This window comes from Coriobacteriia bacterium, from assembly GCA_016649875.1.
Classification (GTDB): Bacteria; Actinomycetota; Coriobacteriia; order WRKU01; family JAENWW01; genus JAENWW01.
This window is the reverse complement of record JAENWW010000010.1, coordinates 1-57,603: the sequence shown is the minus strand read 5'-3', so window position 1 is coordinate 57,603 and position 57,603 is coordinate 1. Positions and strand designations below refer to the sequence as shown.

Here is a 57,603-nt window from a genome sequence, read left to right as displayed (position 1 = left end):
TGAGCGTTCCGCCGGTGACGGATATGTTCTTTGCATAGCAGTCTGTTGATAAGGGTGTCGAACTCGTGACGGTGAATTGAGCCGAGCTGAAACCGAGCTTGATCCGGACGTTGTCCGCGCAGGTGGCAACGGTCGTCTTTTGCCCCGTCGACCAGGTGACGACGACTTTTTTGACCCATCCGTTCGTACCGTACGTAGGAGTGAACTTCGTCACATACACGGTCGTACCAGCGCCGCTCGGACAGCTTATGCCCTTCGCTTTCAACCGATTGGCGAGTGTATATCCCGTGTACGATTTCGTCCAATTATGATGCCCGCTGTTGGTGCCGGGATGCATATTTTCACAATAGTAGTCTCTTACGCTCGTTTTTGCCGTCGACCAATACGTAAGGGAATTGCTCCCCCACACATCGGTGATGTTAGCCGTGTAGTCCCCGTTACATGCGGCGAAATACGCACGGACCACACTGCCGTTGTACATCACGTATTTATCTTTGGTGGCATCGACAGCGGCGTTTGACCGCGAATCTTCGTAGTGGTAGTCATCCCCGTTTTGCCTTTGTGTCTCTCTTCTATCGTCTGTCGCTCCGTCATAGCGCGAATGACCGGCGTACATCTGACTGTACGTATTGCAATAGAGCGTCGTTCCGTTGGCCACACTTTGATAAGCATAGCTGCGTGCCGCTATGGCTTGAGCCTGGGACGATGCGGGATACCTACTATAGGGCATCTCGCGGGGAACCACTCCGTACAGATAGTCTTGCATATTGAGACTGTTGATCAGAAGTAATTTTGTTCCTGAAATTGTAAGAATGAGGTTTCCCCGATATCGCATATCAGGATGGTTGAATGGCCCCGACGCATCCGAAACCTGGTCGAGGTCGTCACCTGAAACCAGCGCCGGCACGATGGTGATCGATGAACCGCTGAACGTCGTTTTCGCGGTTTTGCCACTGGCGGATGTCATGATTATCTTTCCGCTTGAAACGCTGAATTTGTATTTGTCATCGGGAAATGCCGTCGGGAATCCACTGATGGTGAAATATGACCTATCATAACCGGGACGAATCGTCCAAGAACTGTGGGCGTTTTTGCTCGGATCTAGATTGACAAGCACGCTATTTGATGATAATGGCTTGGGCGTCGTCAAAGTCGTGCCGGCATAGTAGGTCGACATGATCGTCTCTACGCTTTTTCCCGCCTTCGCCATGCCCATCGCGCCTTCTTGTGACATACCGACTCCGTGGCCGAGACCGCTTCCGGAAAAGCTGAATGTCGGAACCGCAGCAGCGAAAGACGCACTTGAAAAAACAAGTGAGCCCACAAAAACTGCAACGCTGAGAAAAATCAGTCTTTTATGTACAAATAGCTCAAACACACTTTGCTCCCAATCATTTACCGAGCTCGATTAATCCGTGCCGAGACCCGCCCCTTCTCATTTGGGCTATCTTCTCACACTTTTCGGCTAATTGTTGTTAACGTTAGTCACCGGTAACTTATTGATATCCCAATCTTTTCCGATGATGACCATCGTCTCCGTTTTGAAGGTGTACATACCACGGCTCTGCACGATCTGCACGTCGGGCTGCAAATATTTCGCGACTAATTGAGCGGAAGCCTTCGAAGTCTTGTAGATGACCATCGTTTTGTTGTAGACATTTTGCTGATCGGTATTGCCGACCTCGCCCACACCGAATCCGCGAGTCTCAAGAACGGAGGCCGCCTGCTTGGCGGCTCCGACTTTCGTGGTTCCGTTACGAACCGTCACTTTCACTTCGGCGGGTTTAAGCGAAGCGACTTTCTTCGCCTCCGCTTCAGCGGCAGTTTCATCAAAAGGCACTCCCTCTTCGAACTTCTTGAGGATAGCGGCTTTTTCCGTTTCATCGGGGACGAGGAACGGAGATATCCATGTGCCGGGTAGCGAGGTCGTATACATGTTGCCGCTTCCCGCGCTTCTAAGATCGCGCGCCGTGCGAATCAAATCCATCAAGGACATGTCGGTCGACATGTAAGGAACCGCAGCGGTCACAAGTCCAGGTATTTGTGCAACGTTAAGTTTATGCGCCGCCGTATCCGCAACTGCCTTGAAAAAGATTTGCTGATTTTTCATACGCGTTATATCCGCATCGGGAAATGCACGCGTACGCACGAACGTCAGTGCATGCGAACCATCGAGAATCTGTACACCTTTGTCGATAACCGATGCCGTGTGACCGGCGGTGTAGTCGGCCTTCGGATCATCAATCTTGTAAGGAACGTTTACTTCAATGCCGCCCATCGCATCCACGATTTTCTTGAAGCCGGTGAAGTCGACTCCCATGTAATGGTTGATTTTTTGCCCGGTCAGCGCTTCGACCGTACTGATTACAAGTTTTTCTTGTCCGAATACATAAGCGGCGTTGAGCTTCCTCGTGCCGTAGCCGGGTATTTGGACTCGATAATCTCGAGGAAGCGAAATCATCCATATTTTCTTTTTCTTAGGGTCGATACGTGCAAGCAACATCGTATCTGAACGATATTGCTTATCCGCTTTTCGCTTGTCGTAACCCATGATGAGCAAATTGTAAGGCGCTTGCGAACCGGTTTTCGTCAAGTTAAGATTGCCGAGCTTTTTCGTACCGGTGATATTTGTATTCAGTTTGCCTTCGATGTACTTCCAGTAAGCGAATCCACCGGCAGCCGCAAGCGCCACGAACACAAGTAGACCGATGCCGACTCCCGCCATGATTTTTTTAGTGCGATGGCGGCGTCGTTGGAGTTCGTTTCGGAGTCGTTTCGGCGCACGTTCGAGCGTACCGGATTTCCTGCTGGCAGCGGAGTCGAAGTTCAAGTCGGCGATTGGTCCCTCCGCGAAACGCGAGGGATTGTTCGTTCTTCCCGTGTTCCCGCGACCGACGATTCCGTGGCGCTCTTTTCGTCTCGTCGGTGTATTGATGCCGCGACGTGCGTCGCGGTCACTCTTATTGTTCGAACGAGCAGAATGACGACCCATAATTCTCCTAAATCATTTTCTTATATATTTTAGCGACGCTTGTCGACACGCACAGAGCATGTGCAGATATTTTAAAAGTCATGTCCCATGTTGCAGACATACTACAGTATTGCAAAAATTCTGAAAACGAAACCGATATGTCGGCAAGTCGTCAAAAACCCACAATACAGAGCACAAACCGCACAGCTTCGATGAGAATACCTATTCCTTGCTTCGAACAACTCGCGCGCCGAGAATCTGTAACTTACCGCAAAAGTCTTCATAGCCTCGATCGATGTGATAGATATTCGAAACGACCGTCTCACCGTCGGCGACGAGACCCGCGAGTACAAGCGCAGCTCCTCCACGAAGATCGGTCGACTTCACCGGTGCACCGGACAAATGAGCGGAACCTTTGACGAAAGCGTGGTGTCCCTCGATACGGATGTCGGCACCCATTCGTCCGATTTCATCGGCGAACATGAAGCGATTCTCGAACACGTTCTCGCTTATCATCGACGCACCCGTGGCGACCGACATCAACGCCATGAACTGCGCCTGCATATCGGTTGGAAAACCGGGATAGGGCAGCGTCTGAATATCAACCGGTTTGATTTCACCGAGGCGATCGATGACGACGCCGTCTTCAAGACGTTCGACGGATGCACCGGCGCTAACCAGTTTTTGCAAAACGATGTCGAGATGCTCCGGCTTAAAGCCACGGACCGTGACCGGCCCGCCGGCGATAAACGCCGCAGCGATAAACGTACCCGCCTCGATTCGATCTCCGACGACGGAGTGTATGACGGGGTGCAACTTATCGCAACCGATGATTTCAAGATGAGAGTGCCCTCTCCCTTTGATATCTGCACCGCACTCGCATAAGAAATCTATGAGGTCTGAAATTTCAGGCTCGCGGGCAGCGTTGTCGATAACGGTCACGCCCTGTGCGAGAACGGCGGCCATGATGAGGTTCTCCGTGGCACCGACACTGGGTATGTCGAGAGTCACCTCCGTACCGCTCAAGGGGCCGTGCGGAGTCGTGACTTCGATATAGCCGTGCTCGGTTTCGACGTCTGCGCCAAGAGCTCGCAGTCCGTCTATATGCATATCTATTTTTCGCGATCCGATGTTGCATCCTCCGGGAAGCGCCACACTCGCCTTCCCGAGGCGTGCGGTAAGCGGTCCGAGCACCGCAGTGGAGGCGCGCATTTTCGCAACGACCTCATACGGCGCTCGATGAGAAGTGAGATTGGTCGCATCAAGCGTCATCTCATGGGGTCCGAGATGAGTCACGACGACTCCCAAACCGCAGAGGAGCTCTTCCATTGTTGCGACATCGGCGATTCGAGGGACGTTTTTGAGATGCGTCACCCCCTCTATCATCAGAGATGCCGCCATGAGTTTTAAAGCCGAATTCTTTGCGCCCTCGACGATTACCTCGCCATGTAGGCGTCCGTTTCCTTGTACTTTTATTGTTTCCATACAGACAAGAATACCTTACACACCGACAAATAAAAAGTCGGGCCTCCTTCGATACGGAGACCCGACTTCATTCCACCTTCACACGAACTATTTCTTATGACGTTTTGCAATCATGCACATGTTCGTGGTCCATTCGAATTCACGAGTGAGTCCACCGCGCTCATCGACCGCACTTTCGGGTAACGACTTGATGCGATCCTCGAGTGACTTGAGCAATCCCTCAAGCTCATTGATATCGACATCTTTGACATTTACCGCATTGTCCGTGAGGACAATCATTCGGTCGTCGGCACACTGGATATATCCGCCGTAAGTCGCGAAAACTTCCGTTTCCTCGGCGGTACCTTTTTTGAGTCGAAGTTCGCCGGTCGCAAGTTCGGCGACGATGGGCGCGTGAAGCGGCAAAATGCCCACTTCGCCACCGGTCGTCGTAGCTACGACCATTTCGACTTCACCCTTATAGACGGTAGCCGATGGAGTAACGACTTCAACAGTCAGGGAACGTGCCATGCTCGGTTACCCCCTTATTCGCTTTCCTTCATCTTCGCGGCATGTTCGAGAGCTTCCTCGATGGTGCCGACATAGCGGAATGCCTGCTCGGGGATATCGTCGTGCTTACCTTGACAAATCTCATCAAAACCACGGATGGTATCTTCAAGCTTCACATAACGACCGGCCATACCGGTGAACTGCTCTGCAACGTGGAACGGCTGAGAGAGGAACTGCTCGATCTTACGAGCGCGAGAAACGGTGAGTTTATCTTCCTCTGAAAGCTCATCCATACCAAGAATCGCGATGATATCTTGGAGGTCTTTATACTGTTGCAAGATCTCTTGCACCTGGCGGGCGACTGCATAGTGCTTATCTCCTACGACCGACGGATCAAGTGCGCGCGACGAAGAGTCGAGCGGATCGACTGCCGGATAAATACCCTTTTCAGAAATGGCACGAGACAACGTGGTCGTCGCATCAAGGTGGGTAAACGCCGTTGCGGGAGCCGGGTCGGTCAAGTCGTCGGCAGGGACGTAAATCGCCTGAATCGAAGTGACTGAGCCCGTCTTAGTCGAGGTGATACGCTCTTGGAGGTCTCCCATCTCGGTTGCCAAAGTCGGCTGATAACCGACGGCCGAAGGCATACGTCCGAGAAGTGCCGAAACCTCAGAACCGGCCTGGGTGAAGCGGAAAATATTATCCACAAAGAAGAGAACGTCTTGTCCCTGATCGCGGAAATACTCAGCCTCGGTCAATCCGGCGAGACCGACACGAAGACGCGCTCCGGGAGGCTCGTTCATCTGTCCGTACACGAGACACGTCTTATTGATGACACCCGTTTCACTCATTTCGAGGAAGAGGTCTGTTCCCTCACGGGTACGCTCACCTACACCGGTGAATACCGAAGTACCACCATGCTCTTGAGCGAGGTTATTGATGAGCTCCATGATGATAACCGTCTTGCCGACACCTGCACCGCCGAAAAGACCGGTCTTTCCACCCTTGATATAAGGCTCGAGAAGGTCGATGACTTTGATGCCCGTCTCGAAGATCTCGGTCTCAGACTCGAGGTCCTCGAACTTCGGTGCGGCACGGTGAATCGAACACCAATCCACGATTCCTTCGGTCGGCATAGGTTTCCCGTCAACGGGTTCTCCCATGACATTCCAAATACGACCGAGAGTTCCCGGCCCTACCGGCATCTTCATGGGTGCGCCCGTATCGATAACCTCTGTGCCACGCTGGAGGCCGTCAGTCGAGGACATCGCGACCGCACGCACAACATTTCCAGGTAGGTGCTGCTGCACCTCTGCAATTGTGCTGATGCGTCCGACAGGAGTCTCGACATCGACCTTGAGCGCATTATAAATCGCCGGCATAGCTTCTGCGGTAAACTCAACGTCTACGACAGGGCCAACACAACGAACGATACGTCCTACGTTCATAGGTGTGTCCTTTTCCAATCTGTCCATCTACCCTTCCAGCGCGGCCGCGCCGCCGATGATTTCAGAAATCTCGGTGGTGATAACCGCCTGACGTGCCCGGTTATATGACCGAGACAGGGTTTCAATCATTTCCGTAGCATTATCGGTTGCGGCTTTCATCGCTGTGCGACGAGCACCGTGCTCGGATGCTGCGGACTCCATAAGAGACCTGAAAATCAAAGCCTCCACATATGCCGGAAGAAGTGTTTGGAGCACACTTTCCGCCGATGGTTCGAAGATGTAGTCGGCACTGCGCTTTGAAGCCTCTTCCTCGGCTCCGCTGATTTCCTCATGGGAAATAGGGAGCAAGGTTGAAATTTCAGGATGCTGCACCGCTACATTGACAAACCGGTTATAGATGATCACGACCTCGTCGATTTCCTCATTCGCATACTCGCGGATGACGCGACCGGCGATTACTTTTGCATCGGCCAAAGTCGGCGCACCGCTGGTTCCCGTCACAGTCAGCGTGGGAACGATGTCACGATACGAAAGGTATCCGACGAGCTTTTTACCTACGGCAATCAGCTCGACTTCGATACCCGCCGCTTCTTGCGCATGCATATATTTCTCAGCCAAGTGAATGACGTTCGAGTTGAATCCGCCGGCTTGCCCACGATCGGAAGTGATTACCACGAGGGCAACTCGCTTCTTCTCTTTACGAACTGCAAGCAACGGATGCGGAATCGACTCGGTCGTTTTCGTCACATTACCCAAAATATTTGCAATAGCTAATGCATAAGGACGTGCATGCTCAATGTTCTCTTGAGCTTTGCGAATCTTAGCCGTCGAGACCATCTCCATGGTGCGCGTAACTTGACGTGTCGAATGGACACTGGTGATACGCTTTTTGATGTCTCTCAGGTTCGCCATCAGCTACCCCTACTCTGGTACTACAAAGGAAGCCCGAAAGGCCTCGATTGCCGCTGAGAGTTTACCCGATGTTTCATCCGAAAGTTTCTTTTCGGCACGAATCGCCTCGAGAATCTCGGGATGAGATGTCTTCACAAACTCAATGAGTCCATTTCTGAACGCTTGAATTTGCTCAGGCGCGACGCTGTCCGCAAAGCCTTTCGACACGGAAAATATCGCTACGACTTGGTCCTCGAAAGGCAGTGGCTCATAGCGGGGTTGCTTGAGGAGTTCGACTACTCGAACACCGCGAGCCAAGGTGTGCTGTGTCGCCTTGTCGAGATCGGAGCCGAACTGCGCGAAGGCAGCCATTTCACGATACTGTGCCAGGTCGAGACGAAGCGAACCCGCGACTTGCTTCATGGCTTTGGTTTGTGCCGAACCACCGACACGAGATACCGAGATACCCGGGTTGATAGCAGGACGCACGCCCTGGAAGAAGAGCTCCGTCTGCAGGAATATCTGACCGTCGGTGATGGAAATCACGTTGGTCGGAATGTAGGCGGAAACGTCGCCGGCTTGCGTCTCGATGATGGGGAGCGCGGTCAATGAACCGGCACCGTTTTCATCGTTGAGCTTGACGGCGCGCTCGAGAAGGCGTGAGTGCAAATAGAATACGTCACCGGGATATGCTTCGCGTCCGGGAGGACGACGAAGTGTCAACGACATCTGCCTGTAGGCGACTGCCTGCTTCGAGAGGTCGTCATAGACACAGAGGACATGTCCACCGGGATTGCTTGCGGAGGCAGGCTTCCCATCTGCACCGTTATACATGAAATACTCGCCCATTGCACAACCGGCCATAGGCGCGATGTACTGGAGCGGAGCCGACTCGGAAGCTGCAGCCGCCACGATGATGGTGTACTCGAGTGCTCCGTGCGCTTCGAGTGTTTCGGCAAGCGCGACGACCGTCGTGGCCTTTTGGCCGATGGCGACATACACGCATACTACGCCGTTACCCTTTTGATTGATGATGGTATCGACTGCAATTGCGGTTTTACCGATTTGACGGTCTCCGATGATAAGCTCTCGTTGACCGCGACCGACAGGAATCATCGAGTCGATAGCCATGATACCGGTCTGCATGGGTTCATGAACCGGCTGACGGGAAATGACGCCCGGCGCCTTGAACTCGACAGGACGATAACCCTCGGCTTTAATCGGTCCTTTGCCGTCGAGAGGCTCACCGAGCGGGTTGACGATACGGCCGAGAAGGCCTCTTCCGCAAGGAACCTCGACGATACGACCCGTGGTGCGTACGACATCGTTTTCACCGACGGCGTCGACGTCGCCCATCAAAACCGCACCGATTTCGCTCTCTTCGAGGTTGAGCGCCAAACCTGAAACGATACGACCGTCCTCGCATTCGAACTCGAGAAGCTCACCTTGCATCGCCTCGTTGAGACCCGACACATGTGCGATTCCATCGCCCACTTGAATTACTTTGCCGACTTCACGGATATCGAGGTCTGGCTTAAAGTCGTCAAGTTGCTTATGCAATACTTCGCTAATTTTTGCTGCATCAATCTGAACCATTTACGCCTCACCTCCTACTGATGAATTCGTAAGAACCGAACGAATGGAGGTCAACTGTTTCGAAATCGAACCATCCAAAACGCGTCCGGCAATGTTGATACGGACCCCGCCGATCAATTTGTCGTCGGTGCGCTCACGAAGCGACACCGGCTTACCGATGTTGGCGGAGAGTTTCTCTTGGAGTGATGCACGCAACGCATCCGTCAACGGATGCGCAGTCGTGACCTCAGCAACAACAATGTTTCGCTCGGTTGCAGCAATCTTATCGAATGCCACAACGAGTAAACCGAGACTTTGTGCACCAATGCGCTCTATGGAAATGAGCGCGATGCCCAATGCTTCGGGCGCGACACCGACAAAAAGCTCTTGCAGTATCGCTGCCTTTTTCGCTGCCGGCAGCGAAACATCTGCGAGGGCGTCAGAGAGCGTCGGATTAGCAGCAACCGCATCTTGCATACTCGCAAGACCGGTGCCCGTCGCATCTACTGAATCGCTCGCAAGAGCGAGGTCGAAGAGGGCGCGTGCATATACCCTTATTGACTCGCTCTTAGTTGTCATTGAAGCTACCCATCTCTGAGAGATATCGGTCGATGAGCTTGGCATCTTGATGTGCCGAAAGCTTCTCACCAATAAGTTTCCCTGCAATCGCTACCGAGAATTCCGCTATCTGCGCCTCGAGCTCTGCACCTGCAGAACGCCTCTCAGCCTCAATGGCGGCCTGGGCACGCGCGGTGATGGCCGCCGCATCCTCGTTGGCTTTTGCGATGACTCCCTCACGAGCAGCCTCGCCGGCTTTGCGACCGGCTTCGACGATTGAAGCAGCCTCTTTGTGAGCATCGGTGAGTTTCGCCTTATACTCGACCAAGATATTCTCAGCTTCAAACTTTACCTCTTCGGCCTTTCTGAGTGAACCTTCGATGTTCTCGGCACGATCATCGAGCGCCTTGAGAATCATCGGCCATGCAAACTTGTTGAGAACAAACATCAAAACCAGGAACGCGACGAGCATGACGATGAACTCACCCAAGTTAGGAATAATCGGGCTATCCATAATGCCACCGCTCGCTTTTCCGCTACCGCTTTCAGCGGCCATGGCAACAGCCGGCGTCGCAAATGCAACGAGTGTTGCTAGTGCGAATCGAGTCTTCATTGATACCATACCTCCTAGGGTTGGTCGAATTACCGTAACCCTACTTGATGAGGGAGAGAACGAAGCCGAGAAGTGCGAGCGCCTCGATGAATGCAGCGGACAAAATGAAGATCGTCTGTAGGGTGCTTGAAATTTCCGGCTGGCGGGCCATTGCGCCGGTAGTCATACCGCCGGCAATACCAATACCGATACCTGCGCCGAGAACGGCGAGGCCGTAACCGATAATGCTAACTGAACCTGTCATTGTATAGATCCTCCTTGAAATCACTCACTGGTTAACTAAACGGACACGAAGACATTCGCCTCGTGCATAGAGCAAACATCTCTAGTGCTCGCCGATCGCGCCATCGATATAGACGGCGGTGAGAAGCGTAAAGACGTACGCCTGGATACCTGCGATGGCAACCTCGAGCGTGTACATTAAGACGAGAAGCAAGAACCACACCGGCGAAACCAACGCGTTTAAAACGCCCTGATGTTGAAATGGGGCCAAGATAAACAATTTCGTCAGAATAGCAAAGATTCCCAAAATAATGTGTCCCGCGTACATGTTGGCAAACAAACGCAAGCCCAACGTAATCGGTCGCAACAACATCGAGGCCAACTCGATTACGAAGATGAGCGGTACAATTGCTTTCGGAAGACCATGGGGAACAATAGCTTTTATGTATCCGAAACCGCCTTTTTTGACAACACCGGTAACGGTAAAGTACGCGAACACGATTATTGCCAATGAGAAAGTTGCTCCTACAGTACCCGTACTCGGCTTGCAACCGGGGATAAGACCGATCAAGTTGCTGACGAGAATAAAAAAGAACACCGTCAAAATAAATGGGGTGTACTTTTCTCCGTCGTGCTTGATGCATCCGCCGACGATATTGTTACGCACGAAATCGACGACCGCCTCGAAAGCGTTAATCGCGCGACCTTTCGGAACGGGCGCCATACGTTTTTTCGCCCAAAACACTACGGCTACAACCAAAATGAGCGCAATGATAAAGAAAATCATATACGTACTCAGTGCAAACTCATTCCAACCGAGCTTGACCGGATTTGCTCTACTACCGGAAACTGATAGTGGATCAAGCATTTTAATATAATGACTGACTTCCGGTACCAGTTTTTCCATAGGAGACAAACCTGCTGCTTCTGCTGACATTCAACCCTCCTTTTATTGATTCGAATCCGACATCTTGCGAATATTCTGAACGGTATAAACACCGAGACCGACAAAGTAACCGACTATGGTGGCTATACCAAACCAGACAAATCCTTGACTAGCGAGCCATTTATAGACGAACAATATTCCGATGCCGAATGCGGTGCTCAGAATAACGCCCATCATACTTAAGGCCATGCTAGCGGTAGGGTTCTTTTCAGAAGCGATGTTTGCAAAAACGGCGAGAATGAGAATCATAAGCGCGCCCGTAAAAAGCCCAAAAAAACAGGCTATAGCCGGCTGTTCGAGAATGATGTTCGCCCTTTCCAAAATCGCTGCTAAACGCTCCCTCATAAAAAATGCGTAAAAGTAACAAGACTATTACACAACATTTAAATAGTACCGTTGACAGCTTCTTATCGCAAGCCTAAACGTCAATTAATATTCAGAAGGAAAATCATCGATTTCGGGGCTCTTTCGTCTGCTTTTCCCCGTCGGGATACACCGATTCGAACAGACCGAGCCAGTAAGTCAGAACGCCTGTGACCACGAAGAGCACGACTAAGGTTACGGTGCGAACCCAAAACGGCGCATATCGAATGGCATAGCCCCCGACGGCAAGCGCGAAAGACCACGTATAAAGAATCAAAACCGTCTGCCGCTGATTGAAACCGCGGCCGAGAAGCCGATGATGGATATGGCCTTTGTCGGCCACTTTGAACGATGTGTGATGACGCATTCGGCGAACGATTGCAGAAAAGGTATCGAAGATTGGGATCGCGACGATGAGCAGAGGAACGGCCAAGGCAATAGCCGCGGTTGTCTTCATCACGCCCATCATCGAAATAATGCCCAAAAGAAAGCCCAGCGTGAGTGCGCCTTCATCCCCCATGAAGATGGAGGCCGGATTGAAATTGAAGAACAAAAACCCGATGCAACTGCCGATGAGCGCGGCGGCGATTATGGCGGCGGTCAATTGATTGGCGCCTGCGGCCAGCACGAGCAAACTGCTCGCGGCGATTGCGGAAAGGCCTGCGGCAAGACCGTCGAGGCCGTCGATGAGATTGATGATGTTTGCAAAAGCTACGAGGTACACCACCGTCACCGGTACGGAAAGGAGGCCGAGATTGACTATCGAATCTTGGAACGGATTGGATATGAAATTGATGCGCAAGCCACACAACGAAACGATGAGCGCGGCAAGGATTTGACCTGTTAATTTCAGACCCGGAGATATGTCTTTGAGATCATCTATGAGACCGACGGCATATATCACCAAAACGCCGGCACCGATGCCGATGAGCACGAGCGTATCGCTCGTCAAGTCCGAGGAAAAGCCCTTCCACGAAAAAAAACTCTCACCGATTATCTGAAGCACAATCACCGCAATCATCCCGATGATGATGGCGGTTCCGCCCATTTCGGGAACCGGGCGCTTATGAATCTTTCTACCGCCGGGCATCGACAGGATGTGTCTCTTTATCGCGTGGTCTCGGACCAACGGTGTGACGAGCGCGGTAACGAGCACACCGCACACGAGAAGAGCTATGTAATGAAGATAACTCACGAAAAATACGACCTACTTTTCTTCTGAGAAGACTCTGACGCGCATGCCCGCTTCAGCGAGAAGCTCGCGAGCGAGTGCATCGGGATATTCCCCTTCGAAGACGATTTCGCAGATGCCGGCATTTATGAGCATCTTGGCGCACTGTATGCAGGGCTGGGTGGTGCAATACACCATCGCCCCATCGATGGGAATGCCGTATCGTGCAGCCTGCATGAGTGCATTTTGTTCGGCGTGCGTTCCGCGGCAGAGCTCGTGGCGCTCACCGCTCGGAATTCCCAATTGATCGCGCAAACAGCCACGTGTGGTGCAATGCTCGACACCGACCGGGGCACCGTTGTACCCCGTCGCCAATATTCGTTTGTCTTTTACAACGACGGCTCCCACATGACGACGAATGCAGGTCGACCGCTCCGACACTTTGTCGGCGATCGACATGAAATACTCATCCCAGGAGGGGCGGTCTTCGTCAGTTTGCGTGCCGATTTGCTCAGACATCACGTCTCCTCGATACTTCTGATGATACTTTCGGGTCTAGAGACCGGGATAGAGAGGATAGCGACCCAGCAACTCTGCGACTTGCGCACGCACTTCGCCGAGCGCCATCGGGTTTCCGCGCTCGAACAAGGCGCGAGCGATTAAAGCGCCGACGAGGCGGGCATCATCGGTCATGAACCCTCTCGTCGTCATCGCGGGAGATCCGACGCGTATGCCCGATGTGACGAAAGGACTTTCGGGGTCGTTTGGAATAGCATTCTTGTTGCACGTGATACCGATTGACTCGAGGAGTTTTTCAGCATCCTTGCCGGTGATGCCGGCCGGACGAAGATCGACAAGTAGAAGATGGTTATCGGTGCCCCCGCTGATGAGCCGAAGACCGGCCTCGGCCATAGCCTCACCCATTACGCGGGCATTGATCACCACTTGATTTATATAGGTTTTGAATTCAGGCTGCATGGCTTCTTTGAAAGCGACCGCTTTGGCGGCGATGACATGCTCGAGCGGTCCGCCCTGAAGACCGGGAAACACCGCACTGTCGATTTTCTTCGCATACTCTTCCTTACAAAGGATGAAGCCCGAACGAGGGCCGCGCAACGTTTTATGCGAGGTCGAAGTCACAAAATCGGCATACGGGATGGGAGACTGATGTGCTCCCGTGGCGACCAGGCCTGCGATGTGCGCCATATCGACCATTAAAACCGCACTCACTTTTTTCGCGATGTCTGCAAAGCGCTCGAAGTCGATGGCCCGCGGATATGCGCTGGCGCCGGCAATGATCATTTTCGGCTTTTCTGCGAGCGCGATTCGTTCGACCTCGTCGTAGTCGATGGTTTCCGACTCGGGATCGAGCCCATAAGAAGCTATGTCGAACCACTTTCCCGAAAAGTTGACCGGCGAGCCGTGCGTGAGGTGGCCTCCGTGTGCGAGACTCATACCGAGCACTTTGTCGCCGGGGTTGAGGTTGGCGAAGTAAACGGCCATGTTCGCTTGGGAACCGGAATGCGGTTGCACATTGGCATGATCAGCACCGAAAAGTTCGCACGCGCGGTCGCGAGCGAGATTCTCGACGACGTCGACGCATCCGCAGCCGCCATAGTAACGTTTACCGGGAAGACCTTCGGCATACTTATTGGTGAGAACGGTGCCTTGTGCCTCCATGACCGCGCGCGAAGTGAAGTTTTCAGAAGCAATCAATTCGATGGTGTCGCGTTCGCGAACAAGTTCACAATCGATTGCATCTGCCAACTGGGCATCTTGGGCGCGGAGATTCTCAAGTGACATGGTGGTTCTTCCTCTCAGTCGTTTTCGATTTCGGTAACTTTATCAAGACGGTTTTGATGACGTCCTTTTTCATAATCCGTTGTGAGAAAAACGTCGACGATGCGCTTGTTCATGTCGATATCGACGAAGCGCCCGGAAAGCGCGAGGATATTCGCGTCGTTGTGCCGTCGTGCAAGCTGAGCGAACTCGGGAGATACGATGTTTGCCGCCCTGATACCCTTGGTCTTATTGGCGGCGATTGCCATTCCGATACCGGTACCGCACACAAGAATCCCTCTGTCGGCGTCGCCTTTCGCAACCGCATCCGTCACCTTGCGGGCATAGTCGGGGTAGTCGACCGATTCAGTCGCGCTCCGTGTCCCGAAGTCGATGACCTCATGACCCTCATCTTTCAAATACTGTACGAGAATGTCTTTATGGACGAAACCGCCGTGATCGGACGCGAGTGCAATGCGCACGTGTGAATCACTCCTTGTGAAAAGTCGAATACGAGAAGTCCGCAAACGCGAGGACTTTTCCAGTATAAATCAATAGTCGACGAACTGCGAAAACTATCCCCCATAAACACATGAGGGATGCTCCGATTGGCCTCGAATGGCTCTACGCAAGTGCCTCCGCGATTTCAAATGCGGAGATTGCGCCTTCCCGAGCGATTCGATAGTCCTTTCCCGTACATACCACGACCGTCGAGGCGACACCGCGGTCGGTCGATCCGCCGTCTATGACCATGTCGGCCGCTTCGATGATACGCGGTTCAATCTGCTCGAATGAGGTCGGTGAAGGAAGTCCGTGTGTGTTTGCGCTCGTCGCGAAAAGGGGACCTCCCGCCGTATCGAGAAGCTCGCGCACGAGTTCGCTGTCGGGACAGCGAAGGCCGATTGAGCCGTCAGCGGCTCTGAACTCTTTCCTGATGCGATCGGAAGACTTCACCACGAGCGTGAGAGCACCCGGCCAAAACGTGCGTGCGAGCACGCGGGCATATTCGGGAATATCGACACCGTATACATCGATGTCTGCCGGGCTCCCGACCAAAAGTGGAATGGGGAGGTCAAGCGGGCGCTCCTTGATGTCGAACAACTCTTCTGCTCCGTAGCACACTCCCGCTTCGGCGAGAGCGCCGAGCCCATAGACCGTTTCAGTCGGAAATACTACAACGCCGCCATCGCGTAAACGCGTGGCGGCGAGATTCACGACCTCTGCAGATGGATGGTTTTGATCGACATGAAAGCTCTTATTCATTAGAACCGCCTCCGAAAATCGAACTATCCTCTAAGGAACACAAACCAAGAAACGATCACGCTTCGTGAGATCGGGGCGCACCGTAACCCGACTATATGCGCTTGACTTTAACGCAACATCACGTGCTTGTGCGACATTTCTCTCATCGAGCTCGAAAACGGCAGAAAACGGCACATGATTCCTCGAAAAATCTACAATCTGTTCCAAAAGTTCACGATATACATCGAGACCGTCTTCTCCGCCGTCGAGAGCGAGAACGGGCTCATGCGACACGACTTCCTTCTCGAGATCGGCTAGCGTGGCCGAAGGAATATAGGGCGGATTCGATACGAGAAGGTTAAACGATTCACCTTGGTCGAAGGCACTACTAGCGAGATTTCCCTCCAAAAAGGTAACTCGGTCCGACAGCCCGAGTGCGTCGGCATTCTTGCGGGCGACTTCGAGCGCTTCGGGAGAAATGTCGGTCGCCACGACAGTCGCCCGTGGATTCTCATGCGCGATGGAAAGCGCAATGCAGCCGCTCCCGGTTCCCACATCAAGCACTTTGGGCTCGGTGATGTCTTTTATCAAGTCGAGTGCAATGTCGACGAGCACCTCGGTTTCGGGACGGGGAATGAGCACGCCCGGTCCGACGCTGAGTATGATGTGGCGGAATGCGACCTCACCCGTCACATACTGCAACGGCGCGCCGAGCGCTCGTTTCGCGACCGCCTCGTGCAAAATATCTCTCTCGTCTTGTGTAAGCGGTCGATCGAAAAATGCATACACCCGTATCCGTGAAAGCCCGGTCGCATACGAAAGAAGATATTCCGAGCTCCTGCGGGGATGCTCGTCGCCTTTTTGCGCGAGAAACTCGGTGGTCCAATCAAGCGCATCTTTGATGGTCCAAACGCGGTCAGTCATAACATCATCCATCCGTATCGGCGCGAAAGTACGGTTATTCCGCAGCCGCAGAGAGACGCTCGGAACGATCGGCAGTATTGAGCGCCCGGGTCAGGTCGGTCAGGTCACCGTTGACGAGAATCGAGTTGTAAGAGCCGTTGAATCCGATGCGATGATCGGTCACGCGGTCTTGGGGACCATTATACGTACGGATTTTTTCAGAACGGTCACCCGAACCGATTTGACTGCGTCGCTGCGCCCCGAGCTCGCTTTGCTGCTTTTCTAGTTCGAAATCATAGAGGCGAGCACGCAAAACCTGCATCGCCGCTTCGCGGTTTTGGATTTGCGATTTTTGGTTCTGAGACTGTACGACGAGTCCGGAAGGCAGGTGTGTGATCCGTACCGCCGAGTCGGTCGTGTTGACGCACTGTCCACCGGGACCGCTTGAACGATACACGTCGATACGCAGGTCGTTTTGGCTGATCTCAATCTCGATGTCATCGACCTCGGGAAGTACGGCAACGGTAGCCGTAGAAGTGTGAATTCTTCCCTGAGATTCGGTTTTGGGAACACGCTGAACGCGATGGACTCCCGATTCGAACTTCATTACCGAATACACCCTTTTACCTTTGACGCGAAAAGAGATTTCCTTATAGCCGCCGGCCTCGGATCCGGAGGCGTCGATTTCCTCCACCTTCCAGCGATTGGTCTCGGCGAAGCGCAAATACATCCGATAGAGCTCGCCGGCAAACATAGCGGCTTCATCTCCGCCGGCACCTGCGCGGATCTCGACGATGATGTTCTTTTCATCGAGCGGATCGGTGGGAATGAGCAGCTCTTTGATTTCTTCTTCGAGCCGAGGAATGATAACTTGCTGCGCGCGCATATCTTCAAGCGCGAGTTCTTTCATATCCGAATCGCTCTCATTGTCGAGGAGTTCTTTTGCTTCATCGCGCGCGTCGAGCGCGACGATATACTCTTTTGCTTTCTCAACGACGGGAGTCTGATTCGAGTGCTCTCTCATCAAACGAATGTATTCTTTTTGATCCTTTATGATATCGGGATCTCCGATTTTTTCCGTCAGCACTTCAAACGATTTGATGAGTTTCTCTAATTTTTCACGCATTTCGATTCCTTTATTCATAAAAACCGCAATCGTGCGGTTTGCCATCGGTTGTCTTTTTATATCAATTATACGCTCGGTTCGGAAGCGCGCTTCACCGAACGCTACAGAAACTCTTCAGGATGCTCGGTACGCATCTGCGTCTCGAGCACCATCTTCGTCGAAGTGATGGCACATTCAAGCATGTCGTCGGTCGGAGGAGCGGTGGTGAACCGCTGCATCTGCAAACCGGGCCACAGCAAGAAGCGAACATAGGGCTTCTCCGCGCGCGGACCGGCCCATTTGACGGTTATCTCATAAGAGAGCCCCGCCACGAGCGGCATCAGTATGATTCTCGAAAGAATGACGATGCCCAAAACGGCATATTTGTCGGTCAAACCCATACCGGTGATTATCGCCTTGATGGGAATGAGCGAGAACACGAGGATGGAAACAACCATCACCATAAGCAAAAACGCCGTTCCGCATCGGACGTGGAGCGTCGGATACTTACGCGCGTTTTCCACGGTGAGTTCTTCACCGTGTTCGAGCATGTGAATCGTCTTATGCTCGGCACCGTGATACATGTACACCCGTTTGAGCTCGGGGAAAAATCCTATCAACCCTATGTACAGGAAGAATGCGGTAACGCGAAAAACTCCGTCGATGATGTTCCACCGCATTGGGTTCACCGTCGCAGAGCCCACGATGAGGTTGGTTAAAACTGCGGGCAAAACGATGAAAATACCCACCGCGAGCAGTGCACCGACACCGATGGCACCAGCCATCGCTCCCGCCGGTATCTCCTCACCGGACTCTTCGTCGACTCCGGCCAACTCTGCGGAAACCATCAAAGCCTTCGTGCCGAGCACGAGACTTTCGATGAGTGCGACCACCCCGCGAACAATCGGCCAACGCATCCACGCGTTCTTCGTCGTCGCGGAAGAAAGCTCGTGTTCTTCGGAATGAATCTTACCGGCGGCATCGCGTGCGGACACGGCCCAACTGTATTTTCCGCGCATCATGACGCCTTCGATGACAGCCTGTCCTCCGATGTTTGTCGGAGTCACCGCCGCATCATCGGATACACATCCGCCGTATGGTGAATTCTTCGTTTCCATGATTTCCTTAATCGCGCACGACGCGCGTATGCGGTTTTCCGCAGGTCATTTTGCCCTCGTTGCATTCACCGCGGCGACAAGACGGCCCGGCATCCATGAAAATATAGGGCGCGGTGGGCGCGGCGAGCTCGAGCATTTTTTCGGCGACCCCTCGAATCTCCCATTGTGCCCGATTGCAGCACCGCAACTCGAAAAAATGGAGAAGTTCGCGAATGTTCATCGTCACGACGATTTTGGTCTCCATGGCGTTGGGCAACAAGTAGCGCGCATCCTCGGGAGGGATTCCCGCATCGATCATCGCACGGTAGCTCAAAAATGATTCGGCGCATGCGGCCAAAAAACGCTCGCGCACCTCGGGGTTTTTGTCGACCTCGGGAGGAACGATGAACGTCGGGTCGCTGTCATAGCTGACGTAACGCTGCGATTGTTGATTGTAGCTGGCGAGGCGATGACGGACGAGTTGATGCGTCATCGCGCGGGACACTCCGTCGATGGCGAAGGTATAACTCGCATGCTCGAGTGTCGAGAGATGGCCACTGCTTATGATGGTGCGCAGCACGCTTCTTATCGATTTATCGCTCATGGTCTCCAAGAGTTCCGCAGCCCCTACCGGCGCATAACAGAGACGTGCGGCGGCGGCGACGGAACGTTGCGGGTCGGGCGTATGGTATAACAGGCGTACATCCATAAAGGGATTCTCCTTAAAGATAAGGCGTCGTAATCTTTACAATTCTATCACGCGTCTTTATATGAGTTCGTTGCTGAGAATTATCGCTTCGGCGACGGCTGCCAACGTGAGGCGCTTATCCATGGCAGTTCTTCTGATGCGCTCATAGGCTTGCGCTTCATCGTCTCCGTTTTTCATGAGGATACCCTTGGCGCGGTCGATTAATTTCCGAGCCGCAAGCTGTTCGGCGAGAGTATGGGTCTCACGTCTGAGCTCTTGCTCCGCATTGAATCGCTTGACGGCGATCTCGATGGCGGGAATTATATCGGTGTCGTTGAACGGCTTGACCACATAGCCGTACACTCCCGCCTCTGTGGCACGCGCGATGAAATCGGCGTCGGAAAACGCGGTGAGCATGATGAGGGGACAAATCGCATTTTCTTTCGCAAGTCTTTCGGCGACTTGCAGGCCATCGAGCCCCGGCATGGAAATGTCGAGAAAAGCCGCATCCGGCTTCAGCTCCACGATGAGTTCGAGTGCCTCTGTGCCCGTATGCGCTTCGCCGACCACTTCATATCCGCAATCAACAAGGATTTCGCGCAAATCCATCCGAATGGGACCTTCGTCCTCCGCAATTACAATGCGCATGCTAATCCTCCTTGTAAGGTATCTCCACTGAAAAATGAGCACCGTGATCCGAATACGCTTTAACCGTACCACCCAAATCTTGCGTTATCAAAGTCTCGACTATCGAAAGACCCAGGTTTACCGTTGTAGGGATGTCAAATCCATCCGGAAGTCCCGGACCGGAGTCGCTCACGGTGAAATGGACACCTTCGGAATCCCTTCCGAGCTCGACTCGGATTGTTCCCGTCGCCGTCGGATCTATCCCGACGCCGTGCTCGAATGCGTTGTGGATGAGCTCGGTAAGCACCATTGCAAGCGATGTCGTGACGGGTGCTGGCAATATGATGCCTTCATCGCCCACGACGGTGATTTTCACATCGCTTGCCGGTTCCATGATTCCCTTCGCGATGGAATCAATCACGGCCCGAGCGACTTTCGCAAAATCGAGCGACTCAAAATCACTTTGGCTGAGCAGGGCATGGACGACCGCCATGGAGTTGATGCGATCGGTCGCCTCGGTCAGGGCGTGTATCGTTTCTTGGCTGGTCGCCCTTCGGGCTTGCATGCGCAAGAGCGCCGCAACCGTCTGGAGATTGTTCTTCACCCGATGGTGCACTTCACGTATCGTCGCATCTTTGACTTTGACGGTCTGCTGTTCGCTCCGCAAATCAGTCACATCTTCGACGAAGACGATCGCACCGGTGTCGATGCCGATGGTGCGGTAGAGCAAGGTGCGCCCGGCGACGGTGACTTCCTTTTGGCTGGCCACGTGCCTGCCAACGACACCCATGATGGCGAATCCGCCGCCCGGAAGTTCAGAAGCATGACTGGTACGGACACGATTCTCAAAACCGGCCGCGCGCATGATGGCGACGGCGTTCGGACTCGGATATTCGATGATACCGTGCGCGTTCACCCGCATGACACCGTCGCCCGGACGACGCGCGGTCACGAACGGTCGCTGATCGGCATCGAGCAGGCTCGTCGTGCGCAAGCGTGCGACGAGTTCTGCGGCCATCTGCACGAACTCGGCTTCCATACGACCGGGTGCTTCGGCTTGCGCTTGCGCGATATCGCGAATAATGATACCGACCACCGACTGGCTCGCGTCGAAAACAGGCGAGGCGAGCGTCGTATAGATGATGGGGGCCTGGTCTTTCACACCGGTTTGCACGCGTTGACGCGATCCAACGATGCGCTTTTCCGAAACGAGCGCTTCATACGCCTCGACCTCGACCGAGTCGTCGTGCGTGCTTATTTCGCCTGCAACGACAGCGGGGCGCGGTAGAAGCTTTCCGATGCGCGCTTTCACCTCGGGGCCGACCGCCGTGGTCGTACGTCGTGCCGCAACGATACGCAGGCCCTCGTCTTCGAGGAGTGCAAGCGAGGTGGAACCGTAACCGAGATCGGCTATCAGCGCGAGATTGTCGATGACATTGCGCAGATGAACACCGACCGAAGGCAACTCACGCCATATGCCGACATCCAAAACATCGTGTATTCTTTCGGAATCATTCATAATGTACTCAGTATAACGCCTAAAGCTCTAGCAAGAACGACCACTAATGCGTTATACTTCTACAAGTGTTTTTAGCCGGAGTGGCGGAATGGCAGACGCGACGGATTCAAAATCCGTTGTCTTCACGGGCATGAGGGTTCAAATCCCTCCTCCGGCACCACATCTTTTACGCGGGCGCCACCACGCGTGCAATCATCTGACCCGCCAATACACCCAGCACACAGGCCACAACGCTTACAAGCGCATACGCCATCCCCATACCGTAATCGCCTTTTTCGAAGAGACCAAGCGTCTCGAGAGAAAACGTCGAAAATGTCGTGAATCCCCCGCAGAGACCGACTTTCAAAAAGAGCGTCACGCGTGGATTTTCGATGACATGCATCCCGGCGAATTCGGATACCAGCCCTATCACAAACGAACCGATGAAGTTGATCAGAAGCGTGACGAAGGGAAAACCCATGTCGGCCGTGTTGACGAGTTGCCCGGCGCCGTAACGTGCCATCGAGCCCAAACATCCACCGAGACCGACGACCAAGTATTCCATTCCCGCTCCTTTGACACATCGCAGACTTTCCATTATTCAGAAGTATGTAGAACAGCAGCAGACATCAGACTAAGACCTTTGCTCTACATCCCCGCCCTGAACGCCGGGGTTTTCCGCAAATTTACTGATAAAATTATTTTAAACTAAAAATATAGGAGGCACCATGGATTTGGAACAACGAGAGGAAATAAACACGTTCTTCGTGCAAACGTTCAACTACATCCTCTTATGTGAAGAGCGCGCCATCACCAACCGCGGTCTGTCCGACCTGTCGACGAAAGAGGCTCATGTGATTGCAGCTGCAATCAGTCTAGCCGAAGAAGACAGAAACATCATGTCCTTAATCGCCGACGAACTCAATATCTCTGCCGGAGCCCTTTCGACCGCCGTCAACACTTTGACACGAAAAGGCTATCTCGAACGTGTTCCGAGTGAGAAAGACCGTCGCATAATCTTTGTTCGCGCAACGGAAAAAGGACTGGATGCCAACCGAATCCATACCGAGTTTCATGAAGATATGCTCGAGCACATCGCAAAAGAGCTCGATACGGAAGATATCGATGTTCTCACTCGCTCACTCGAACGACTCTCTTCGCTTTTCGACACCCTCGCCCACCAAAAAAGGAGAACTGAATGACAGTCATTATGACGGACAGCACAAGTGACTTCACCCTCGATGAGGCAAAGGAACTCAATGTCGAGATGATTTCACTGAAAGTCAATTTTGGCAGTGAATACTTCGCCGATAAGACCGAGATCAGCGCCGAGGATTTTTACGAGAAGATGAAAAACACCGAACAGCTTCCCACAACCTGTTTGGTCAGCGTGGGAGAGTTCATCGATGTCTTCAACGCCCATCCGAACGAGGAGATCGTACTCATAACTCTTTCATCGGAACTCAGCGGCACGAATAACTCGGCGCATATGGCGAAAGACCAACTGAAGCGTGACGATATCCTTATCGTCGATTCCCGTACTGCGGCAATCGGACTCAATTTGCTCGTGCGCCTTGCGGTCGACATGCGAACGCAGGGAGTTCTTGCGCGAGATATCGCTTATCACATCGAACAGATCTGTCCGCGCGTAAGAGTTATCGTAGTCCTCGAGACGCTTGAAAACCTCATAAAAGGGGGCCGTCTTTCAAGCACCAAAGGGAGAGTCGCAACCATGCTCTCTCTCAAACTGATTATCGAAGTAGATAACGGAATCGTTCATGACATCGGAAAAGCCCGCGGATTTAAAACCGCGATGAGGAAGGCGGCTGATATCGTACATGCCGATGAGATGGACAAGTACTATCCCATCGCTTACGCCAGCGCCCTCAACGAGGAGGGACTTGCAGCATTCGTCGCCCTGATAGGCCGAGACGGTGTGCATATGTCGCTCGGTAGCGTGGTCGGCGTTCACACCGGCAGCGGTGCCGTAGCCGTCGCTTACTTCAGAAAATAACGCGCCTCTGCACACAAGAGCGCCTCCGCATAAAATACAGGCATCGAGATCACTCGGCGCCTGTATTTTTGTTTGTCATTTATAGGCAATTATCTATCCACATCGTTATGCATCATGTCATAACCGAGAAAGGATAATCGCCTAAAACAAACAATCCGAAACGGTGCGGGTACTGCAATGAAAAAATCTTTGATGCAAAATCAGCTTATCGACTGGAACATTTTCGGCAGACAAATCAAGAAAGCCCGCAAATCGGCGGGCTTTTCGAATGTGGCTTATTTCGCCGAGTACCTCAAAGATGAAACCGGTGTGGAGCTCTCCTCTCGCACTCTGTATAAAATCGAGTGCGGCAAAACCTGCCCGACATCCGAGGCGCTCATCGCACTTCTCATCGCACTGCCGCGCGAACGTCACGGGGACATCTTGGCGAATTCCTTCATCGGCGCGGCGAAAGATCAGGAGTTCGCAATCGTCTCCCTGCGTCCGAGAAATCAAGAATCCAAATAGTCTTTCAATCGACGGGGAGATTTATCCGCCATATCGAGCAATTGGCAGGAACCCTCCAAAACCGAAATCCACCGATACGCATCATCCAAGGATTGAGCGCACGCGAAAGGTCCGTGCCCGCGCAACACCGCAATCGAATTGGTGACGAGCGCTTTCGATATGAGACCGGCGGCTGTCTCCGAGCCGATGGTGGTCTTTGAGGTGAGAACGGGAACCTCGGGGATGAAAAGACGCGCCTCGGAGTCGAGGGGTCTGATGACATCGTCGATCATCGAACGAAATACCGTATGAAGAGAGTGGGCGTGCACGACGGCGCGCGCGTCGGTCGCATGATATATGGCGCGATGTACTACGAGCTCGCTCGATGCCCGGGTGTCGAGCGCCGAAGTTTTTGCATAAGACACCCGCACTATGTCGGTTTCCTTCAGACGGCCAAGCTGAGAGCCGGTGCGGGTAATGTAGATATCATCGCCTTCACGCACACTCATATTTCCGCCATGGCTCGAAATCATATGTGCGAGAAATATGTCCCGTCCGATAGCACGAAACATTTCATAGCGCACCGCATCCGTCTCATTCATTGACGATTCCTCTCAGACATTCACGACAGCGAGCCGCCGGAAATTCTTCCGACGGCTCTCCTGCTTGGTCCGATATGACATTAAAGAGTGAAGTCGGCCTCACCGTTAAAGACCGCAATGCCCTCTTCGGCACTGTGGTCGCCGAGGGTGATGGCGCTGATTGCCTTGGTCAGGCGAACGGCCTCCTCAAGAGAACGCTGGTGGATGTTGCGACCCGTCGCATTTCCACACGCACCGCCGATATGGATTTGTTCCCACAACTGGCGGAGGAACACGTCTGCTTCGACCGACGAGCCACCTGCACATACGAGGCCGCAGCGACCGGAAGCATTCGAAGCCTCGACGAGCTTTTCGGCAGATGACGCCTCGTCATCGCCTTTGGGAGGATTGACCTTGACGAAATCGGCGCCCAAGCAAAGCGCAGCACCACAGGCGCCGGCAATCAAGTGCGCATCTTTCTCGTTTTCCACGGCCTTACCGCGCGGGTAAATCCACAACACGACGATGAGACCGGCCGCGTGCGCTTGAGCGATGAGTTCGCCGGCTTCGGCGAGCATGGTCGACTCGAACTCCGAGCCCAGATAGAGGGTGTAACCGACGCCGACGACATTCACGCCGTTATTGACGAGCTCGAGCACTGCCTCGAAAGAAGTGAGCTGCGGAGAATAGGGGTCCTCTTGGCTCGTGGGAACGAGATTGGTCTTCGAGTTCATTTTCACCAAATAGTTGATGTCGGGATAGTCGGCGGCATACTGCGCAATCAAACCGCGCTGCCCGGCCAAAATGCCGATGGCGCCCTTCGAACCGATTTCAAAGAGATGGTCGGGCTTGCCGTCCGCCTCATCGATGCCTTTTCCGTAGAAGTCACCGTTGAGATGCTCGATTTTTTGGTCGCACGCAAAAAGCATCAGACGACCGGTGCCACGGGTTGCTTTCAGGTAGTTGGAAACGTATGCGGAACGAGCTTCCGCGGAAACATCTGCAGGAACACGAACCTGCGCTTCAGTAATCTTAGGCATATGCCCTCCTCGATTCATCGACGGGCCGCAAAACGGCCTTCTACTAAAAGTGATGCATGTGATTGCACCACCGTTACTGACGATATCAGATTACGCTATGGGCCTTGTTTTTTCCAGTCTCATCGGCAAAGAAGCATCACACGCCGTGCATATGGGGATGCATGTGCTGTTCGCCTAAGTGTCTGTGCGCATGTTCATGAATGAGATTGACCTCCAAAAGAAGGTCGCGCAAAGCAAATACTTCCTCGGGTGTGCCGTCGGCGCATACCCGGTGCTCCTCGGAGAGCACTATCATGCGATCGGCGACTTCTGCGGCAATCGAGAGATCATGTGTCGCGATGACGACGGTATCGCCGGCGGCTTTCATATCGGCGAGCACGTCGAGGAGCCACACTTGGCTTCGCGGATCGAGCGCGCCGGTCGGCTCGTCCAAAAGCAAGACATGGGGCCGCATGGTGAGAACCGCTCCGATCGAGACACGCTTTTTCTCCCCACCCGAAAGCGTATAAGGCGCGCGATCGAGGAGCTTTTCGATACGCAGTGCCGCGGCGACTTGCGAGACGCGCTCCCGCACTTCGTCTTCCGAAAGACCGAGTTGAAGCGGGCCGAACGCCAGCTCATCAAATGCATTACTGCAAAAAAGTTGGACGTCGGCATCTTGGAACACGAAGCCCACGCGGCTGCGGAACGCACGGCGAAAATCGGGGTCCTCCAACGCGTCCTCGGTCAGCTGCGCGCCGAAAGCGATTATTTCTCCCGCCGAAGGAAACACGAGACCGTCGAGAAGTTTGAGAAACGTCGATTTTCCACTTCCGTTGGCTCCCACGATGACGACTTGCTCCCCGCAACCGATGGACACATCGATATCCGTCAAGCTTTCGACACCTTTTCGATATTCTTGGTGTATCCCCTTCAACACGAAGTCTGTCATCTCATTACCATCCGATCGATTCCGATGAAAAGGACTGCGATTCCCGCCGAGAGCGCCACGTAAGACCGGTCGCGCACCGTCGCTGATGTTCGGTGCAGGACACGCATCGACCCCGAATAACCGCGGGCAAGCATCGCATCGTAGACATCGTCTGCCGTCTTAACCGACTTTTGCAAAACGAATGCGATACGCTCTGTGACCCATCGTCTGTTTTCCGCCGTTGTGCCCTTTCCGAGCGTTCGACTTTCACGGGCCAAGTGAATCTGTTCCACGGTGCGCATCAAAGACACGATTTGCTTTTGGGCCATGGCCAATGTGGCGACGATGATATCGGGCACTTTCATTTGGCTGAGTGCACTCAAAAGATCGGTCCAGCGCATCGTCCACACGATAAGAAGTGCGAATCCCGCACTGGCCACGACGCGCAATATGAGCGTGACGGCGCCGAGCGCACCGGGTTGGGTTATCGCAACCGGTCCGAGTTGAAACAAAACCGGTCCGGGCGTGATGAACTGCGTGGCGGCAGGCAAGGCCAGCAGTGTCGCGAAGAGACCGGCGGAACCCCAGAGTTTACGCGCGAACGACGCCGGATCGACGGCTGAAAACGATGCCAGCACGAGCGCGAGAATCGACATCGCCGCAAGGAGCCACGGGGAGCGCACGACACTTGCGGTGACTGAAAAGATGAGAATCGCGCCGAGCTTGGAACGAGGGTCGATTCCTTGTAGGAAACCCTTTTCAGCAGCTATTTCCTCGTTTTCCAAAACCTCTACGATATGGTGCCCTATCGAATCGGCAGTACGACGCGCAAGTGACTTGCGCGGTTTGCCTCGATTATTGTTCATCATCATCTATTTTTCTCGAAGAGATGAGCTTTCCCATTCCCCAAACAACGACGATGCACAATGAGGCGCCCACGATGGCTGAAAACAGATAGCCGACAAACGGATTCCTGATGAAAGCCGGAGCATAAGCGGGAATCGCCGCGGTCCAAAAAGCGCTGAGCTTCTCAAGACCGACAGGTACCGACAACTTCAATTGCGAAGCGAACTGATTGACGCCCCACTCCCCCCATGCGGTGCCCTGCGCAAGCACGCCGATCGGAGTCAGCAACACGAGTGCGGCAAATCCCGCCCACACCCAACGAAGCGATTTCGACGCCGGTTTCATAGCGAGCAACGCGGATTCTTGTTTGGCGAGCGCCGCCACCACTCCCATCGTCACAATCGCCTCGACCGGGCCGAAAAACAAGAGGTGTTCGGTAAACATCGCCGTAACGGCTACTTTGAGCGGATACGGAGCATACAGCGGAGCGCCCGATGCCGTGTGGGCGATCAGCGGCTGGATTCCGAATTCGACACCGGCGACGATAGCGGCGACCACTATCGCCACATACGACGCCACGCCCGAAGCTGCAATTTTCCTGTTGATTTTTCCGCTCTTTCCGACGACGAGACGATAGAGGTAATATCCGACGAACGGCATCACCACAGCCATGTTGAAACAGTTCGCCCCGAGCGCGGTTATACCGCCGTCGCCGAATAATAGCGCCTGGATCGTCAAAGCAATCGAGACCGATATCGTGGCGGCCCATGGGCCCAAAAGTATCGCGATGAGCGTCGCGCCCACGGCATGTCCCGTCGAACCTCCGATGACTGGAACGTTGAACATCATGATGATGAAGGCAAACCCGGCGGCAAGCGCCATTAAAGGAATTTGTCGCGCTTTCAATGATTTCTTGACTTTGGATGCCGCTACGGCCCAAATCGGAATCATCACCACGTCGAGAACCATATATGTCTGCGGTCCCAGATACCCATCGGGAATGTGCACGGCTTTTCCTCCCCTTTTTTCTAAACTTGAGTACCGGTCGTCGTGGTCACCAATTTTCCGTGTTTTACCCCTTTGGTACCGAGCAACTCATCGGCAATCAGCCGTACTTCCTTGTTCGAACCTCGAATGATGAGAACTTCAAGACAGTTGTGAGCATCGAGATGGACATGGGTCGCCACGATGATGTTTCGAAAATGGGCATGCTGCAAGTCATCGAGTTTATCGGAAAGGTTATAGGCATGGTGGTCGAAAACCATCGTCACTGTTCCCACGATCTCCTCATCCGATTCTTCCCACCGGGACTCTATGAGTGCGTCCCGCACCAAGTCGCGCACGGCCTCGGAGCGATTGGTCACTTGCCCGCGTCGTGCGACGAGTCCGTCGAACTTCAGAAGAAGATCTTCATCCATTGCCACGCCGAACCTCACCAATTTCCCCATGTGATTCTCCCCAACCGTTTCTGTAGTAACACGTTTGCAGAAATTATAGCACTAGAAAATTGCACGGAGGGATTCAACCTTTGCAAACGGCAAAGAATGCAACGCTATGCAGACAGTAGGTTTTTATGCATATGTCGATGAGGAATATGGGTGAGTTCGGACATGAACTCTTCACCGTCATCTTCATAGCCGAGAGACCCATAAAACCCGTAAGCCACCGAACGGGATTCGAGCCAGAGACGTGAAGCGCCCTGGTCCAAAGCGAGCTCCTCGACAATCGTCATGAGCTCACGGCCGACTCCTCGCCCCTGCGCATTCTTCGCAACGGCGACTTGCCGAACTTGCCGGCTCGACGGATCGTTGTCCGTCACAGGCATCAAGCGGGCGATGCCCATGATTTCATAGGCGGAATCGATTTTCAGCAAAAACTCTCCACCGCGTTCTTGGTGAAACCAGTTATCGGCCGCCTTATCGACTCCGAAATCCTTATACAGGACATCGTAAAGCAATTCTCGCACAGAGCTCGGAGCACCAACGACTTCAATGATTTCTACGCTCAACTCGACTCCTTAGCACCGGAAAAAATTCCAGATATGAAGTGTAACCCAAAAATCAACTTTGATAAATATGTAATTTCGGGATAGGCGCGGCGTACTGCCGCTTAAAGACGGAAGCGTCCATGCGACGGATTGCATTCTCGACCTCTTCTTCGCTGAATCCTCCGTCGACAAGGTCGGCTCGGCTGACGCCTTTGTCCACATACAGATAATATATGGCGTCGAGCACTTCATAGGGAGGAAGCGCATGGCGATCGAGTTGTCCCGGAGAGAGTTCGGCGCTCGGCTCTTTTTCAAGAATCTCGGTCGGAATGAGCATATGCGACGAAGTCGAATTCCTCCACCTGCACAGCTCGTAAAGATGTGTTTTATAAAGCGCACCGACCGGATCATAGCTTCCGACCATGTCGCCGTAGAGAGTCGCATACCCTGCGAGAGCTTCGCTTTTATTCCCCGTCGCCAGCACGAAATAGCCGAACTTGTTCGAAAGCGCCATAAGCAACGTGCCACGAATACGCGCCTGAAGATTTTCTTCGGTGATATCGGTTTCACAGTCTTGAAAAACCGGGGCGAGCGCTGCTTTGAACGCATCGAAAACAGGGGTGATCGGAATGAGATCGGTTTGGATACCGAGTTGCGAAGCCAACGTGAGCGTATCGGTGATGCTACCTTGCGAAGAGTACGGCGAAGGCATCAGCACACCGTGTACATGCTCGGCGCCGAATGCATCGACGGCGATGACGGCGGTGGCGGAGGAGTCCAGCCCACCCGAAAGCCCGATGACGACATCGGTGAATCCGGCTTTTGAAACAGCCTTTGCGGTTTGATCGACTAAAGACTCCCAAACGGAGGGACATTCCAAGGTCAGTGCGGGAAGTTGAAATGGTTGAGTCATGAGAGGCAGGTCTCCTTAAGCGTTGTTTTCCTGTCTCTCATGATACTCAATAATTGTTACGACTCTTTTTCGAACTTTAATTGCAAGAACAACTTTTGTTTTTCCCGCAATACTGCTCGCACAAGCCGATTCAAGACTACCGAACGGTTCGCAACTACTTGGCGGTATAGACCGAGTCGTTGTATTGAATCGCGCTCTTGAGATAGCCTTTGCCGACCATCCACTTTACGACGTCTTCGAATTGTTTCTGATCGGGCAACGCGGTCTTTGGATACGTGCTTACTTTATAGGTGGTCTTCAAAGGATCGGGGAGTTTGGCGTTTGTCGCCAGAAGTGAACGATAGGAATCCGGATTGGCATTGATTTTATCGACGCCTTGATTCCAGCAAGACAGCAATGTCTTCATATCTTTCGAAGCCCCGCTCGACTGCAAATACGTATCGCTGAACTCGAGAACGGTTGAAGTGTAGGCCGATGACTGTTGTCTAGAAAGCAAGGGAGTGGCTCCGCTTGCCTGTGCAAGGGTGAAGAACGTCCACGGAAGAACGGCGGCGTCGATCTTATTCGAAGTCAGCATCTGGAAACGAACGGGGAGTTTCTTGATTTCCTCGGTCTTGATTTTGTTTGCGGGCACACCGGCATCGGTGAGCGCTTTGTCATAGACGTACTCGACAACCGTGTTTGACGAGCAGCCGGTCTTTACACCTGCGAGCTGTTCGATGCCGGTGATCCGGCTCCCCTTGCTAGCTATGATTCCAACAGGAGCTCCCTGCAACATGACGGTGACGGCGCGCATTTTCGTACCCGCTGCGGAAAGTTGCAGCGCAACAACCATGTCGGACATCATGCCGTCGATGTCACCGGCGGTCATGGCGGCGACTTGTTCTTGCGACGATTGGAAGGTGATTATCTGGACATTCAGACCGGCTTTCTTGAGAATCCCCTCTTTTTGCGCAACCCACAGAGGCAAAATGTCGTCTGTTTGAAGGGTTCCTATTTTAATGGTCTTATTCACTGCCGTCGTGGTTTTCGCCGCACCGTTGTTTGCGGTAGACGAACTGCCGCACGCGGTGAGCAGACCGGTGAGCATGACGAGCGAAAGAACGAGTACGAGAATCGAGAAACTACGTTTCATTACTACTCCTTAAAATAAATGACCGGACAGTCAGAAAGTATAGTAGAATCTGACTAGTCGGTCAACAATTATATGCTTATACTTGTATCCGTCCGTTCAACACGAAGAGAACCCCGTTCAAGGCGAGGCTCCACACCTCATCGGCGTGGACCCCTCTTCCCCTCGTTCACTAAGGAAAAAACTTACGATGAGTTCTCCAAACAGCAAAAGGCACTTCTCAAAACTCACGCTTGCCGACGCGTTCACGCTTGCCGAGCCCCCATCATGGGTGGCGTCGATTTTGCCCGTATTATTGGGCGGAGCACTGAGCCTTTCTCTGGGACACTCACAGCTCAGCGGTGCACCGCTGAGTCGCTCACTCCTTATCTTCTTTTTGATGCTCGTGACTTCAATACTCGCCCAATCATCGGTAAACGTTCTCAACGACTATGCGGATTTCGTCAAAGGCACAGACTCGGCAGAAAACTCCATCAACTTGACGGATGTTCCGATAATTCACAGAAACCTCAATCCGAAAAGCGCACGAAACGTTGCACTCGTCTATCTGGCGTGTGCGTTGATTGCCGGCCTTAGCGTAGTCGCGCTCACGGGGTGGATACTTCTCATCATCGGACTTGTGGGAGCGGCCACCGGGGTCGGCTATTCATTCGGACCGAAGCCGATTTCCTATTTGCCGCTCGGTGAATTCATCTCCGGCTTCGTCATGGGCGAGCTCATCACATTCGCGACATATTACGCACTCACTTCCAACTTGAATTGGAATGTATTGTTCTGGACACTTCCGGTATTTTTCGGTATCGCCAACATCATGCAGACAAACAACACCTGCGATATCGACCGAGACACCGAGGCCGGCAGAAAAACTCTTCCCATACTTTTGGGGAAAAAGAACAGTGCACACATGATGGCCATTACGAACATGGCCGCGCTTGCCATCGCGCTCGTGTTCACGTTGAATCATGCATTTCCTTGGGGTCTTATCCTTATGTTAATAGTCACTGTGATTCAATCGCGTGCTATCGCAAAAATCTATAATTTCGACTACAATTACAAAACACGACCCCAAGCGATGAAACTTGCCATGATGCAAGTCGTATTCATCAATGCCTTTTATATTTTCGCCCTTTTGATTGGAGTACTCAGTTAATGATTTTGCCGGACGCATTCACCATAACTCCCAAAGAAAAAGAAGCATTCGTCTACGATTGCTTTCAAAACATCAGCGAAACCTACGATAAAACAAACGACGTCATCAGCTTCGGTATCCACCGCTTTTGGAAAGACGCGATGATAAAACGCATCGTCGCCTTCGCGCCCAAAGACATTCTCGATGTGGCAAGCGGCACCGGGGATGTCGCTCTTTGGATTGCGGAAAAGAACCCCCAGGCTCACGTCGTCGGAAGCGATTTCAGCGAAAACATGCTCGTCGTCGCCGAAAAACGACGCGCCGAGCAGAAGTTGGATAACGTCTCGTTCCAATGCGAAAATGCCATGGAAATGAGTTTTGAAGATAACTCGTTCGATGTGGTCGTCGTCTCACTCGCTCTGCGCAACATGCCCGATTATCGTCAAGTGGTCTCTGAAATGACGCGCGTCTTGCGCCCCGGAGGTCAGTTCTTCTGCATCGACACGTCATGGCCCACAAACCCAATCGTCAAGCCGTTCTTCGGGCTATATTTCAGCCACATCATGCCTTTGCTGGGAAATGCCGTCGCCCACGCGCCTGTAGAATACCAGTGGCTCAATGCCTCGACGAAAGCGTTCTTGTCAAAAGATGCGCTTGCGGATTTGATGCGTTCGTGCGGACTGGTGAACGTGAATTATAAGAGCCATATGCTCGGTGGAGCGGCCACGCATAACGGAACGAAACCGATTTAACACAAATCGGCTATCCCTCGGGAATGCATGAAAATCGCTCGCTGCGAACTTCCGCCTATTTGAACCTCGCCTTAAGCTCCCCGGCCAAGTCTTGCGGCGTGATATCATGGCGGGCACAGTTGACGAGCACATGGTACAACAGATCTCCGACTTCATACTGCAGGTGATCTTTTTCACCGTCTTTGGAGGCCATGATGACCTCGGCTGACTCCTCACCGATTTTTTTGAGCACTTTGTCCTCGTGCGCAGTGAGCAGGTAGGCGGTATAGCTTTTCTCGGGGTCTGCATCTTTTCTGCCCTGGATGGTCTCCCACAACGTATCGATGACCGTTCCGAAATCCGATGTTGCCATAGGTCATGACTCCTTTATGTCGAATCGACGATAGAAACAACTCTTCGCTCCCGTGTGGCACGCCACACCTGCACCGAGAGGAATCACTTTGAGCAAGACGGTATCGGCATCGCAGTCGTACCACGCGCTTACCACCTGCATGATATTACCGCTCTGCTCGCCCTTCATCCACTGCGCGCCGCGCGACCGCGAATAGAACCACGCACGACGCTCATCGAGAGTGCGGATGAGCGCTTCCTCGTCCATATAGGCGAGCATGAGTACCTCGCCGGTATTTTCATCCTGCACGATGGCCGGCAAGAGCCCGTCGGGGTCGAACCGCATATCGGTGGTCGAGAGATTTTTCTTTTCAAAATCGAGTGGCTCCATGCTATCGACCATCCTTTACGTAATCGAGGCGAACGCTCACTCCCGCGGCACGCATCGCTTGTTTTACTTGTGTGACGCTCAGCTCGCCGAAGTGAAACACGGATGCGGCCAGCACGGCGTCGGCGTCAGCTTCGATGACGACTTCGGCGAAATCATCGAGCCTGCCGGCACCGCCACTTGCTATCACCGGAACATCGACCTGCCTTGTGACGGCACGCGTCAAGTCGATGTCGAAACCCTCTTTCATCCCGTCGCAATCCATGGAGGTGAGCAGCAGTTCCCCCGAGCCGAGCCTCGTGGATTCTTTCGCCCACTGCACCGCATCGATTCCGGTGTTGATGCGCCCGCCGCTTGTGAACACTTCCCACCGGGCAGGCATTGAACCGGGAACTTTCCGCGCATCGATGGCGACCACGATACACTGCGATCCGTAGATGGCGCTGGTCCTGGATATGAGCGAGGGGTCATTGACTGCGGCACTGTTGAGCGATATCTTATCGGCGCCGGCGGCAAGCATAGCTCTGATGTCTACTGCACTACGCATGCCACCACCCACCGTGTAGGGGATGAAACATTCCTCGGAAGTGCGTGATGCGACATCGAGCATGGCGGGGCGCTTATCGCTTGTAGCCGTGATATCGAGAAACACCACCTCGTCGGCTCCGCCTTTGTCATAGGTCGCAGCCATTTCCACCGGGTCACCGGCATCGCGCAAATTGATGAAGTTCACGCCCTTGACGACGCGCCCGTCGGTCACGTCCAAACAGGGAATCACCCGCTTCATCAGCATGGCGCACTCCCGCTTCCACGTGTTTCGGTGGCGTTGTCTGCACTGAAAACCGCAAGCGCCTCGGGAAGTGTGAAGGCTCCTTCATACAGTGCCCTTCCCGTGATCACACCTTCTGCGACCGTATCGCCGGCCGCTTTTATTTTCTCGAAATCATGCAAGGTCGAAACTCCTCCGCTCACAATGACGGGAAAACCGGCGGCAACTGCCACCTGAGAATACAAATCCATATCGATTCCGGTTTGCATACCATCGCGCGAGATATCGGTGTACACCAGGTGAGAAAGCCCCAGAGTCGAGAGTTGCACCACAAGATCGATCGAGGAGATTTCCGTGGTATCGATCCAACCTTGCGTGGCGACCAGACCGTTTTTCGCATCCACACCCGCAACGAGATGTTCGCTCCCCAACTCCGAAACGAGTTTTTGGACGAAATCGAAATCCGTGGCGAGTTTCGTTCCGATGACGACTCGAGCCACTCCCGCCTCGAGCAAGGCGACGGCTGTCTTCAGCGTTCGCACGCCTCCCCCCACTTCGATGGGCACGCCGATCTCCCGCGCAATCGAAGATACGATTTCGATGTTCTCGGGGTTTCCCGTGCGCGCACCGTCGAGGTCGACGATATGGATCCCGCGCGCTCCGAGTTCGGCCCACTCGAGCGCCTGCGCACATGCGCTGTCGTTGTACACGGTCACGCGTTCGTAGTCGCCTTGTGCCAACCGGACCGCCTGCCCCCGAAGGATATCTATTGCGGGAAATACCAGCATCTCAGCTCAACTCCCCGGTAACGATTGCACCGAAATTGGACAACATCCTCAAACCCAGTGTCGAGGATTTTTCGGGATGGAATTGAACGGCATACAGGTTTCCCTGGTTGAGCGCACAGGGCAGCGTCGAACCGTACTCGACGTGACCTGTCACATCGGATTTGTGGACAAGGTCGCAGTAATAGCTGTGCACGAAATAAAAAGCGCTGTTGTCGGGTATCCCCGCGAAAAGCGGGTTCACATTCGCGGCCGCATAGTCGACGGTATTCCACCCGATATGGGGAATCTTGATGCCGGGGACGCTCGGAATCGGACGGCACACCCCTGAGACCAAGCCGAGCCCTTCGTAGTCGCCGTTTTCAAGACTCGAATCCATAAGGAGCTGCATCCCCAGACAAATCCCGAGCAGAGGCGTTCCCGCCTCGACTCTTTTAAGAATCGATTCGAGGAGCCCGCTCTCTTTCAAGTGAACCATCGCATCTCGATACGCACCGACACCGGGCAAGACGAGACCATCCGCCTGTGCGACGGTAGCCGCGTCGCGTGCAATGACGACACCGCCGACTCCCGCATTCTCGAAGCCCTTTTGCACACTGCGCAAGTTGCCCATGGAGTAATCGATTATCGCAATCACAGGCTGCCCTTCGTCGAAGGGACGCCGCTGACTCGAGGGTCGAGCGCGACGGCAATACGTAATGCGCGTGCAACCGCCTTGAAGGCAGCCTCGATGATGTGGTGACTGTTCTCACCGGAAAATGACATGATGTGGAGTGTCAAGCCGACTGACCCGGCGAACGCGATGAAAAACTCCTTGGCGAGCGTCGTGTCGAATGTCCCGATGAACTCGATGGGAAGATCGACATCGTAGTGACACTGTCCGCGACCGCTGATATCTATTGCCGCCAAAACGAGTGCCTCATCCATCGGCACGACGGCATCCCCAAAACGCGTGATGCCCCGTTTGTCGCCGAGCGCCTCAGCGCACACCGAGCCCAGCACGATACCGACATCCTCGACCGTGTGATGCGCGTCGACTTCGAGGTCGCCTTCCGCTCTCACGACCAAGTCGAGGGACGCATGGCGACCGAACGCATCGAGCATGTGATCGAAGAACGGGATTCCCGTCGAAATGTCTGTTTTCGAGGTGCCGTCGAGGTTGAGAGTGACGGTGATATCGGTTTCCTTCGTCGTGCGGCTCAAAGAAGCACTACGCTCGGCATTAGACATTTCGCGCCTCCTCACGCTCGACGATTTCTCTCACCGCGGCGATGAAAGCCACATTGTCCGATTCCGTACCGACCGTCACGCGCAGGCACCCTTCGAGCCCCGGCGCACGTGAAAAGTCGCGAATGTAAATCGAATAATTATAGAACAGGTCACGCCAGACAATCGAGGCATGATCCATACGGAACATGACGTAGTTCGCATCGCTCGGAAACACTTTGACGCCTTCAATCGCCGAGAGACCCTCGATGATTTGGGCTCTGCCTCGGACGAGTTCTTCGATGGATGTCTCGAACAAAGCTCGATCGCGATACACCACCTGAGCGACCCATTGGGAAAACGCGCTCACCGAATACGGCTGGCGCACTTTGAGAAACTCTCGGATCACCTGCGTATCCGCCAAAATATAACCGACGCGTAACGCCGCCAAAGAGAATGCTTTCGAAAAGGTTCGTAAAATCACCAAGTTGGGGTATCTATCGAGGTAAGGGCGCACCGTGGTGCGCGAAAACTCGAAATACGCCTCGTCGACGCACACAAGCGCATCACTGCAGCCCAAAAGTTCGAGGAGGAACGCTTCGTCGGTCAGGTTCCCGGTGGGATTGTTGGGACTGGCTAAAATAATCAGGTCGATGTCGCCTTGAGCCAAACGCTTGCGCGTCGCCTCCTGATCGATTTCGAAGTTTTCATCGCGCGGAATCGAGACCACCTCGGTCCCGGTGATTTTCGCATAATTCTCATACATGGAAAATGTCGGGGGGAAGTTCATGAATTTGCGCCCGACGCCGCCCCATGTCAAAAACATATTCATCAGCAGTTCGTCGCCACCGTTGCCGATCAATACATTATCAGAGTCGAGACCGTTTGCTTCGGCGATCAACGCACGCAAACGCGGTGCCGTACCATCCGGATAACGGTTGAACTGGAACTGATCGAGGTGGTTGGCAATGCGTTCCTGGAGTTCTTTGGGCAAATTGAGCGGGTTTTCATTGGCCGAAAGAAGCATATCGGCCTTAACCTCTTTCGCGTCATACGGTATCAGGCCTTCGAGTTCTTTTCGTGCGGGACGCAAACTTCCCTGTTTCACGTGTCTACCCTTCCTGTTTATTCGATGCATCTTCTTCATCGATTTCCTCTGCGTGTTCTCCTTCGTCGGAAAACGCGTCGAGCATCTCCAGCCGCAAGGTGACCGAACGACCGTGCGCCCACAGCTCTTCTTTTTCAGCTATTTGTGTGACAACGGGCCCGTCGGTATCGAGCGCTTCGAGCGAATAGCTCAAAACACTGCTCCGCTTGGTGAAATCATCGACACTGAGCGGTGAGGAAAAGCGAGCGGTCCCGCCGGTCGGCAGCACATGGTTGGGCCCGGCGACATAGTCGCCGATCGCCTCGGGAGTCCAGGGGCCCAAGAAAATCGCCCCGGCATTGTGAATGTCTCCGAGAAGTTCGAGGGGATGTTCCATATGGACTTCGAGGTGCTCGGGGGCGATGAAGTCGGATACCGCCAATGCATCGGCAGTATCGGCGCACACTATGACCACACCGTTATCTCTCAGTGATGCGGTTGTGATTTCTGCGCGCGTCGACTCCTCCATCAAGACATCGATCGATTGCTCGACCATTTCGACCATGTCGGGATCGGTGGTGACCAAATAGGTCGCCGCACGCGGGTCATGCTCGGCTTGAGCCATCATGTCGATGGCGACAAACGCCGGAATCGATGTCTCATCGGCTAACACCAACACCTCGGAAGGACCGGCGATCATATCGATTCCCACATCGCCGCTGACCAATTTTTTGGCAGCCGCGACATAGGCGTTTCCGGGGCCGACGATTTTATCGACCGCTGCAATGGTATCCGTACCGTATGCCAAAGCGGCCACGGCCTGCGCGCCGCCGACTTTGTAAATCTCGCTCACTCCGGCGATCGAAGCCGCCACGAGCGTATAAGGAGAAATCGATCCATCCTTTTGCGGAGGAGCCACCATGGCGATTTCCTCGACGCCGGCACACACCGCCGGCAGCGTATTCATCAGTACCGTGGAAGGGTATTGGGCGCGACCGCCGGGGACGTAGATTCCCACACGTGCAAGCGGCGTCACCTTCGAGCCGAGAAATATTCCGCCTTGCTGAGTGGTGAACCAGCTTTGCTGCACCTGGCGCAGATGAAAGTCACGAATCTGTTCTGCGGCGAAAGTCAGCGCCGTGATGAAGCTTTCGTCGACTCTTTCGAATGCCTCATCGATTTCTGCTCGGGTGACGCGCAGATCGCCGAGAGTGTTCTTCGAAACGCCGTCGAACTTTTCACCGTATTCGAACAGCGCCTCATCCCCACGAGTTCGGACATCTCGAACTATCGAAGCGGCGACGGCGATGATATCGTCATCGATGCCGCCCGAACGCGCCAAAACGGCGGCTGTGAGGCGTTCTCCTCGTGCAAGGTCGATTCTTCGAAGTTTCACCTTTACCTGCCTTCTTCCACGAGGTCATATAAGATTTTTGCAAGATTGGAAACACGCTTATCGGTACGCGCCGATGCGGGGTTCGCCACAAAACGCGCGGTGCTCGGGGTGACGTCTTGAATAGCCACGAGATTATTCTCGCGCAAAGTCGTCCCCGTGGCGGTTATATCGACGATGACATCCGAAATTCCGATGAGCGGCGCCAACTCTATATTGCCGTTGAGCTTCACGATTTCGGCTTGAATGCCGAGGCTGTCGAAATACCGACTCGTTAAACGCGGATATTTCGTCGCCACACGAACGCAGCCCTGTCGCAACGCACGCTCACCGAGAGTTTGCGTGTCGTAGGCCGGCTGCGCGACGACGAATTTGCAGCCCCCGAACTTCAGGTCGACGAACTCGAGCAAAGGATAATCGGCTTCGACGAGAATATCTTTCCCCCCGATTCCGCAATCCACGGCTCCGTTCGCGACGTAGATGGCGACATCGGTCGGCTTTGCAATGATGTATTCGATCTCATCGGTCAATATTCGCAGCTGTCTCTTCGGATCACGCAATCCGGTGACATCGAGCCCCGCTTGCTCGAGCAAGTCGAGCGATCCCTCGAAAAGGGCTCCTTTCGGGACGGCGATGCGCAGATGATTACCCGTGCGATGAGAGTTGTTCGCACCCTCATCCTCGGAAAGCCGAAGCGCATTTTCAAGTCTTCCCAGATCGAAAGCGAAACCGGCGGCGGGCATAGCACGACCGAGGAGACCGACGACATTGTCATAGCGGCCACCGCTCCCTAAAGGAAGGCCGAAAGTCCTCGTGTACACCTCGAATACGAGCCCCGTGTAATAGCCCATGTCGAGCATGAGTGAAAAATCCACCGTCACGAAAGCGCCGTAGCCGCTTTGCTCCAAGGCGACGTATATTTTCCCGAGGGTATCGAGCGCCTCGATTGCTTGCCCGGTGACTCCGGCGGCGTCCAAGAGAGTGCGGCACTCCGCCAATGCCTCGGCACCACCGCGTATGAACGGCAATGCCGTCAAGCACGCGCGGACATTTTTCGGAATATCGCTTGCAGCGACAAGCTCGCGAACCGCAACGAAATCACCTTTGTGCGCGGCAGCCACCACATCGCGCCTCCAAAGAGAGGGGTCGGCACCCAAATAAGATCCATCAAGGCTCTCGATGCACCCCATGAATATCGCAACATTTCCTATATTCAGAGAAAAATCTTCAAGCCCCGCCGTCGCAAGCGCACCGAGGGCGAGTTTTACAACCTCGGTATCGGCCGCGACTCCGTCGGCGTCCAAAAACTCGATACCGATTTGCGTGATAGCGCGCGGTTGTCCACGTAAAGATTCTTGTTCACGAAAAACTTCGGTGCAATAGCGCAACCTGTAGGGACCGGGTATATTTTTGAAGCGCGTCGCTGCGACACGTGCGATGGGAAGTGTCACATCCACCCTGAGCGAGAGCAGTTCTCCGTCGACGTCGACGAACCGGAACGCATTCTCGAGAAGCGGACTCGTCGCGCCTTGATCGCCGGATCCGGCTGCCATGCAGTCGAGGCGCTCGGCGACCGGCGTATGTATCAAACGATAGTTTTGAGAGGAAAAATAGGCACCGATGGCAGAGCAGATCTGCTCACGCATCTCGGCTTCATCAAGCATGGTGTCGCGAAATCCGCGTGGCGTTCCCAGTTCCATGTAATCTCTTCCCCTATCCGTTATTCCCGACCATGAATGATACTTTACCACAGTAGAGTGCTAAAGTATAGGAAATATGCCCTCTCCCGCTTTGTCCCTCTACCGCACCCCTACCGACCCACTGCCGAAAATGAACGTCAGTTCGGCGAAAAGACCTTCAGCCTTCGAGTTGACATGCTCTTCCATGGTTACGACGATCGTTCTGTCTTCCTTTTCATCCAGCAAATGCAGTTCGACGATGTCCCTACCCGGATAGGCGAGCAAACCTCGCTTGAAATCATTCTTGAAAATATCTTGTCCGACGATTGTTGTAGACGCTTTGACGATGATTCGTTTCGGAATATCGGCGAATCGGGCACCGTCGAACGCCTTCACCTCTTGAACCATGAGCTTGACTCCGCGATCGTCACTTTCGACTTTTGCCCTCAGCAACACCACCGCATCTTCGACAATCAGCCCTCGGCACTTTTCAAGCGTCTTGGGGAAAATCACCGCTTCGATCGAGCCACCGAGATCTTCGAGCTGGCAGGTCGCCATCATGGCACCTCTTTTTGTGGGGCGAACAGATACTCCGGTCAACATCCCCGCAAAGCGATACGTTCTTCCGGTCTCGATATCATCTATTTGATCGAGCGAATAATCAGCCTGACTGTTTATGACCGCCTCGATTTCTCTGAGCGGGTGATCGGATACATATACTCCGAGCATCTCTTTTTCAAAAGATAGTTTGATTCTTTTGTCCCAATCGAAGGATTCGGGCTCGGGAACCTCTTCGGAAAATCCGCTGTCATCGTCGCCGAACAAATCGAACATCGAAAGCTGCCCTGCATCACGGTCCTTTTGTCGCTTCGATGCCGCCTCTAAAATTCCTCCCTCGTCGAGTTGTTCGAACAACTGGCGGCGCGGGTACCCCGTGGTATCGAACGCCCCCGCTTTGATGAGCGCCTCAATCGCCTTTCGATTGACCGATCGTGAATTGATGCGCTCGGCGAAATCATGGAGAGACTTGAATTCCCCGCCTTCCTCGCGAGCTGCGATGATGGCTTCGACGGCCGCCTCACCAACGCCTGAGATACCCGCCAACCCGAAGCGGATTCCCACATCGGGAATCGGCGTGAACGCGGAAAACGACGAATTGACGTCGGGAGGAAGCACGGCGATGTTTTCCTTCTTGCATTTATTGAGGTAGCCGACGATTTTGTCCTTGGAACCGATATAGCTCGTGAGAACGGCGGCCATCGCCTCAAGAGGCCAGTGCGCTTTGAGGTACGCGGTACGCATGGTGATGACGCCGTATGCGGCCGAGTGGCTTTTGTTGAATGCATACGCCGAGAACGGCAAAATGTCCAGCCACATTTTTTCGGCCATTTTCGGGTCGAAGCCGTTTTCCTTCGCGCCCTCCACCCAAGCCTTCTCGAATGTCTCGAGGAGGTCGAGTTTCTTTTTTGCCATGGCCTTGCGCAGCTTGTCCGCCTTTGCGGCGGAAAACCCGCACATCAGCATCGATACCCGCATGACTTGCTCTTGATACACGATGGTACCGTACGTCTCCTCCAGCAACGGCTTGAGGCGATCGTCGTAGTACGTGATCTTCTTTTCCCCGTTTTTACGCTTGACGAAGTCGTCGACCATCCCTGAGCCGAGGGGACCGGGTCGATAGAGCGCGAGAACGGCGATGATGTCGGTGAAATGGGACGGTTTCAGCCGTTTCAAAAGTGACTGCATCCCTCCGGATTCCACCTGAAAAACGCCGGCGGTCTCTCCCCTTGCAAGCAAATCGATTGCAGCCTTGTCATCGAGCGGGATTTCGCTTTCGACGATTTTCGTTCCGTAATTGCGCTCGATGCTCTTAATGGCTTCTTGGATGACCGACAAGTTGCGCAATCCCAGGAAGTCCATTTTCAGCAGACCCATTTCGGCGACCTGCGGACCGTTGTACTGCGTGACGACGGCCCCGCCCTTAGTGTCGTATTTCACGGGAACGTAGTTGCTTAAATCGTCTCGACAGATGACGACTGCGGCGGCATGCACGCCCTCGCCGCGGGTGAGTCCCTCTATGCTTTTCGCCGCATCGACGATACGATGCGTCTGCTCATCGGACTCATATTCGGCTTTGAACTCCTTGTTGCTCGCAAGCGCCTTCTCGATGGTGATGCCGATTTCGCTGCCGATGGACTTCGTAATCTTATCGGCAACGGCATAGGGGTAACCCATGACGCGGCCGACATCGCGGACGGCACCTTTGGCCTGCATCTTAGTGAAGGTTATGATCTGGGAGACTTTTTTCTCGCCGTATTTTTGACGAACATACTCGATGACTTCTTGGCGACGTCTGTCATCGAAGTCCATATCGATATCGGGCATCTCGGAACGCTCCGGGTTGAGGAATCGCTCGAAGAGCAAATCGTACTTCAAAGGATCGATATCGGTGATGTTGAGAGCGTAGGCGACGATGGAACCTGCGGCAGAACCTCGTCCCGGCCCGACGCCGATACCTTGGTCTTTGGCCCACTGGGTGAAGTCGGCGACAATCAAAAAGTATGCGGGAAATCCCTTGCCGACGATGACTTCCATCTCGTGCTCGAATCGCGCCAGGATTTCTTCGGAGAGCGGATCTCCGTAACGTTTTTTCAAACCCTCCACACAAAGCTCGCGAAGATAGGTGGCCTCGGTGTCTCCTTCCGGGACTCTAAAGGCCGGCAAGATCATTTTCCCGAACTCGATTTCGACGTTACATTGCTCGGCGATTGCCGCCGTGTTGCTCAACGCCTCGGGATAGGGACTGAGCGCGGCATTCATTTCCTCGGCCGTTTTCATATAGAATTCGTCGCACGAAAACTTGAACCTGTTGGGATCGTCGATGTTGGCGTTCGTGCCGATGCACAACAAGATATCTTGGACCGCCGCGGCTTCACGCGTGAGGTAGTGAATATCGTTCGTACCGACCAACCCGAGTCCCATTTCTTGGCCGAGGCTGGCGATGGCTTTGTTGAGCTGACCTTGCGTGACACCGAGGTTGGTGGTTATGTTTTGCTCTTGCACTTCCAAGTAAAAACAGCCCGGGTCGAACACGCGCGTATAATACTCCGCCCAGCGCCGTGCTTCATCGGCGGCACCGACTTCGAACGATTTGGGAATGACGCCGCTCAAGCATGCGGAGGTCGCGATAAGACCGCTCGAGTACTTTTCCAAAAGTTCGGCGTCGACACGAGGTTTGTAATAGTACCCGTTGACGGCGGCTTCGGAACAAATCGCCATGAGGTTTTTATATCCTTCATTGTTGCGCGCAAGCAGCAACAAGTGATACAGACTCGGCTTTCCGTTTCTCTCAACCCGTGAATTCGGCGTGAAATAGACCTCACATCCGATAATGGGTTTCACGCCTATATCGACGGCATTTTTATAAAAGTCGATTGCACCGTACATATACCCGTGGTCGGTTATGGCGAGCGCAGGCATATCCAATTCCTTGGCCCGCAACAACAAACTGCGCGTGGATGCGGCACCGTCGAGCATCGAGTACTCGGTGTGGGTATGCAAATGAACGAACGACGACATTAAAACTCCCTTGAATTATTCCGCAATACGAGAAAGTACGGTTTCGTAGCCGCCCTCGCCGTAATTGAGACATTTTGAAACGCGCGCCACCGTCGTTGCGGAGGCACCTGTTATTTTTTGAATGGACATATACAGCTCACCGGCGCTCAGCAAGCGTGCGACCTCGAGCCGTTGCGACATCTCTTGAATCTCTCGAAAGGTCGCCAAATCGACGAGAAGAGCATAGAGCTCATCGTTGTCATTAAGCGACCGAAGAGCCGTGAGGAGTTGTTCGACTTCGGGTGTTCTCACTTTGTCTTGACCGGGCATGGTATCGATCCTCACTACTTCATTGATTCGCTTTGTCGAGCGCCGACCGGACTTCCTTTATCGGCACACCCCAAATCCGTTGTCCGTATGTGCCGAACTCTTCCACCACGGCGAGTGCGGTTTTGGCGGTGACGAGATCGCCTTCAACCACACTGGCAATGGCAAGCTCGATGTTTATATCAGGTTGTTTGGGAAATGTTTTCGCCGCCTGTTCCAGCAGTATTTGGTGCAGTCTGTCGGCCGTCGAAGCTGCAACACCGCGCTGCGTTTTTGTAAAGCCGGCTTTATAGGCGGCGTTCGCATAAACGAGCGTGTAATAGGGGTTCGTTTCATCGCCCGTCTCAGCCGATTCGGTCTTCAGCGACTTGAAGGTCGCCGTTTGCTCCGCCAGCGCGGCACCCGTCGCCGAAGAATACGCATAGGCGAGATTGACCTGATGCGCGAAGTACGGATCGAATCCGTACACTTGTTCAAGGGCGATGGCGCGCTCGAACGAGGTGCCCGACAGGTAGACGACCGGACCGAGCGCAATCCTCCCGAGCACATCGGCAGTGCCTGATAAAATGAGGCACAGCGCAACGACCGTTCCGATTTTCTTTATCGTAGCCCCTGATTTTCCGAGGTTGAATCCGGATGAGTCCTGCGAAGAACCACTCGCAGAAAGTGCGAAACATATCGCAACCAGCGGCAATAAATTGACGGTCGCAGGCATGGTCAGCAGAATATAGGCCGATGCGAGCGAAGCGGCGAAAGCAGGCGCATAGCCTGACGCGACATCGGAGTTTTTCAGACTTTTCGCAATCCACAGTCCAAACCACGAGAGAATCAATGCCAGCCCTACGAGTCCGAAGGAAACCGTCATCAAAACAAGCACGTTATGCGGGTCGGTCGTACCGTCTGTGAGATGCAGGGCATCGCCACCGAACCAATTCAACGGTTTAGCGACCGTTGCCGCTCCTCCGAAAAAGCCGTCTGCACCATAGCCGAACACGGGACGATTTTTCAGGATTGAGACAGCCATCCTCCACAATTGCAACCTGATATCGAAGAATTCGCTTGATATCAATTTGTTTAGCCCTGCATACGTCGCACCGACGGTGAGCATGACCACGGCTGCGGAGCCACCCCATCCCAGTGCGGTCCTTGCCTTTTTCGACGTCACGATCTGCGTGATTAAAAACCAAATAAGTATCCCGATTATCATCACGATGCCGGTGAGCATACGACTGGAATACATAACCATCAAAGTGAATAAAACGATGGCGAAACGTAATCCGAGTTCGAGATTGAAACGCTTCTTCAAGAGAGGATACTGCATGTTGAGAGTGAAGACGCTCAGCACCACGAAGAACAGCCCCAATTCGGACAAGTTACCGAAGCCGAGATGTTCCGCATCGACGAGGTACTTGTCGGCGGAATTGATTATCGGAATGATGAAGGCAATCACGGCAGTCACAAACAGCACAACAGGCGCCGCCAGCGACAATATCTCGGTCAATGCATCACTGTGGCGCACAGCATACCACCCGATGACGGCTATCGCGGTTATCGTGAGCATGCCAACAAGCGAAGTGGGCATGCCGAAGAAGGCGGACCAGAACCTACCGCTGACCGCAGAGCTTATCCAGCCCCATGCAATGAAGGCGATTCCCGCCACCGAAAGCAGGGAAAATCGACCTGAAAGCGCCGAACCGTCCGCGACCTTCTTCTTTCCGAAAAATTCGTATGCGAGACATCCGCCCGCCATGATGGCGGCAAGGCACAGAAACACTGAATTCAACGAGGCGAACTGCGACTGACTTCCGGTAAAGTATTTCGCACTGTATCCTCCGATGACGGAAAAAAACAAAATAATCGCAGGAAAGAAGTATCGCTTGCGCATAGAAAATCCTTAAGCATCCGGTGAGAGTTGAGAAGACCGAAAAGCTCGGCCACGTGCCTTGTATTATACCGCTAATGGCTTGTTACTCGGCATCTGAACACCTTATTCTTGACCGATGGGTGCACGGTCGTGAGGAGCGATATCCTCCCCTTCTGCAAGCGGATCGATTCGATCGCCGGGTATCGCCACACCTGCCGTGATATCGACGCGGCGCGCCAAGGGAATCAGACAAATCGACAGTGCGACCGTAAGAATCGAGGCCCCCAGCAAGACTCCTTGCACGCCGAGAAGTTTCGCCAAAAACGGTGAGAGCGCAAGAGGGATGAGCGCAAAACCGATACGAATGGTTTGAAGACTACCCAGCACACGGCCGACCGATTCAAGTGGAGCCGTCGCCTGTACGAGCGTACGCATCATGGGCTCGGCTACGCCGAAGGCGACGCCGAGGATAAATCCACCGGCCATGACGGCATACACGCTGCGAGTGGCGACATACAGAATCGAGCCGGCGCCGACCAATCCGACGAACACGGCGAGCAAAACCGAATTGATGCGACGAGCCGGAATCCTCGACAACACGAGAACACCGACGACGAGGCCGACTCCGATCATCGCGTTGATCCAGCCCATCCATTGAATACCGGCTCCGACGACGTCTTTGTAGTACAGCGATTCGAGCGCGTCAAACGCCCCAAATGAGAACCACAATATTATGCCCACAACCAAAAAGTAGCGCAGCGCCGGTTCGGAAAATATCAGACGCATGCCTTCCGTCGCTTCTCGCAGGGGATGCGACTTATCGCGAACCACCTCGGGTTTATGCTGCTCGGTGGCGATGATTGCGCACATAAGGGATACGACGACGGCGACCGCCGCGAACAAGAACACCGTCATCGTCGGAAACTTTCCTACGATGAAACCTCCGATGAGCGGGCCGAAAATCGCGGAGATGTATGATCCGAGCAAGACGAGTGCATTGATTTTTTTGAGACCTTCACGCCCTTCCTCGACATAGGGGGCATAGGCGTTATAGGCGGTTTTCGAAGTCGAGAGCAAAGCTCCGAGCGCAGCGGCAAACGCCATGAACAGCACAATTTTCTCGCCGATGAACATCGAAGACAGCGAAACGGCGACGGTAAGCCCTGCGGCGGCGATAACCACCTTGCGCGGTCCGAACTTGTCGACGAGGCTTCCTGCAACGAAACTGCCGATAATTTGTGCGAAGTTGACGCAAAGCATCACCGTTGCGATGAGCGCGGGACCTGCATTCAAATTGTAAGCTGCATAGCCGGTTATACCGACGAAGTAGGCCGTCTCCACACCGAGCCCGTGAAAGAAACTCGAGGAAAACAGCGCCTTTTCTCTTCTATTGAGACCCTGGAATCTGTTTTTCATCATGTTTGGTCAACCCGTAATCTATTGAATCGACAAGTGCTTCCCATGAAGCCTCGATAATGTTTTCACTTACTCCGACGCTACCCCACGTGCCGTCGGAATCGCCCGATTCTATCAGTACCCTGGTGACCGCATCGGTTCCTTTTCGCTCATCGAGTACGCGCACTTTGTAGTCCGTCAAACTGATGCGTGCAAGCTCAGGGTAAAAGCTCCCTATCGCTTTGCGCAGGGCCTTATCGAGCGCATTGACCGGACCGTTTCCTTCCGCGGTCGCAATGAAGCGCCTCTCACCGACCAAAATCTTGATGGTCGCCTCGGTCATGACCCGCCCGTCTTCACGCTTTTCAGCGATGACGCGAAACGATTCGAGCGTAAACGTCGGCTTGTAGGTGCCGCTCTGCTTGGCGAGCATCATCGCCAGAGATCCGTCGGCCGCCTCGAAGGAATAACCTTCGTACTCACGATCCTTGATCGCTTCCAATACCGAGGCGGCTGTTGCATCCTCGAGCTGAAAGCCGAGTTCCTCGGCGCGCATTCTCAAAGAAGCTTTCCCCGCCAATTCGGAAACGACGATTTTCGCAAAATTCCCGACGGCGGAAGGTTCGATGTGCTGATAAGCCGACGACATGCGTTCGATCCCGCTCGCGTGTATTCCGCCCTTGTGCGCAAAAGCACTCGACCCGACATAAGGTTGGAAATGATCGGGGGCGATGTTCAGCGTATCGGCGACGAATTTACTTATTGAAGTCAATCCGCCGAGCTGTTTGGGAGTCACACACGTATCCCCCATTTTCAAAACCAGTCCGGCGATTATCGCGAGCATGTCCGCATTGCCGCATCTCTCACCGTAGCCGTTCACCGACCCTTGGACCAACATGGCCCCGGCGTGAACCGCCGTCAATGTATCGGCGACTCCGCACGCGGCATCGTTGTGAAAATGCACGCCGAGAAGACGCTCGTTACCGAGCGGCTCGATTGTCGAGAGCGTCCGGCTTACGATATCCGATACTTCGAAAGGAAGAATCCCTCCGTTTGTATCGCAAAGCGTTACCCCTATCGCTCCCGCGCGATAGGCGCATTCGACCACTGAAAGCGCGTAGGCGGAATCGATTTTGAATCCATCGAAATAATGTTCGGCGTCCACGAACACCGTCAAACCCGAGTCTTTCAAAAAACTCACCGAGTCTTTCAACTGGGCAAGGTTATCTTGAGGTGTCATTCCAAGCGTTCGTTCGACTTGCGTGCGAGAGGATTTTGCGACGATGCATACGGTCGATACGCCGGAATCGACGATTGCGGAAAGCCCGGGATCATTTGACGCTTTATTTCCTTTGCGAGCAATCGTTCCGAAAGCGACGATGCGCGCATGTGCGAGTTCGAGCTCGAGCGCACGGCGAAAGAACTCGGCGTCTTTGGGATTGGAGCCGGGAAAACCGCCTTCGATATAATCGATACCGAGAACATCGAGTCGTTGTGCGATTCTAAGCTTATCGTCAACTGACAGAGATGCCCCTTCGCGTTGCATTCCATCGCGAAGGGTCGTGTCATAGAGTACTGTCTTACGCATCTCGCAATTCATGGATACCTTTACTCGACACCGGTCAGCCAGCCTTTATAATTTACACTCTCGCCCTTCGCCGCGGCGAAATATGCCTTTTGGAGCTTCATGGTGATAGGCCCGGCGACACCTGAACCGATCTTGATTTCGTCGACCGAGTTGACGGGGACGAGTTCTGCGGCCGATCCCGTCATGAAGAACTCGTCAGCCGTATAAAGTTCACTTCGAACCATCGAACGCTCGACGACTTCATAGCCCATATCGCGTGCAATCTTCATGACCGAGTCACGAGTGATTCCTTCGAGAATGCCGTCGCTTACCGGCGGGGTGTAGAGAACGTCGTTCTTCACGATGAAAAGGTTCTCACCGGTGCCTTCGCAAACTTTTCCGGCCTCGTTGAGTAAAATGGCCTCATTATAGCCGTGGTGCAGAGCCTCGATTTTGGCAAAAGAACTGTTCGTATAGTTGCCCGTAGCCTTAATCGCAGGTGGAAGCGAGTTGGGCGAATGTTTACGCCAGCTCGATATGCCGACTTTGACGCCTTGCGTAAGCGCTTCTTCACCCAAATACGTATCCCACGGCCAAATGGCTATGAAGAAATCGACCGGCGCTTGGAGCGGGTTGACACCCATCGATCCATAACCGCGATAAACAAGCGGACGTATATAGCAGGAATCGACCTTGTTCACCTTGATTATGTCGATGACGGCTTGCATCATCTCATCGACGGTATAGCCGATTTCCATATACATCATACGGGCGCTTCGCTCGAGGCGCTCCATATGCTCGCGAAGTCGAAAGACCTGCGGTCCCTCGGAAGTCGCATAGCAACGAATACCCTCAAATACGCCGGAACCGTAGTGAAGTCCGTGAGTCAGCACATGTACCTTTGCATCATCCCACGCGATGATTTCTCCGTCTTTCCATATGTAGTCTACGGTCGGTTGGGCCATGTCTTCGTCATCCCTTCACAGTTATTCAAAATTCATATCGTTTCATTATAGACAGATATTACAATCTTGTGCAGGATGAATGCGGCGGAAAACACCTCCGATTGCGCAGGGATGCTAGACGTCTTCCCAGTTGTTCGTACTACGGTTCATGATCGAAGGATAGGGCAAGAGGTATATTCGCATGATTGAAAACGGCGAACTCAAGGAGAACGGTCGTGAAACCGGTAAGAATTCCGGTGGAATCGATTTCAAAGTGCTTTCAATTGCCGCGCCCTCGAGCATTCCTTCCGCCTTCGATGTCTGCGCCTGCGAGCTTTCATTTTGAACCGCGAGATTATCGAGGTAACTTTTCGCCTCTGCGGTCACTTTTTCGCTCTCGGTTTTCTTATTCTCGGCGGTTTTCTCCGTCGATGCGGTCTTAGGAGCTTTGTAACACAATGACTCGGCATAAATTTTCGTTCTGTCGTTATGGCATGTCGCACAGTCGAATATTGCGTTCGATGATTTCGCAGCAGCCCTCGCCGACGCGCCGGCAACAGTCGAACTCCTCTTATTATGACAAAGCCCGCACCCGCGCACATCGGTCAACTGATCGATAGTCTTCGTATACTGTTTGTTCGTATTCCCTGCGACATTTTCCCCAAACCAGTAATCGTTGTGTGCCGAAGCTATATCGACACTCCCGAAATTGAACAGAGAGCTGATGCTCTTGGAACCGTGGCAACTTGTTTGCGACACATCGGAGCCCGCACAACTCGACGCCTTCAGCGTTTTCCCGTGCGCGGCGACAAGCGCGTGCGATTTTTCCACACGTGTCGGATTGTTTCCATGCCAGTCTTTGAGGTGGCAGGCACTTTGCGTGGTTCCGCATGTCGCAAACGAATCGGTCGTCATGCCGGCTTCAACCTGCGTCCAATCGGTCTGCCCGCTCGCAGATGCGACATGACAGGATTGACAGCCTTTCTTCGAACGCATGGTGTGCTCGGTCTGAACATCGGAATAGTGACACTGCGCGCAGGAAACGTTCTCATATGAACCGCCATCGGGTCCGAAATTGAAGCTTTTCTTAAAATGCGCGGCAGTTTTATATATGCCGGTCCCGACATAGCCCGGGCTTATTTTTTGAAGTGTCGAGGTGGTCGTTTTCGAGGTGAGCATCGAGGCGCTTCCAAGAACGACGGCGTCATGCTTGAGCGTGTGGATCGACTTGTAATAGTTCGTCCCGTCCGGAGTCGTATGGCACCGACCACAAATCGAACGTGTCTGATTTTCAAGGGACATCTTACCTGCGGTCGGTGCGACTTTTTCGCCGAGCGTATCGACTTTCGAACTCGTCGTCCAATTCCCGAGAAGTGCCGTATCGTTGCGGGACGTATGCGGCCAGTCGTTGAGCGCACCGGAGCGTTGCGTATCTTTATCGAAATCCGCTGTAGTGTAATGGCATTCCTTACACCCGTTGCTCACGCTCAGATCTCCTCGATGACATGCGACGCAAGCAAGGGTGGCATGATTACCGGCGCCGTTATCCACCCCCGTCTGCCGCGCATGGGCGGTGACGCTTTTCGTGAGACTGAACGTGTCTTCGCTCACGTCTGAAGGCGCACTTTTCGAGGTGGCCTTCGTGTGGCAATCGACGCACTGCGCCACTTTTTTCCCACCGTGCTGTGCATGGCAGGAGGTGCATGATAGATCATAGTAGCCGGTCTCTCCCGACGCGGGAATTCCGTCATGTACCCCGATGGCGTGCCCCGAATTGTCGGCACCGAGGCTGCTCGCATTCCCGTTTTCGGCGGTATAGGTTTGCGTGTTCGGTGCGATACCCGACGAAGTGTGACAATACTGGCACTGCGACACCGAGTCCGTGAGAAGCGTCGCTTCACCGGGTGCCGTCGATTCGTGACACACGGAGCACGGTCTTGTCATGTCGTCATGGTAGCTAAAAAGAGTTCCGACGTTCCCGGACGCTTTGATATTCGCCGTACCCTCGACGCTCTTCATGCCCGTCGGAGAGGGAAGTTTCGATAACGTCACCGTCATCTTCGCCCCCTGTGCGGAGGTGGCGACATCGGCCGCCCCGGCAAGAACCGGCACGAATGCAACCGATAGCGCGATGAGCACGACAACAAGTGTAAATCCGATTCCGGCGAAACCTTCATCGGATGAATCCTCAATGTGAGGATGTTCCTCATATCGAATATCTCGCGCCGTCGCCGTCAACTCGTCAAAGGACTGCGCCTCGATGTCGATTTCACGAGCCGCACCGATCACATCGGGCCGGTTCGAAATCAACAGCGCACCGGTACCCATCTTCCGGCACAAAGCAAGCGTCTCGATATCGAAACGATCGAGGTGAGGATACTTTTCTGTTATGCGCTCTATATCCTTCGAAGACACCTTGAGCGGTTTCACTCGAAGCGCTGCGCGCGCGAAGGTGCGATGGATGAACCCTTCGACGCCGCTCGACACATAGACCGTGTTCGTCAAAAGCTCGAGAAGATTTTCCTCCCCCGTGTCGTTCACTCGTTCCGCCACGCTCACGTCGAGCACATAGCGTTTCGTACGCAGACGCACACAAAGGATGAAGATGACCACGTCGGCGATGCACAGAATTATGAAGGGAAGCACATACGGCAACTTTTGTTCGAGAGGCAGAATCACACGCGTCGAAGGAACGGTCGCCTTCGTCGAAAATGTACTGACGCGGTCATTGTAGGTATCGGCGACATACAAGGTGTCGGAACAATATGCGACGGCACTCGGATAATAAAGATTTCCGTCTTTTCTTCCCCTCTCGGAAAAAGTCTTTTGCACCGTTCCGTTCACGGGATTGACTGAAGACACCGTTCCCGTCATGGCATCGGTGACATAGAGATGCGTCCCGTCGGTCGTCACACCGGTCGGGAGCACAAAAGAATCGTTCTCCCACGCAACGGTGGGCGATGTCGGATGCGAATCGAGCGCAACGATTCTCCCGTTGAGCGAGTCGGCCACGACTATTCTCTGCCCCGATGCATTCTTGCCTTGCAGGACGCATACTGCAGTCGGGGTGTTGAGTTCTGCTCCCGAGGAACCGGCGTTGAAATAGCCGAACTCCATCACTCCGTCAAGCGTTCCGCGCACGATTCCTGAAGCGGTCGTCACATAAAGTCGTTCTCGCCCAGCGGCGTCTTTTGCAACCGTCACGGATACCGGAGGTTGTTCGACAAACGATACGCTCCGCCAAAACGCGCCACCGGCTTTGAAAATCAGCAGTTCCTTAAGGGTGGAATCGACCACGTAGAGCGTGCCGTTTTTCGCCACCGCCACTGAGACGGGCGACTTGAGCTGCTTGGCCCCTATGGTTTTCGTTCGTTGCCCATACGCATCCATCACCGCGATTGAACCGTTGCCGGTATCGGCCACGAACATTTCACCTTTTGCGTCGAGAGCGACCGAACGCGGACGGCTGAGGAGATTTTCCGCCGAACCGTAAAGGGAGCTTTTCGATTGTGCAACCGTCGTATTGCGCGTTTTGGCAAGAATGCGAGGCTTGGCCACGAGAAAATATCCGGCGAACACGAGGCTCACCAAGGCACAAAGACTCACATTCACCGCAAGTAAATACAGCGTCGTCTTACGGGAGGCCCTCTGTTTTATAGACAGAACCTTTCCCACTCAGTTGCCTTCTTTTATGACAGCATCGACTTTTTTCGAGGAGAATTCGGCGAGAACCGCCTTCTTCGCCGTCGCAGCTTGGTGAGAATGCGTCTGAACAAGCGACGCCACGTGCAGTTTCGCCGGTTCGAAATTCGGATTGTATTCAAGGGCGCGGTAGTAAGCCTTTCCCGCCTCAACCCAATTCGATTGCGTCTCTTCGAGTTCGCCCAACTCGACGAATAGGCTCGGATTGGCAGGAGCGACAACCGCGGCTTTATCAAGAAAACTCGCCGCCCTCAGCTTGTTTCCCTGCTTCGTCAACGCGCGAGAATATTCGGAATAAATCACACGTGTGAGTTCTCCCGCATTGTCCCCGACGCTTTGGGCTGCTTGCTCCAGCAGGGAAAACGACTGTGCTTTACGCTCGGCATCGGATGCGTATACCCGAGAGGCGGCGTAAAGTGCAAGGGGGTCCGAGGTGCCGCCGGCCATGAGCGAGTCCGCCGCCGCCGTAGCATTTTCCGTGAGTCCGGGCACCTTCATCTGCGCGAGAATCACCCGTGCCTTCGCCTCGATGCTCGGGGTGTACGTTGCTGAACTTGCGCCGGCTCGTTTTGCCGCCGTCACCGATTCGGCGTATTGTTTTTGAGCATATATCAGATTCCTGGTAGTCGCGGTATCGGGGTCGGAGGCAAGCTTGCCGGCACTCCACACGAAACAAAAAGTCACGATGCCGGCAATGATACAAGCGGTAATCACTCCCGCAAGCACGACGAGCGCACGCTGAATCGGCGTGTAGGCGTGTGCTTTGCGTGTGATAAACTGACCTTTGTGTTTGTTGGTTTTTTCGTCGATGTCCATGTCCCTCATTATGACATGACACCCGATGATTTTCACGGGAGAGAGTGTGAACGAAATCTTGCAAGAAAAAGACCGAGCATGCCCCTAAAATAATCTATACCGCACAGAATGACGCCCAGAGGAACTAAGCGCAATCCGCTGCGAAGGTATCCACTTAATCCACATAGCGACTTCGTCCGCAACTATCCGTTTCACTCACCGGACATCGCCTCGAACAGGACCGCGGAAACGACATCTGCGACATGCGCCATATGCTGCTCGTTAAGCGTCGGATGCACGTAAAATACGATGGATTCCGCATCTGCGACGTGTGCTCCGACCAGTGATTCCCGATTCACGTCGGCAAAGCGTTGAAACGCCTGTTCTTTGCCGATGAGAGCACTCGAGCCGTACTGGCAGGGTGCGCCTCTCCTGTTTATTTCAGCAATGACTCGATTGCGCGACCAATCACTTTTCAAATTTTTCACGTCGATGCGCGCATAGAGGCGATAAAACGCATGGTTCGTGCCCGAGGCCGTTTCACACGCGCTCGGCACGAGCGCTCTGATTCCCCGTATGTCTTCGAATGCGCGGGCGAGATGATTCGCGTTGACCGTGCGCTGCTCATGATATTCGTCCAAATAATCCAACATGACCCGCCCGAGCGCGCCCTCCATCTCTCCGAGACGGGCATTCGTCCCGAACCGATCGGTCAGGTATTCGAACTCGGCGGAATTCGATCCGACACTCGTGTCGTGCGCCTTATCATACGAACGACCGTGATCTCTTTGCGCCCAAGCGCATTTATAGGCCGCTTCGTCTTTGAAGGTGATGAGGCCCCCTTCGCCGAGCGGCAAAATCTTATCCTGGCAAAATGAAAAACAACCGGCATCTCCCAACGAGCCGATTGCGCGACCTTTATAGGTCGCACCGTGCGCCTGCCCGCAATCCTCTATGACGACGGCGCCCACTTGCTCGGCTAGAGAAATCACCGAATCCATGTCGACGGGATACCCACCGAGATGAACGCATATAATCGCCTTTGTACGCGGGGTGAGTACCTGGGCCACCGACAGCGCCGTCAAATTGTTAGTGGAGGGATCGATGTCGGCGATGACGGGAATGGCGCCCACGCGCACGACCGCGCTGGCGGTGGCGATGAACGTGCGCGAAGGCACGATGACTTCATCGCCCTCGCCCACGCCGAATGCCGAGAGAGCCAATTCGAGAGCAAGCGTCCCGTTGGCAACGGCCAACGCATAGGGCACGCCGACATATGCGGCGTACGCATGTTCGAACGATTTGCATTCGTTGCCGGTCCAGTAGTTTATCTTTCCGCTACTCAGCACGCGGCTTACCGCCTCGATGCCTTCCGCGGGGATTACCGGCCACCCCGGCCATTGCATGGATGTGGCAAAAGATTCGTTCAAGAGGATACGGCCTTCCTCTTTTGAGCCGGAGTGTCTGAGACGAGCACGAAATCACCGAAACTTTTCGTTATCGTCGCCCCCGCTCCGGCTATCGAATGTCTCCCGAGCTCGACGAGCGGAATCATCGTCGCATTGGCACCGAGAAAAGCGTACTCACCGAGTCGGCAGGCTCCGCACATCACCGCACCGGGGGCGACGAAACCGTGAGCCGACACGACGCAATCATGCTCGACGATGGCACCGGTGTTGATAATCGCATCATCTTCTATCGTTGCAAAAGGATTGACGACGGCACGCGGGGCTATGAACACGCCGCGGCCTATGACCGCCGAAGAAGCGACGACAGCTGTCGGATCGATGAGGGAATAAGGGAGGAGACCTGCGGCCAGCGCACGCTCGAAAACGCGCGCTCGCGTTTCGTTGTCGCCGATGGCGACCAAGAAATGAGTCGCGGTCGCAGCCGTGCGCTCAAGGCTGTCTCCGGCATTTTCATCAATGACACATAAGTTTGAGAGACCCGCTGCGCGAGCACTCTCGCAAACGACCTTCGAATGTCCGCCGTCACCTACTATGACCAGCACAATTTCGCTCACACAACACTCCTTGAAAGGAGGGATATATCATCTCTCGAAGTGACATCGATTTTATCATAACGGACCGACGGTTATCGCGTGTCCGGCAGATTGACATCCTCCCCGCCGTGAACGACGGGGATTCCTACGGCGTTCAGGCGTATGCTTGAATCGCTTCGGCGGGTTCCTGATTCATCGAGAAGTCTGGTTGCACTATCTCTCCACAGGCTAACACGGCATATCCTGCCGCTAAGATGTTACATGCTGCATTTACGTCTGCATTGGCTTCATGGCCGCAAGCGGTGCATTTGAATCCGGCTTGGCTTGTCCGGTTTTCAGCTGCTATGTGGC

General features: G+C 53.9%; 58 protein-coding genes and 1 tRNA gene. 6 read left to right on the top strand and 53 right to left on the bottom strand.

Annotation, left to right across the window (positions count from 1 at the left end; all coding sequences use genetic code 11):
* The 23 genes from JJE36_05195 to JJE36_05085 form a co-directional block, all read right to left on the bottom strand.
* A partial coding sequence (locus JJE36_05195; protein MBK5211692.1) for a SpoIID/LytB domain-containing protein occupies positions 1–1,378 on the bottom strand: 1,378 nt, incomplete at its 3' end.
* Between the two features lie 87 nt (positions 1,379–1,465).
* Positions 1,466–2,992 (bottom strand): LCP family protein, encoded by a 1,527-nt coding sequence (locus JJE36_05190; GenBank protein MBK5211691.1) that lies wholly within the window; start codon positions 2,990–2,992, stop codon positions 1,466–1,468.
* Positions 2,993–3,193: 201 nt separating this feature from the next.
* Positions 3,194–4,456, bottom strand: coding sequence for a UDP-N-acetylglucosamine 1-carboxyvinyltransferase (gene murA, locus JJE36_05185; GenBank protein MBK5211690.1), 1,263 nt, complete (start codon positions 4,454–4,456; stop codon positions 3,194–3,196).
* An 87-nt stretch (positions 4,457–4,543) separates the two neighbouring features.
* On the bottom strand, positions 4,544–4,966 hold the full coding sequence (gene atpC / locus JJE36_05180) for an ATP synthase F1 subunit epsilon (protein MBK5211689.1): 423 nt from the start codon (positions 4,964–4,966) through the stop codon (positions 4,544–4,546).
* 14 nt (positions 4,967–4,980) lie between these two features.
* On the bottom strand, positions 4,981–6,420 hold the full coding sequence (atpD, locus tag JJE36_05175; GenBank protein ID MBK5211688.1) for a F0F1 ATP synthase subunit beta: 1,440 nt from the start codon (positions 6,418–6,420) through the stop codon (positions 4,981–4,983).
* Positions 6,421–7,305, bottom strand: a complete 885-nt coding sequence (gene atpG, locus JJE36_05170; protein ID MBK5211687.1) for an ATP synthase F1 subunit gamma — start codon at positions 7,303–7,305, stop codon at positions 6,421–6,423. It abuts the gene before it with no gap.
* Positions 7,306–7,314: 9 nt separating this feature from the next.
* Positions 7,315–8,880: a F0F1 ATP synthase subunit alpha gene (locus JJE36_05165; GenBank protein MBK5211686.1), complete on the bottom strand. Its 1,566-nt coding sequence runs from the start codon at positions 8,878–8,880 to the stop codon at positions 7,315–7,317.
* Positions 8,881–9,438 carry an ATP synthase F1 subunit delta gene (gene atpH / locus JJE36_05160; GenBank protein MBK5211685.1) on the bottom strand — a complete coding sequence of 186 codons (558 nt, stop codon included), beginning with the start codon at positions 9,436–9,438 and terminating at the stop codon, positions 8,881–8,883.
* A complete protein-coding gene (gene atpF / locus JJE36_05155) occupies positions 9,428–10,030 on the bottom strand; it encodes a F0F1 ATP synthase subunit B (GenBank protein ID MBK5211684.1) in 603 nt (200 codons plus the stop codon). The genes atpH and atpF overlap by 11 nt, the downstream gene beginning before the upstream one ends.
* A 40-nt stretch (positions 10,031–10,070) precedes the next feature.
* Positions 10,071–10,274 carry an ATP synthase F0 subunit C gene (gene atpE, locus JJE36_05150; protein ID MBK5211683.1) on the bottom strand — a complete coding sequence of 68 codons (204 nt, stop codon included), beginning with the start codon at positions 10,272–10,274 and terminating at the stop codon, positions 10,071–10,073.
* Positions 10,275–10,355: 81 nt separating this feature from the next.
* A complete protein-coding gene (gene atpB / locus JJE36_05145) occupies positions 10,356–11,189 on the bottom strand; it encodes a F0F1 ATP synthase subunit A (protein MBK5211682.1) in 834 nt (277 codons plus the stop codon).
* A gap of 12 nt (positions 11,190–11,201) precedes the next feature.
* Positions 11,202–11,543, bottom strand: a complete 342-nt coding sequence (locus JJE36_05140) for a hypothetical protein (protein MBK5211681.1) — start codon at positions 11,541–11,543, stop codon at positions 11,202–11,204.
* 103 nt (positions 11,544–11,646) lie between these two features.
* Positions 11,647–12,756: an undecaprenyl/decaprenyl-phosphate alpha-N-acetylglucosaminyl 1-phosphate transferase gene (locus JJE36_05135; GenBank protein ID MBK5211680.1), complete on the bottom strand. Its 1,110-nt coding sequence runs from the start codon at positions 12,754–12,756 to the stop codon at positions 11,647–11,649.
* Positions 12,757–12,768: 12 nt separating this feature from the next.
* Positions 12,769–13,251, bottom strand: a complete 483-nt coding sequence (locus JJE36_05130) for a dCMP deaminase family protein (protein MBK5211679.1) — start codon at positions 13,249–13,251, stop codon at positions 12,769–12,771.
* Between the two features lie 36 nt (positions 13,252–13,287).
* On the bottom strand, positions 13,288–14,535 hold the full coding sequence (locus JJE36_05125; protein MBK5211678.1) for a serine hydroxymethyltransferase: 1,248 nt from the start codon (positions 14,533–14,535) through the stop codon (positions 13,288–13,290).
* A 14-nt stretch (positions 14,536–14,549) separates the two neighbouring features.
* Positions 14,550–14,993: a ribose 5-phosphate isomerase B gene (rpiB, locus tag JJE36_05120; GenBank protein ID MBK5211677.1), complete on the bottom strand. Its 444-nt coding sequence runs from the start codon at positions 14,991–14,993 to the stop codon at positions 14,550–14,552.
* Between the two features lie 142 nt (positions 14,994–15,135).
* Positions 15,136–15,774: a threonylcarbamoyl-AMP synthase gene (locus JJE36_05115; protein ID MBK5211676.1), complete on the bottom strand. Its 639-nt coding sequence runs from the start codon at positions 15,772–15,774 to the stop codon at positions 15,136–15,138.
* Between the two features lie 30 nt (positions 15,775–15,804).
* Entirely contained in the window at positions 15,805–16,677 is an 873-nt protein-coding gene (gene prmC, locus JJE36_05110) for a peptide chain release factor N(5)-glutamine methyltransferase (GenBank protein MBK5211675.1), read from the bottom strand.
* A 34-nt stretch (positions 16,678–16,711) separates the two neighbouring features.
* The gene (prfA, locus tag JJE36_05105; GenBank protein MBK5211674.1) at positions 16,712–17,782 is read right to left on the bottom strand and encodes a peptide chain release factor 1; all 1,071 of its coding nucleotides are present in this window, start codon (positions 17,780–17,782) and stop codon (positions 16,712–16,714) included.
* Positions 17,783–17,883: 101 nt separating this feature from the next.
* Complete coding sequence (locus tag JJE36_05100; protein ID MBK5211673.1) at positions 17,884–18,879, bottom strand: DUF1385 domain-containing protein; 996 nt, start codon at positions 18,877–18,879, stop codon at positions 17,884–17,886.
* Between the two features lie 7 nt (positions 18,880–18,886).
* Entirely contained in the window at positions 18,887–19,567 is a 681-nt protein-coding gene (locus JJE36_05095; GenBank protein ID MBK5211672.1) for an FAD-dependent thymidylate synthase, read from the bottom strand.
* 57 nt (positions 19,568–19,624) lie between these two features.
* Positions 19,625–20,194 (bottom strand): response regulator, encoded by a 570-nt coding sequence (locus JJE36_05090; protein ID MBK5211671.1) that lies wholly within the window; start codon positions 20,192–20,194, stop codon positions 19,625–19,627.
* Between the two features lies 1 nt (position 20,195).
* A complete protein-coding gene (locus JJE36_05085; protein MBK5211670.1) occupies positions 20,196–21,692 on the bottom strand; it encodes a sensor histidine kinase in 1,497 nt (498 codons plus the stop codon).
* Positions 21,693–21,766: 74 nt separating this feature from the next.
* On the opposite strand from JJE36_05085, the gene JJE36_05080 reads away from it, so the two are divergent.
* Positions 21,767–21,852, top strand: a tRNA-Leu gene (locus JJE36_05080).
* A gap of 6 nt (positions 21,853–21,858) precedes the next feature.
* On the opposite strand, the gene crcB is transcribed toward JJE36_05080, so the two are convergent.
* Positions 21,859–22,236 (bottom strand): fluoride efflux transporter CrcB, encoded by a 378-nt coding sequence (gene crcB / locus JJE36_05075; protein MBK5211669.1) that lies wholly within the window; start codon positions 22,234–22,236, stop codon positions 21,859–21,861.
* A 163-nt stretch (positions 22,237–22,399) separates the two neighbouring features.
* On the opposite strand from crcB, the gene JJE36_05070 reads away from it, so the two are divergent.
* The 3 genes from JJE36_05070 (at position 22,400) to JJE36_05060 (ending at position 24,192) form a co-directional block, all read left to right on the top strand.
* Positions 22,400–22,873: a winged helix DNA-binding protein gene (locus tag JJE36_05070; protein ID MBK5211668.1), complete on the top strand. Its 474-nt coding sequence runs from the start codon at positions 22,400–22,402 to the stop codon at positions 22,871–22,873.
* A complete protein-coding gene (locus JJE36_05065; protein MBK5211667.1) occupies positions 22,870–23,685 on the top strand; it encodes a DegV family protein in 816 nt (271 codons plus the stop codon). The genes JJE36_05070 and JJE36_05065 overlap by 4 nt, the downstream gene beginning before the upstream one ends.
* Positions 23,686–23,862: 177 nt before the next feature.
* Positions 23,863–24,192, top strand: a complete 330-nt coding sequence (locus tag JJE36_05060; GenBank protein MBK5211666.1) for a helix-turn-helix transcriptional regulator — start codon at positions 23,863–23,865, stop codon at positions 24,190–24,192.
* Here JJE36_05060 and JJE36_05055 read toward each other — a convergent pair.
* From JJE36_05055 to JJE36_05015, 9 genes are all read right to left on the bottom strand, one after another.
* Positions 24,177–24,773, bottom strand: a complete 597-nt coding sequence (locus tag JJE36_05055) for a class II aldolase/adducin family protein (GenBank protein ID MBK5211665.1) — start codon at positions 24,771–24,773, stop codon at positions 24,177–24,179. The genes JJE36_05060 and JJE36_05055 overlap by 16 nt on opposite strands.
* An 80-nt stretch (positions 24,774–24,853) precedes the next feature.
* Positions 24,854–25,792 carry an aldolase gene (locus tag JJE36_05050; GenBank protein ID MBK5211664.1) on the bottom strand — a complete coding sequence of 313 codons (939 nt, stop codon included), beginning with the start codon at positions 25,790–25,792 and terminating at the stop codon, positions 24,854–24,856.
* A 136-nt stretch (positions 25,793–25,928) separates the two neighbouring features.
* The gene (locus JJE36_05045; GenBank protein MBK5211663.1) at positions 25,929–26,723 is read right to left on the bottom strand and encodes an ABC transporter ATP-binding protein; all 795 of its coding nucleotides are present in this window, start codon (positions 26,721–26,723) and stop codon (positions 25,929–25,931) included.
* On the bottom strand, positions 26,720–27,574 hold the full coding sequence (cbiQ, locus tag JJE36_05040) for a cobalt ECF transporter T component CbiQ (GenBank protein MBK5211662.1): 855 nt from the start codon (positions 27,572–27,574) through the stop codon (positions 26,720–26,722). Before cbiQ ends, JJE36_05045 begins: the two co-directional genes overlap by 4 nt.
* Positions 27,558–28,556 (bottom strand): cobalt transporter CbiM, encoded by a 999-nt coding sequence (gene cbiM / locus JJE36_05035; GenBank protein ID MBK5211661.1) that lies wholly within the window; start codon positions 28,554–28,556, stop codon positions 27,558–27,560. The genes cbiQ and cbiM overlap by 17 nt, the downstream gene beginning before the upstream one ends.
* Positions 28,557–28,576: 20 nt before the next feature.
* Positions 28,577–28,996 (bottom strand): nickel-responsive transcriptional regulator NikR, encoded by a 420-nt coding sequence (nikR, locus tag JJE36_05030; protein ID MBK5211660.1) that lies wholly within the window; start codon positions 28,994–28,996, stop codon positions 28,577–28,579.
* Between the two features lie 104 nt (positions 28,997–29,100).
* Positions 29,101–29,556: a GNAT family N-acetyltransferase gene (locus tag JJE36_05025; protein ID MBK5211659.1), complete on the bottom strand. Its 456-nt coding sequence runs from the start codon at positions 29,554–29,556 to the stop codon at positions 29,101–29,103.
* 52 nt (positions 29,557–29,608) lie between these two features.
* The gene (nadE, locus tag JJE36_05020; protein ID MBK5211658.1) at positions 29,609–30,448 is read right to left on the bottom strand and encodes an NAD(+) synthase; all 840 of its coding nucleotides are present in this window, start codon (positions 30,446–30,448) and stop codon (positions 29,609–29,611) included.
* Positions 30,449–30,602: 154 nt separating this feature from the next.
* Positions 30,603–31,583, bottom strand: coding sequence for an ABC transporter substrate-binding protein (locus tag JJE36_05015; GenBank protein MBK5211657.1), 981 nt, complete (start codon positions 31,581–31,583; stop codon positions 30,603–30,605).
* A gap of 187 nt (positions 31,584–31,770) precedes the next feature.
* Between JJE36_05015 and JJE36_05010 the strand changes: the two genes are divergently transcribed.
* Both JJE36_05010 and JJE36_05005 read left to right on the top strand, forming a co-directional pair.
* Positions 31,771–32,730 carry a prenyltransferase gene (locus JJE36_05010; protein ID MBK5211656.1) on the top strand — a complete coding sequence of 320 codons (960 nt, stop codon included), beginning with the start codon at positions 31,771–31,773 and terminating at the stop codon, positions 32,728–32,730.
* Positions 32,730–33,461, top strand: a complete 732-nt coding sequence (locus JJE36_05005; GenBank protein ID MBK5211655.1) for a ubiquinone/menaquinone biosynthesis methyltransferase — start codon at positions 32,730–32,732, stop codon at positions 33,459–33,461. The genes JJE36_05010 and JJE36_05005 overlap by 1 nt, the downstream gene beginning before the upstream one ends.
* 55 nt (positions 33,462–33,516) lie before the next feature.
* Here the strand turns inward: JJE36_05005 and JJE36_05000 are convergent, their stop codons facing one another.
* From JJE36_05000 to JJE36_04905, 20 genes are all read right to left on the bottom strand, one after another.
* Positions 33,517–33,813 carry a phosphoribosyl-ATP diphosphatase gene (locus tag JJE36_05000; GenBank protein ID MBK5211654.1) on the bottom strand — a complete coding sequence of 99 codons (297 nt, stop codon included), beginning with the start codon at positions 33,811–33,813 and terminating at the stop codon, positions 33,517–33,519.
* 3 nt (positions 33,814–33,816) lie between these two features.
* On the bottom strand, positions 33,817–34,182 hold the full coding sequence (gene hisI / locus JJE36_04995) for a phosphoribosyl-AMP cyclohydrolase (protein ID MBK5211653.1): 366 nt from the start codon (positions 34,180–34,182) through the stop codon (positions 33,817–33,819).
* Position 34,183: 1 nt separating this feature from the next.
* The gene (hisF, locus tag JJE36_04990) at positions 34,184–34,972 is read right to left on the bottom strand and encodes an imidazole glycerol phosphate synthase subunit HisF (GenBank protein MBK5211652.1); all 789 of its coding nucleotides are present in this window, start codon (positions 34,970–34,972) and stop codon (positions 34,184–34,186) included.
* A complete protein-coding gene (gene hisA, locus JJE36_04985) occupies positions 34,966–35,736 on the bottom strand; it encodes a 1-(5-phosphoribosyl)-5-[(5-phosphoribosylamino)methylideneamino]imidazole-4-carboxamide isomerase (GenBank protein MBK5211651.1) in 771 nt (256 codons plus the stop codon). The genes hisF and hisA overlap by 7 nt, the downstream gene beginning before the upstream one ends.
* 1 nt (position 35,737) lies before the next feature.
* Positions 35,738–36,370 carry an imidazole glycerol phosphate synthase subunit HisH gene (gene hisH / locus JJE36_04980; protein ID MBK5211650.1) on the bottom strand — a complete coding sequence of 211 codons (633 nt, stop codon included), beginning with the start codon at positions 36,368–36,370 and terminating at the stop codon, positions 35,738–35,740.
* Positions 36,367–36,963 (bottom strand): imidazoleglycerol-phosphate dehydratase HisB, encoded by a 597-nt coding sequence (hisB, locus tag JJE36_04975; protein ID MBK5211649.1) that lies wholly within the window; start codon positions 36,961–36,963, stop codon positions 36,367–36,369. The genes hisH and hisB overlap by 4 nt, the downstream gene beginning before the upstream one ends.
* Entirely contained in the window at positions 36,956–38,077 is a 1,122-nt protein-coding gene (gene hisC, locus JJE36_04970) for a histidinol-phosphate transaminase (GenBank protein MBK5211648.1), read from the bottom strand. Before hisC ends, hisB begins: the two co-directional genes overlap by 8 nt.
* On the bottom strand, positions 38,052–39,422 hold the full coding sequence (hisD, locus tag JJE36_04965; protein MBK5211647.1) for a histidinol dehydrogenase: 1,371 nt from the start codon (positions 39,420–39,422) through the stop codon (positions 38,052–38,054). Before hisD ends, hisC begins: the two co-directional genes overlap by 26 nt.
* Positions 39,423–39,424: 2 nt before the next feature.
* Positions 39,425–41,170, bottom strand: coding sequence for an ATP phosphoribosyltransferase (locus tag JJE36_04960; GenBank protein ID MBK5211646.1), 1,746 nt, complete (start codon positions 41,168–41,170; stop codon positions 39,425–39,427).
* A 48-nt stretch (positions 41,171–41,218) separates the two neighbouring features.
* Positions 41,219–44,677 (bottom strand): DNA polymerase III subunit alpha, encoded by a 3,459-nt coding sequence (locus JJE36_04955; protein ID MBK5211645.1) that lies wholly within the window; start codon positions 44,675–44,677, stop codon positions 41,219–41,221.
* 15 nt (positions 44,678–44,692) lie between these two features.
* A complete protein-coding gene (locus tag JJE36_04950; protein MBK5211644.1) occupies positions 44,693–44,986 on the bottom strand; it encodes a TrpR YerC/YecD in 294 nt (97 codons plus the stop codon).
* A gap of 19 nt (positions 44,987–45,005) precedes the next feature.
* Entirely contained in the window at positions 45,006–46,868 is a 1,863-nt protein-coding gene (locus JJE36_04945) for an O-antigen ligase family protein (GenBank protein MBK5211643.1), read from the bottom strand.
* Between the two features lie 102 nt (positions 46,869–46,970).
* Positions 46,971–48,266: an MFS transporter gene (locus JJE36_04940; protein MBK5211642.1), complete on the bottom strand. Its 1,296-nt coding sequence runs from the start codon at positions 48,264–48,266 to the stop codon at positions 46,971–46,973.
* Positions 48,235–49,830 carry a citramalate synthase gene (locus JJE36_04935; GenBank protein ID MBK5211641.1) on the bottom strand — a complete coding sequence of 532 codons (1,596 nt, stop codon included), beginning with the start codon at positions 49,828–49,830 and terminating at the stop codon, positions 48,235–48,237. The genes JJE36_04940 and JJE36_04935 overlap by 32 nt, the downstream gene beginning before the upstream one ends.
* 20 nt (positions 49,831–49,850) lie before the next feature.
* The gene (locus JJE36_04930) at positions 49,851–50,774 is read right to left on the bottom strand and encodes a branched-chain amino acid transaminase (GenBank protein ID MBK5211640.1); all 924 of its coding nucleotides are present in this window, start codon (positions 50,772–50,774) and stop codon (positions 49,851–49,853) included.
* A gap of 114 nt (positions 50,775–50,888) precedes the next feature.
* Positions 50,889–54,428, bottom strand: a complete 3,540-nt coding sequence (locus tag JJE36_04925) for a cytochrome c3 family protein (protein ID MBK5211639.1) — start codon at positions 54,426–54,428, stop codon at positions 50,889–50,891.
* Positions 54,429–55,271 (bottom strand): hypothetical protein, encoded by an 843-nt coding sequence (locus JJE36_04920; GenBank protein ID MBK5211638.1) that lies wholly within the window; start codon positions 55,269–55,271, stop codon positions 54,429–54,431. It lies immediately after the preceding gene.
* Between the two features lie 191 nt (positions 55,272–55,462).
* On the bottom strand, positions 55,463–56,680 hold the full coding sequence (locus JJE36_04915) for a DegT/DnrJ/EryC1/StrS family aminotransferase (protein ID MBK5211637.1): 1,218 nt from the start codon (positions 56,678–56,680) through the stop codon (positions 55,463–55,465).
* Positions 56,677–57,273, bottom strand: coding sequence for a carbonic anhydrase (locus tag JJE36_04910; GenBank protein MBK5211636.1), 597 nt, complete (start codon positions 57,271–57,273; stop codon positions 56,677–56,679). The genes JJE36_04915 and JJE36_04910 overlap by 4 nt, the downstream gene beginning before the upstream one ends.
* 133 nt (positions 57,274–57,406) lie before the next feature.
* A partial coding sequence (locus tag JJE36_04905; GenBank protein MBK5211635.1) for a transposase occupies positions 57,407–57,603 on the bottom strand: 197 nt, incomplete at its 5' end.

Coding starts and splice junctions, on each gene's coding strand:
- JJE36_05190 (MBK5211691.1), bottom strand. CDS start 2,992: ATGGGTCGTCATTCTGCTCGTTCGAACAATAAGAGTGACCGCGACGCA.
- murA (MBK5211690.1), bottom strand. CDS start 4,456: ATGGAAACAATAAAAGTACAAGGAAACGGACGCCTACATGGCGAGGTA.
- atpC (MBK5211689.1), bottom strand. CDS start 4,966: ATGGCACGTTCCCTGACTGTTGAAGTCGTTACTCCATCGGCTACCGTC.
- atpD (MBK5211688.1), bottom strand. CDS start 6,420: ATGGACAGATTGGAAAAGGACACACCTATGAACGTAGGACGTATCGTT.
- atpG (MBK5211687.1), bottom strand. CDS start 7,305: ATGGCGAACCTGAGAGACATCAAAAAGCGTATCACCAGTGTCCATTCG.
- JJE36_05165 (MBK5211686.1), bottom strand. CDS start 8,880: ATGGTTCAGATTGATGCAGCAAAAATTAGCGAAGTATTGCATAAGCAA.
- atpH (MBK5211685.1), bottom strand. CDS start 9,438: ATGACAACTAAGAGCGAGTCAATAAGGGTATATGCACGCGCCCTCTTC.
- atpF (MBK5211684.1), bottom strand. CDS start 10,030: ATGAAGACTCGATTCGCACTAGCAACACTCGTTGCATTTGCGACGCCG.
- atpE (MBK5211683.1), bottom strand. CDS start 10,274: ATGACAGGTTCAGTTAGCATTATCGGTTACGGCCTCGCCGTTCTCGGC.
- atpB (MBK5211682.1), bottom strand. CDS start 11,189: ATGTCAGCAGAAGCAGCAGGTTTGTCTCCTATGGAAAAACTGGTACCG.
- JJE36_05140 (MBK5211681.1), bottom strand. CDS start 11,543: ATGAGGGAGCGTTTAGCAGCGATTTTGGAAAGGGCGAACATCATTCTC.
- JJE36_05130 (MBK5211679.1), bottom strand. CDS start 13,251: ATGTCTGAGCAAATCGGCACGCAAACTGACGAAGACCGCCCCTCCTGG.
- JJE36_05125 (MBK5211678.1), bottom strand. CDS start 14,535: ATGTCACTTGAGAATCTCCGCGCCCAAGATGCCCAGTTGGCAGATGCA.
- JJE36_05115 (MBK5211676.1), bottom strand. CDS start 15,774: ATGAATAAGAGCTTTCATGTCGATCAAAACCATCCATCTGCAGAGGTC.
- prmC (MBK5211675.1), bottom strand. CDS start 16,677: ATGACTGACCGCGTTTGGACCATCAAAGATGCGCTTGATTGGACCACC.
- prfA (MBK5211674.1), bottom strand. CDS start 17,782: ATGCGTGAAAAATTAGAGAAACTCATCAAATCGTTTGAAGTGCTGACG.
- JJE36_05100 (MBK5211673.1), bottom strand. CDS start 18,879: ATGGAAACGAAGAATTCACCATACGGCGGATGTGTATCCGATGATGCG.
- JJE36_05095 (MBK5211672.1), bottom strand. CDS start 19,567: ATGGATGTACGCCTGTTATACCATACGCCCGACCCGCAACGTTCCGTC.
- JJE36_05090 (MBK5211671.1), bottom strand. CDS start 20,194: ATGCGCATTGTAATTGCGGAGGACGAAGGTCCCATTCGGATGGATTTG.
- JJE36_05085 (MBK5211670.1), bottom strand. CDS start 21,692: ATGAATGATTCCGAAAGAATACACGATGTTTTGGATGTCGGCATATGG.
- crcB (MBK5211669.1), bottom strand. CDS start 22,236: ATGGAATACTTGGTCGTCGGTCTCGGTGGATGTTTGGGCTCGATGGCA.
- JJE36_05070 (MBK5211668.1), top strand. CDS start 22,400: ATGGATTTGGAACAACGAGAGGAAATAAACACGTTCTTCGTGCAAACG.
- JJE36_05065 (MBK5211667.1), top strand. CDS start 22,870: ATGACAGTCATTATGACGGACAGCACAAGTGACTTCACCCTCGATGAG.
- JJE36_05060 (MBK5211666.1), top strand. CDS start 23,863: ATGAAAAAATCTTTGATGCAAAATCAGCTTATCGACTGGAACATTTTC.
- JJE36_05055 (MBK5211665.1), bottom strand. CDS start 24,773: ATGAATGAGACGGATGCGGTGCGCTATGAAATGTTTCGTGCTATCGGA.
- JJE36_05050 (MBK5211664.1), bottom strand. CDS start 25,792: ATGCCTAAGATTACTGAAGCGCAGGTTCGTGTTCCTGCAGATGTTTCC.
- JJE36_05045 (MBK5211663.1), bottom strand. CDS start 26,723: ATGACAGACTTCGTGTTGAAGGGGATACACCAAGAATATCGAAAAGGT.
- cbiQ (MBK5211662.1), bottom strand. CDS start 27,574: ATGATGATGAACAATAATCGAGGCAAACCGCGCAAGTCACTTGCGCGT.
- nikR (MBK5211660.1), bottom strand. CDS start 28,996: ATGGGGAAATTGGTGAGGTTCGGCGTGGCAATGGATGAAGATCTTCTT.
- nadE (MBK5211658.1), bottom strand. CDS start 30,448: ATGACTCAACCATTTCAACTTCCCGCACTGACCTTGGAATGTCCCTCC.
- JJE36_05015 (MBK5211657.1), bottom strand. CDS start 31,583: ATGAAACGTAGTTTCTCGATTCTCGTACTCGTTCTTTCGCTCGTCATG.
- JJE36_05010 (MBK5211656.1), top strand. CDS start 31,771: ATGAGTTCTCCAAACAGCAAAAGGCACTTCTCAAAACTCACGCTTGCC.
- JJE36_05005 (MBK5211655.1), top strand. CDS start 32,730: ATGATTTTGCCGGACGCATTCACCATAACTCCCAAAGAAAAAGAAGCA.
- JJE36_05000 (MBK5211654.1), bottom strand. CDS start 33,813: ATGGCAACATCGGATTTCGGAACGGTCATCGATACGTTGTGGGAGACC.
- hisI (MBK5211653.1), bottom strand. CDS start 34,182: ATGGAGCCACTCGATTTTGAAAAGAAAAATCTCTCGACCACCGATATG.
- hisF (MBK5211652.1), bottom strand. CDS start 34,972: ATGCTGATGAAGCGGGTGATTCCCTGTTTGGACGTGACCGACGGGCGC.
- hisA (MBK5211651.1), bottom strand. CDS start 35,736: ATGCTGGTATTTCCCGCAATAGATATCCTTCGGGGGCAGGCGGTCCGG.
- hisB (MBK5211649.1), bottom strand. CDS start 36,963: ATGTCTAATGCCGAGCGTAGTGCTTCTTTGAGCCGCACGACGAAGGAA.
- hisC (MBK5211648.1), bottom strand. CDS start 38,077: ATGCATCGAATAAACAGGAAGGGTAGACACGTGAAACAGGGAAGTTTG.
- JJE36_04955 (MBK5211645.1), bottom strand. CDS start 44,677: ATGTCGTCGTTCGTTCATTTGCATACCCACACCGAGTACTCGATGCTC.
- JJE36_04950 (MBK5211644.1), bottom strand. CDS start 44,986: ATGCCCGGTCAAGACAAAGTGAGAACACCCGAAGTCGAACAACTCCTC.
- JJE36_04945 (MBK5211643.1), bottom strand. CDS start 46,868: ATGCGCAAGCGATACTTCTTTCCTGCGATTATTTTGTTTTTTTCCGTC.
- JJE36_04940 (MBK5211642.1), bottom strand. CDS start 48,266: ATGATGAAAAACAGATTCCAGGGTCTCAATAGAAGAGAAAAGGCGCTG.
- JJE36_04935 (MBK5211641.1), bottom strand. CDS start 49,830: ATGCGTAAGACAGTACTCTATGACACGACCCTTCGCGATGGAATGCAA.
- JJE36_04930 (MBK5211640.1), bottom strand. CDS start 50,774: ATGGCCCAACCGACCGTAGACTACATATGGAAAGACGGAGAAATCATC.
- JJE36_04920 (MBK5211638.1), bottom strand. CDS start 55,271: ATGGACATCGACGAAAAAACCAACAAACACAAAGGTCAGTTTATCACA.